General features: G+C 68.7%; 49 protein-coding genes and 2 pseudogenes. 30 read left to right on the forward strand and 21 right to left on the reverse strand.

All coding sequences use genetic code 11. The annotated features are described in order from the left end of the window. From ACFYO0_RS45290 to ACFYO0_RS45305, 4 genes and pseudogenes are all read left to right on the forward strand, one after another. A pseudogene (locus ACFYO0_RS45290) lies at window positions 1-146 on the forward strand (4-hydroxy-3-methylbut-2-en-1-yl diphosphate synthase); the annotation flags it as partial. A 175-nt stretch (window positions 147-321) separates the two neighbouring features. Next, complete coding sequence (locus ACFYO0_RS45295) at window positions 322-1170, forward strand: GNAT family N-acetyltransferase (RefSeq protein ID WP_388687981.1); 849 nt, start codon at window positions 322-324, stop codon at window positions 1168-1170. 132 nt (window positions 1171-1302) lie between these two features. Then, entirely contained in the window at window positions 1303-1872 is a 570-nt protein-coding gene (locus ACFYO0_RS45300; RefSeq protein WP_388687983.1) for a GNAT family N-acetyltransferase, read from the forward strand. Between the two features lie 87 nt (window positions 1873-1959). Then, the gene (locus ACFYO0_RS45305) at window positions 1960-3654 is read left to right on the forward strand and encodes a proline--tRNA ligase (RefSeq protein ID WP_388687986.1); all 1695 of its coding nucleotides are present in this window, start codon (window positions 1960-1962) and stop codon (window positions 3652-3654) included. A 388-nt stretch (window positions 3655-4042) separates the two neighbouring features. On the opposite strand, the gene ACFYO0_RS45310 is transcribed toward ACFYO0_RS45305, so the two are convergent. From ACFYO0_RS45310 to ACFYO0_RS45320, 3 genes are read right to left on the reverse strand one after another with little or no spacing between them, the layout of a single operon-like run. Further along, the gene (locus ACFYO0_RS45310; RefSeq protein ID WP_388687988.1) at window positions 4043-4954 is read right to left on the reverse strand and encodes an aminoglycoside phosphotransferase family protein; all 912 of its coding nucleotides are present in this window, start codon (window positions 4952-4954) and stop codon (window positions 4043-4045) included. A gap of 45 nt (window positions 4955-4999) precedes the next feature. Next, window positions 5000-5482 carry a ferritin-like domain-containing protein gene (locus ACFYO0_RS45315; RefSeq protein WP_388687991.1) on the reverse strand — a complete coding sequence of 161 codons (483 nt, stop codon included), beginning with the start codon at window positions 5480-5482 and terminating at the stop codon, window positions 5000-5002. Window positions 5483-5490: 8 nt separating this feature from the next. Further along, entirely contained in the window at window positions 5491-6045 is a 555-nt protein-coding gene (locus ACFYO0_RS45320) for a hypothetical protein (RefSeq protein ID WP_388687993.1), read from the reverse strand. A gap of 185 nt (window positions 6046-6230) precedes the next feature. Between ACFYO0_RS45320 and rimP the strand changes: the two genes are divergently transcribed. The 8 genes from rimP to ACFYO0_RS45360 all read left to right on the forward strand — a co-directional run bounded on the left by rimP (window position 6231) and on the right by ACFYO0_RS45360 (window position 14745). Continuing rightward, the gene (gene rimP / locus ACFYO0_RS45325; protein WP_388687996.1) at window positions 6231-6728 is read left to right on the forward strand and encodes a ribosome maturation factor RimP; all 498 of its coding nucleotides are present in this window, start codon (window positions 6231-6233) and stop codon (window positions 6726-6728) included. Window positions 6729-6730: 2 nt separating this feature from the next. Beyond that, complete coding sequence (nusA, locus tag ACFYO0_RS45330) at window positions 6731-7753, forward strand: transcription termination factor NusA (protein WP_388687999.1); 1023 nt, start codon at window positions 6731-6733, stop codon at window positions 7751-7753. Window positions 7754-7855: 102 nt separating this feature from the next. Further along, the gene (locus ACFYO0_RS45335; RefSeq protein WP_388688098.1) at window positions 7856-8149 is read left to right on the forward strand and encodes a YlxR family protein; all 294 of its coding nucleotides are present in this window, start codon (window positions 7856-7858) and stop codon (window positions 8147-8149) included. A 147-nt stretch (window positions 8150-8296) separates the two neighbouring features. Next, complete coding sequence (gene infB / locus ACFYO0_RS45340; RefSeq protein WP_388688001.1) at window positions 8297-11440, forward strand: translation initiation factor IF-2; 3144 nt, start codon at window positions 8297-8299, stop codon at window positions 11438-11440. Window positions 11441-11887: 447 nt separating this feature from the next. After that, window positions 11888-12181, forward strand: coding sequence for a DUF503 domain-containing protein (locus tag ACFYO0_RS45345; RefSeq protein WP_388688003.1), 294 nt, complete (start codon window positions 11888-11890; stop codon window positions 12179-12181). Window positions 12182-12256: 75 nt separating this feature from the next. Then, complete coding sequence (gene rbfA, locus ACFYO0_RS45350; protein ID WP_388688006.1) at window positions 12257-12739, forward strand: 30S ribosome-binding factor RbfA; 483 nt, start codon at window positions 12257-12259, stop codon at window positions 12737-12739. Continuing rightward, complete coding sequence (gene truB / locus ACFYO0_RS45355; protein ID WP_386349985.1) at window positions 12736-13641, forward strand: tRNA pseudouridine(55) synthase TruB; 906 nt, start codon at window positions 12736-12738, stop codon at window positions 13639-13641. Before rbfA ends, truB begins: the two co-directional genes overlap by 4 nt. A 150-nt stretch (window positions 13642-13791) precedes the next feature. Continuing rightward, window positions 13792-14745 carry a bifunctional riboflavin kinase/FAD synthetase gene (locus tag ACFYO0_RS45360; RefSeq protein ID WP_388688010.1) on the forward strand — a complete coding sequence of 318 codons (954 nt, stop codon included), beginning with the start codon at window positions 13792-13794 and terminating at the stop codon, window positions 14743-14745. 81 nt (window positions 14746-14826) lie between these two features. Here ACFYO0_RS45360 and ACFYO0_RS45365 read toward each other — a convergent pair whose 3' ends face one another. The 6 genes from ACFYO0_RS45365 to ACFYO0_RS45390 form a co-directional block, all read right to left on the reverse strand. After that, complete coding sequence (locus ACFYO0_RS45365; RefSeq protein ID WP_388688013.1) at window positions 14827-15861, reverse strand: oligopeptide/dipeptide ABC transporter ATP-binding protein; 1035 nt, start codon at window positions 15859-15861, stop codon at window positions 14827-14829. Beyond that, a complete protein-coding gene (locus ACFYO0_RS45370; RefSeq protein WP_388688015.1) occupies window positions 15858-16949 on the reverse strand; it encodes an ABC transporter ATP-binding protein in 1092 nt (363 codons plus the stop codon). Before ACFYO0_RS45370 ends, ACFYO0_RS45365 begins: the two co-directional genes overlap by 4 nt. After that, on the reverse strand, window positions 16946-17869 hold the full coding sequence (locus ACFYO0_RS45375) for an ABC transporter permease (RefSeq protein ID WP_388688018.1): 924 nt from the start codon (window positions 17867-17869) through the stop codon (window positions 16946-16948). Before ACFYO0_RS45375 ends, ACFYO0_RS45370 begins: the two co-directional genes overlap by 4 nt. Continuing rightward, window positions 17866-18942, reverse strand: a complete 1077-nt coding sequence (locus ACFYO0_RS45380) for an ABC transporter permease (RefSeq protein ID WP_388688020.1) — start codon at window positions 18940-18942, stop codon at window positions 17866-17868. The genes ACFYO0_RS45375 and ACFYO0_RS45380 overlap by 4 nt, the downstream gene beginning before the upstream one ends. 91 nt (window positions 18943-19033) lie before the next feature. Further along, on the reverse strand, window positions 19034-20920 hold the full coding sequence (locus ACFYO0_RS45385) for an ABC transporter substrate-binding protein (protein WP_388688023.1): 1887 nt from the start codon (window positions 20918-20920) through the stop codon (window positions 19034-19036). 365 nt (window positions 20921-21285) lie between these two features. Beyond that, a complete protein-coding gene (locus ACFYO0_RS45390) occupies window positions 21286-24261 on the reverse strand; it encodes an AAA family ATPase (RefSeq protein WP_388688101.1) in 2976 nt (991 codons plus the stop codon). A 42-nt stretch (window positions 24262-24303) separates the two neighbouring features. Between ACFYO0_RS45390 and ACFYO0_RS45395 the strand changes: the two genes are divergently transcribed. Beyond that, on the forward strand, window positions 24304-25053 hold the full coding sequence (locus ACFYO0_RS45395; RefSeq protein WP_388688107.1) for a hypothetical protein: 750 nt from the start codon (window positions 24304-24306) through the stop codon (window positions 25051-25053). Window positions 25054-25764: 711 nt separating this feature from the next. Here the strand turns inward: ACFYO0_RS45395 and ACFYO0_RS45400 are convergent. From ACFYO0_RS45400 to eccE, 3 genes and pseudogenes are all read right to left on the reverse strand, one after another. After that, window positions 25765-25845 (reverse strand): annotated as a pseudogene (locus tag ACFYO0_RS45400) (SCO5717 family growth-regulating ATPase); the annotation flags it as partial. Between the two features lie 333 nt (window positions 25846-26178). After that, a complete protein-coding gene (locus ACFYO0_RS45405; protein ID WP_388688025.1) occupies window positions 26179-26955 on the reverse strand; it encodes a hypothetical protein in 777 nt (258 codons plus the stop codon). Window positions 26956-26960: 5 nt separating this feature from the next. After that, entirely contained in the window at window positions 26961-28277 is a 1317-nt protein-coding gene (gene eccE, locus ACFYO0_RS45410; RefSeq protein ID WP_388688028.1) for a type VII secretion protein EccE, read from the reverse strand. A 198-nt stretch (window positions 28278-28475) separates the two neighbouring features. Here eccE and eccB point away from each other — a divergent pair, with 198 nt between their 5' ends. The 9 genes from eccB to ACFYO0_RS45455 all read left to right on the forward strand — a co-directional run bounded on the left by eccB (window position 28476) and on the right by ACFYO0_RS45455 (window position 39277). Then, entirely contained in the window at window positions 28476-30002 is a 1527-nt protein-coding gene (eccB, locus tag ACFYO0_RS45415) for a type VII secretion protein EccB (RefSeq protein WP_388688032.1), read from the forward strand. A gap of 20 nt (window positions 30003-30022) precedes the next feature. Continuing rightward, entirely contained in the window at window positions 30023-31261 is a 1239-nt protein-coding gene (gene mycP / locus ACFYO0_RS45420; protein WP_388688104.1) for a type VII secretion-associated serine protease mycosin, read from the forward strand. Window positions 31262-31332: 71 nt separating this feature from the next. Continuing rightward, window positions 31333-31914, forward strand: a complete 582-nt coding sequence (locus ACFYO0_RS45425) for a hypothetical protein (protein WP_388688035.1) — start codon at window positions 31333-31335, stop codon at window positions 31912-31914. Continuing rightward, window positions 31911-32579 (forward strand): hypothetical protein, encoded by a 669-nt coding sequence (locus ACFYO0_RS45430; protein ID WP_388688038.1) that lies wholly within the window; start codon window positions 31911-31913, stop codon window positions 32577-32579. The genes ACFYO0_RS45425 and ACFYO0_RS45430 overlap by 4 nt, the downstream gene beginning before the upstream one ends. A gap of 451 nt (window positions 32580-33030) precedes the next feature. Next, on the forward strand, window positions 33031-34293 hold the full coding sequence (locus ACFYO0_RS45435; RefSeq protein ID WP_388688041.1) for a hypothetical protein: 1263 nt from the start codon (window positions 33031-33033) through the stop codon (window positions 34291-34293). 584 nt (window positions 34294-34877) lie between these two features. Continuing rightward, a complete protein-coding gene (locus tag ACFYO0_RS45440; RefSeq protein ID WP_388688044.1) occupies window positions 34878-35357 on the forward strand; it encodes a hypothetical protein in 480 nt (159 codons plus the stop codon). A 1907-nt stretch (window positions 35358-37264) separates the two neighbouring features. Continuing rightward, window positions 37265-38413 carry a S8 family serine peptidase gene (locus tag ACFYO0_RS45445; RefSeq protein WP_388688047.1) on the forward strand — a complete coding sequence of 383 codons (1149 nt, stop codon included), beginning with the start codon at window positions 37265-37267 and terminating at the stop codon, window positions 38411-38413. Between the two features lie 144 nt (window positions 38414-38557). Next, window positions 38558-38896 (forward strand): WXG100 family type VII secretion target, encoded by a 339-nt coding sequence (locus ACFYO0_RS45450; RefSeq protein WP_388688049.1) that lies wholly within the window; start codon window positions 38558-38560, stop codon window positions 38894-38896. Between the two features lie 78 nt (window positions 38897-38974). Beyond that, entirely contained in the window at window positions 38975-39277 is a 303-nt protein-coding gene (locus tag ACFYO0_RS45455; protein ID WP_386350033.1) for a WXG100 family type VII secretion target, read from the forward strand. Here ACFYO0_RS45455 and ACFYO0_RS45460 read toward each other — a convergent pair. Further along, window positions 39198-39680 carry a DUF397 domain-containing protein gene (locus ACFYO0_RS45460; RefSeq protein WP_388688052.1) on the reverse strand — a complete coding sequence of 161 codons (483 nt, stop codon included), beginning with the start codon at window positions 39678-39680 and terminating at the stop codon, window positions 39198-39200. The two genes, ACFYO0_RS45455 and ACFYO0_RS45460, sit on opposite strands and share 80 nt — an antisense overlap. On the opposite strand from ACFYO0_RS45460, the gene ACFYO0_RS45465 reads away from it, so the two are divergent. Further along, window positions 39612-39845 (forward strand): hypothetical protein, encoded by a 234-nt coding sequence (locus ACFYO0_RS45465; RefSeq protein ID WP_388688110.1) that lies wholly within the window; start codon window positions 39612-39614, stop codon window positions 39843-39845. The genes ACFYO0_RS45460 and ACFYO0_RS45465 overlap by 69 nt on opposite strands. Here ACFYO0_RS45465 and ACFYO0_RS45470 read toward each other — a convergent pair. From ACFYO0_RS45470 to eccCa, 5 genes are all read right to left on the reverse strand, one after another. Further along, the gene (locus ACFYO0_RS45470) at window positions 39819-40451 is read right to left on the reverse strand and encodes a hypothetical protein (protein ID WP_388688055.1); all 633 of its coding nucleotides are present in this window, start codon (window positions 40449-40451) and stop codon (window positions 39819-39821) included. The genes ACFYO0_RS45465 and ACFYO0_RS45470 overlap by 27 nt on opposite strands. A 67-nt stretch (window positions 40452-40518) precedes the next feature. Next, entirely contained in the window at window positions 40519-42801 is a 2283-nt protein-coding gene (locus ACFYO0_RS45475; RefSeq protein ID WP_388688058.1) for a hypothetical protein, read from the reverse strand. Window positions 42802-42806: 5 nt separating this feature from the next. Next, window positions 42807-43247, reverse strand: a complete 441-nt coding sequence (locus ACFYO0_RS45480) for a hypothetical protein (protein ID WP_388688061.1) — start codon at window positions 43245-43247, stop codon at window positions 42807-42809. Window positions 43248-43463: 216 nt separating this feature from the next. Further along, window positions 43464-43694, reverse strand: a complete 231-nt coding sequence (locus ACFYO0_RS45485) for a hypothetical protein (protein ID WP_388688064.1) — start codon at window positions 43692-43694, stop codon at window positions 43464-43466. Window positions 43695-43714: 20 nt separating this feature from the next. Continuing rightward, entirely contained in the window at window positions 43715-47692 is a 3978-nt protein-coding gene (eccCa, locus tag ACFYO0_RS45490) for a type VII secretion protein EccCa (protein WP_388688066.1), read from the reverse strand. Window positions 47693-48006: 314 nt separating this feature from the next. On the opposite strand from eccCa, the gene eccD reads away from it, so the two are divergent. Continuing rightward, a complete protein-coding gene (eccD, locus tag ACFYO0_RS45495; RefSeq protein WP_388688069.1) occupies window positions 48007-49518 on the forward strand; it encodes a type VII secretion integral membrane protein EccD in 1512 nt (503 codons plus the stop codon). A gap of 99 nt (window positions 49519-49617) precedes the next feature. On the opposite strand, the gene ACFYO0_RS45500 is transcribed toward eccD, so the two are convergent. Beyond that, a complete protein-coding gene (locus tag ACFYO0_RS45500) occupies window positions 49618-49914 on the reverse strand; it encodes a DUF397 domain-containing protein (protein ID WP_388688072.1) in 297 nt (98 codons plus the stop codon). Between the two features lie 289 nt (window positions 49915-50203). Here ACFYO0_RS45500 and rpsO point away from each other — a divergent pair, with 289 nt between their 5' ends. The 5 genes from rpsO to ACFYO0_RS45525 all read left to right on the forward strand — a co-directional run bounded on the left by rpsO (window position 50204) and on the right by ACFYO0_RS45525 (window position 55682). Next, window positions 50204-50491, forward strand: coding sequence for a 30S ribosomal protein S15 (rpsO, locus tag ACFYO0_RS45505; protein WP_386350059.1), 288 nt, complete (start codon window positions 50204-50206; stop codon window positions 50489-50491). 334 nt (window positions 50492-50825) lie between these two features. Beyond that, a complete protein-coding gene (locus tag ACFYO0_RS45510; protein WP_386350062.1) occupies window positions 50826-53042 on the forward strand; it encodes a polyribonucleotide nucleotidyltransferase in 2217 nt (738 codons plus the stop codon). After that, complete coding sequence (locus ACFYO0_RS45515; protein ID WP_388688077.1) at window positions 53039-54418, forward strand: M16 family metallopeptidase; 1380 nt, start codon at window positions 53039-53041, stop codon at window positions 54416-54418. Before ACFYO0_RS45510 ends, ACFYO0_RS45515 begins: the two co-directional genes overlap by 4 nt. Before the next feature lie 53 nt (window positions 54419-54471). Then, the gene (gene dapB / locus ACFYO0_RS45520) at window positions 54472-55224 is read left to right on the forward strand and encodes a 4-hydroxy-tetrahydrodipicolinate reductase (protein ID WP_388688080.1); all 753 of its coding nucleotides are present in this window, start codon (window positions 54472-54474) and stop codon (window positions 55222-55224) included. 5 nt (window positions 55225-55229) lie between these two features. Next, on the forward strand, window positions 55230-55682 hold the full coding sequence (locus tag ACFYO0_RS45525; protein ID WP_388688083.1) for a hypothetical protein: 453 nt from the start codon (window positions 55230-55232) through the stop codon (window positions 55680-55682). Between the two features lie 60 nt (window positions 55683-55742). Here the strand turns inward: ACFYO0_RS45525 and ACFYO0_RS45530 are convergent, their stop codons facing one another. Together ACFYO0_RS45530 and ACFYO0_RS45535 are read right to left on the reverse strand one after the other, a co-directional pair. Beyond that, window positions 55743-56300 carry a PH domain-containing protein gene (locus tag ACFYO0_RS45530; RefSeq protein WP_388688086.1) on the reverse strand — a complete coding sequence of 186 codons (558 nt, stop codon included), beginning with the start codon at window positions 56298-56300 and terminating at the stop codon, window positions 55743-55745. A 110-nt stretch (window positions 56301-56410) separates the two neighbouring features. After that, complete coding sequence (locus ACFYO0_RS45535) at window positions 56411-56650, reverse strand: hypothetical protein (RefSeq protein WP_386350076.1); 240 nt, start codon at window positions 56648-56650, stop codon at window positions 56411-56413. 201 nt (window positions 56651-56851) lie between these two features. Here ACFYO0_RS45535 and thyX point away from each other — a divergent pair, with 201 nt between their 5' ends. Then, window positions 56852-57592, forward strand: coding sequence for an FAD-dependent thymidylate synthase (gene thyX, locus ACFYO0_RS45540; protein ID WP_388688089.1), 741 nt, complete (start codon window positions 56852-56854; stop codon window positions 57590-57592). Window positions 57593-57671: the final 79 nt, after the last annotated feature.

Here is a 57671-nt window from a genome sequence, read left to right on the forward strand (position 1 = left end):
AGATCTTCGTGAAGGGCGAGGTCATCAAGACGGTGCCCGAGTCGAAGATCGTGGAGACCCTGATCGACGAGGCGATGAAGATCGCCGAACAGATGGAGGCGGACGGAATCGCCTCCGGGGAGCCTTCGGTCTCGGTGGCGGGCTGACGGGAGGCGGAGCCGGCGGAGGGTTTGACCTGCCGCCGCCGCGTCCACCCCAGAAGCCACGGCTGACCCCCGCGTGCCCAGCGCCGCCAGGAGGGCTCCGGTATCGGGCGGCGGCGCCTATTTTCGCCAGGTACAGTGCGGGGAATCAGCAGATCCCAGGGTGAGGCCCCCGTACGTGTTGACGCAGACCACCACCAGGGTCCTCGAACCGAGTGACCTGGACGCCGCGCTCGCCGTCCTCGACCGCGAGCCTGTCGTGAACGCCTTCGTGACCTCCCGGGTGCAGATCGCGGGCCTCGACCCGTGGCGGCTCGGCGGCGAGATGTGGGGCTGGTACGAGGACGGCATGCTGACGTCCCTCTGCTACGCCGGCGCCAACCTGGTCCCGATCGGCGCCACCCCCCGTGCCGTACGCGCCTTCGCGGACCGGGCCCGTCGCGCCGGCCGCCGCTGCTCCTCCATAGTCGGCCCGGCCGAGGCCACCGCCCAGCTGTGGCGGCTGCTCGAGCCGAACTGGGGCCCCGCCCGCGAGGTCCGCCCCCATCAGCCCCTGATGGTCACCAACCGGGTTCCGTCCGACATCGTCCCGGATCCGTACGTCCGCCGGATCCGCAAGGACGAGATGGAGACGATCATGCCCGCCTGCGTGGCGATGTTCACGGAGGAGGTGGGCATCTCGCCGCTGGCCGGTGACGGCGGGCTCCTGTACCAGGCCCGGGTCGCCGAACTCGTCGGCTCCGGGCGCTCGTTCGCCCGCCTCGGCCGGGACGGCCGGGTGATCTTCAAGGCGGAGATCGGAGCCGCGACCCCCCAGGCCTGCCAGATCCAGGGCGTCTGGGTGGCCCCCGAGTACCGCGGCCAGGGCCTGGCGGCCCCCGGCATGGCAGCCGTACTGCGCTACGCCCTCGCAGACGTAGCCCCCGTCGTCAGCCTCTACGTCAACGACTTCAACACGGCGGCTCGACGCACGTACCAGAGGGTGGGCTTCCAGGAGATCGGCGCGTTCATGAGCGTGCTGTTCTGAGCGTGCTGTTCTGAGCGTGCTGTTCTGGCGCGGCTCCTCAGAGCAGCGCGATCAGCCACAACCAACCCGCAGCGAACACGACAACCCCGGTCCCCGGCGCAACCCAGCAATGCGCACAGGTAGTCTCCGGGCATGCTTGGCATCCCCGGTCAGGGCCCCCGTACGCCCGACGACGTCGTCATCGGCCCGATGGATCTGGCCGCGCGGATCGACGAGGCGCTCGCCGTGCAGGCCGTGGCCTTCGGGCTCGGCGCGGACGAGATCGCCGTACGGCGGCAGATCGTGCTGCGGCATCTCACCTACCCCGGCGCCCGCGCATTCGGCGCCACCACTCCCGACGGCCGGCTCGTGGGCTTCGTCTACGGCATGCCCAACGACCGTGCGCACTGGTGGTCCACCGTCGTCGAGCCCTATCTGCGAAGCCAGGGCCACGAGGCCTGGCTCGACGACTCCTTCGTGATCACCGAGCTGCACGTCCACCCGCACTACCAGAACCGCGGCATCGGCCGCGCCCTGATCACCACCATCACGGACGGCGCCACCCAGCCCCGCTCGATCCTCTCGGCCATCGACAAGGACAGCCCGGCCCGTGGCCTCTACCACTCACTCGGCTATGAGGACCTGGCCCGCAACGTCCTGTTCCCCAGCGCCCCGAAGCCGTACGCGGTGATGGGCGCCCACCTTCCCCTCCGCAGGCGGTAGGTGCCGGGGCACCAATCGATTTCCACCGCCCGGTACCGCCCGGCTAACCTCCTAGCCATCACCCTTATCCGGCAGGAGTTAAGAATCATGGCCCAGGTCCAGCGCATGTCCCGGTTGATGATCAAGACACTGCGCGACGACCCGGCGGACGCCGAGACGCTCAGCCACAAGCTGCTCGTCCGTGCCGGTTACGTGCGCCGCACGTCGGCCGGTATCTGGACCTGGCTGCCGCTCGGCAAGAAGGTCCTCGAGAACGTCGCGCGCGTGGTGCGCGAGGAGATGGACGCCATCGGCGGCCAGGAGGTTCTGCTGCCCGCCCTGCTGCCGCGCGAGCCGTACGACGCGTCGGGTCGCTGGGACGAGTACGGCGATCTCCTCTTCCGCGTCAAGGACCGCAAGGGCGCCGACTATCTGCTGGGCCCCACGCACGAGGAGATCTTCACCCAGCTCGTCAAGGACCAGTGCTCGTCCTACAAGGATCTGCCGGTGATCCTCTACCAGATCCAGACCAAGTACCGGGACGAGGCCCGTCCCCGCTCCGGTGTGCTGCGCGGCCGTGAGTTCCAGATGAAGGACTCGTACTCCTTCGACACCACGGACGAGGGCCTGGTGGAGTCGTACGGACTGCACCGCGAGGCGTACCAGAAGATCTTCGCGCGTCTGGGCCTTGACTACCGCATCGTCTCCGCCGTCTCCGGCGCGATGGGCGGCTCGGCGTCGGAGGAGTTCCTCGCGCCCGCCGCGGCCGGTGAGGACACCTTCGTGGACTGTCCGGCCTGCGACTACGCGGCGAACACGGAGGCGGTCACCTTCGCGCTCACCCCGGTCGAGGGCGTCGAGCACGGGCCGGTCGAGGAACTGGACACGCCCGACACCCCGACCATCGAGACCCTCGCCAAGCACCTGGGCGTGCCGGCCTCCGCCACACTCAAGAACCTCCTCGTCAAGGTCGACGGCGAGATCGTCGCCGTCGGTGTCCCCGGTGACCGCGAGGTCGACCTCGGCAAGCTGGGCGAGCATCTGGCTCCGGCGGAGGTGGAGCTGGTGACGGCCGAGGACTTCGTGGGCCGTGAGGATCTCGTACGCGGTTATGTGGGCCCGCAGGGTCTGGACAAGGTCCGCTACATCGCCGATCCGCGCGTGGCGCCCGGTACGGCCTGGATCACGGGTGCCAACAAGCCGGACAAGCATGCGCGCAACGTCGTCTGCGGCCGGGACTTCGAGGTCGACGACTACCTCGACGTGGTCGTCGTCAAGGAGGGCGACCCCTGCCCTGCCTGTGGCACCGGCCTCAAGATGGACCGCGCCATCGAGATCGGTCACATCTTCCAGCTGGGCCGCAAGTACGCCGACACCTTCCAGCTCGATGTCCTCGGCCAGAACGGCAAGCCGGTTCGCGTGACGATGGGCTCGTACGGCATCGGTGTCTCGCGTGCGGTGGCCGCGCTGGCCGAGCAGTCGGCGGACTCGCAGGGCCTGTGCTGGCCTCGCGAGGTCGCCCCCGCGGACGTGCACGTCGTCGCCGCCGGTAAGGCCCTGCAGACCGAGCTCGCCCTCGACGTCTCGGAGAAGCTGGGTGCGGCGGGGGTACGCGTCCTGGTGGACGACCGCGCCGGCGTCTCGCCGGGCGTCAAGTTCACGGACGCCGAACTGATCGGCGTCCCCCAGATCCTGGTGGCCGGCCGCCGCTCGGCCGAGGGCGTCCTCGAGCTCAAGGACCGCCGCACCGGTGAACGCGAGGAGCTGACGGCGGCCGAGGCCATCGCCCGCCTGACGGCGTAACAGGGCCTTCGACGCGACGGGTTGGTTTCGCCCCCGCCGCCCTTACCCGTCCCATTCCGCTGGGGGCTGCGCACCCAGACCCCCAGCGGCCTGGACGGCCCCGTCCTCAATCGCCGGACGGGCTGATGGATGCCGGCCTCGGCTGCAAGGTTCAGCCCAGCAGTGCAACCCAGTCCGGCGCAAAATCAACCCCTCCGGCGATTGAGGCGCGAGGGGTTCGGGGGCTGGCCACCGAAACGGGGTACGGGGCGGAGCCCCGAAGGGGGCCCGGGGGGCGCAGCTCCATCGGGGCCCAGGGGCGGAGCCCCTGGTGGGGTTCGGGGCCGGCCCCGGAATGGGACGGGTAGGGGCGGCGGGGGCGACCCATCCCACGGCCACCCACCACCCCCTACAACCACCCCGCGAACTCCAGCAAAAGCTCCGCATCCTGGCCCCGCCCCACCCGCCGAGCCCGCACCCCCGACTCGACCGCCCGGAACAGCGTCCAACCCCGCAACCGCTCCTGGTCCACGTCCAGCGACTCGGCCAGACGCTTGACCCGGCGACGGGTCGTCGCAGGGCCGGACGGCGAGGCGATCAGGTCCTCGACACGGTCCCGGACCAGGCGCGCCAGATCGAAGGCGCACTCACCGACGACGGGATCGGGCCCCACGGCCAGCCAGGGGCTGCGTTCGCCGGCGAGGACCTTGCTCTGGCGGAACGTGCCGTGCAGCAGCCGCGACTCCGGCGGGGCCGCGAGCAGCTGCTCGCGGACCGCGAGCGCCGCGTCCACCAGCGGCAGCGTCTCCGCGTCGGCGCCCGCCCGCATCACCTCGGCCTGCCGCCCCGTCCGCTCGGCCACGGTTTCGAAGGCGTGCCCGGCAGGCGGCTCGATCCACAGCCGCCGCAACGTCCCGGCCGCCTCCAGCATGGACTTCGCCTCGGGCAACGACCGCACGGACACATCGGGATGCAGCCGCTCCAGGAGCAGCACACCACCGGTTCCGGAGGGACTGGCGGGACCGGAGGACTCGAGGAGCCGCACCGTGCCCCGTCCGTCCCAGTGCGCGAGCGCGGCCCGCTCGGCCTCCGGCCGCGCGCGCGGTGGCGCGAGCTTGAGGACGGCGGGGGTCCCGTCGGGCAGCCGCACCAGCACTACAAGACTGCTGCGCCCGCCGGGCACCTGCACCCGCTCCACGGCCAACTCGCGTACCGAGACGGCCTGTTGAGCCGTCTCGGGCAGCTTCTTCAGCCAGTCGTCACCGGCCGGCGCCGTCTCGCCGAGCGCCCTGACGAGCCGCTGCGGCGGTTCGAAAGCCATACGCGAGTGTTTCCTTCCCACGTGCTGTGAGTGCTCCGAAGTGCGTTACGTGCGGGGTGTCGACGGTGGCCCGGCCGGTGCGGCCCGCTCGGCGAGCCCAGGGAAGGCTACGCTCCCGCCACGCCAGCGCGCCGCCCGGACCGCCGCCTCCCGCAAGGCCTGAGCGGCATCGCGCCGCCGCTCACCCCCGGCGGCCCGTACGACATCCGAGTACACACCGGCCACCCGCTCCTCGAGTTCGACGGCGAGCCGTACGGCCGCGTCCGCGTCGGTCACCGGGAACGGCAGCGCGTAGGCGGCCGCCGCCGGTTCGGGCTTCCCGTTCAGGTCCCGCACGGCCCGCGTGAGCGCGTCGCGCCGGGCCCGATGCGCGTCGTACGCCGCCTGCGCCTCGGCCTGCCGCTCCTCGCCCGCCTTTCCGCCGACGATCCCGTACCCGTACACCGCGGCGTGCTCGGCTCGCAGCGCGGCCTGCACGGCCTTCAGCTCACCCGAAGCCTCCGCCTTCCCGGACACCTCGGAACTCACGGACCCGCTCACTTCCCGCCCTCCGTCAACAGGTACACGTGCACCGCACCGGCCGCCGCCACCGAGGCCAGCAGCCGCGCCAGCTCTCCCGGCAGCTCCTCGAGCGCCTTCGTACGCCGGTCCGCCAGCGCCCGTTCGGCCGAGGCCAGCTCGGCGAGGGCGTCCTCCTCGCGGGCTGGAACGCTTGCGGCCGGAGCACTCGCGGAAGCAGCGGGAGACGAAGAAGCCGAAGATGCCGGGGCGCTGGGAGTGGCAGACGCCCGCTTCCCGCCCCCGAACGCCTCCGCATGCCGTACGACCTCCGCCCGCAGCGGCGTCAAGGCCGACGCCAGCGCCGGATGCGTGGCGAGCACGGCCGCGTACCGCGCCGCGAGCCCCTCGCTGTCGCGTGCCGCACGCGCGCGTGCCCGATCGGTGGCGGAAGCGACCTCCTTGGTGGTCTCGGAGGAGGAGTCGGAGGCGGAGCAGCCCGTGAGCAGCGCGGTGCCCGCACCGGCGGCTGAGGCGAGCAGGCTCCTTCGGCGCGGCCCGGAGGGCGAGCGCGACGGCAGGGTGAACGACAAGGCAGACGTCCTCGGCAGGCTCGTACGAAAGGAATGGGCGGCGACCGGAGCTCCGGGAGGCGCCTGCCCCGATCAAGGTAACCCGCGGTGACGCCGGTGGACGGCAACACCCTCCTGGACCCGATACCCTTTGATCTGACACGCGACCTACCCACAACAGCACACGCGGCCGAGGAGTCACCCGGATGAGCACCACCCAGAGCGAGAGGCTGCGAGGACTGCTGGAACCGCTCGTCAGCTCCCAGGGGCTCGATCTCGAGGAGATCGAAGTGGACTCGGTCGGACGTAAGCGTGTGCTGCGCGTCGTCGTCGATTCCGACGAAGGTGCCGACCTCGACCAGATCGCCGATGTGAGCCGCGCGCTCTCGGCGAAGCTCGACGAGACGGACGCGATGGGCGCGGGTGAGTACACCCTCGAGGTGGGAACACCCGGTGCGGAGCGCGAGCTCAGGGAACACCGTCACTACGTACGTGCCGCCGGCCGGCTGGTGAAGTTCCAGCTGGCCGGGGGTGGCGAGGTGGTCGCTCGGATCCTCGAGGTGGACGACGAGGGTGTGGACCTCGAAGTGCCCGGTGTGAAGGGGCGCAAGGCCACCGCCAGAAGGCTCGCCTTCGAGGAGATCGCCAAGGCGCGCGTCCAGGTCGAGTTCAGCCGCAAGGACAAGAAGGAAGAGGAGGCGTAGCCGTGGACATCGACATGAGTGCCCTGCGGGGCTTGGTACGGGAGAAGGAGATCTCCTTCGACCTGCTGGTCGAAGCGATCGAATCGGCCCTCCTCATCGCCTATCACCGCACCGAGGGAAGCCGTCGCCACGCGCGCGTGGAGCTCAACCGCGAGAGCGGCCATGTGACCGTGTGGGCGAAGGAGGACCCCGAGGACCTCGAAGAGGGCCAGGAGCCCCGCGAGTTCGACGACACCCCGACCGGCTTCGGCCGTATCGCCGCCACCACCGCCAAGCAGGTCATCCTGCAGCGCCTGCGCGACGCCGAGGACGACGCGACGCTCGGCGAGTACGCGGGCCGCGAGGGCGACATCGTCACCGGTGTGGTGCAGCAAGGGCGGGATCCCAAGAACGTACTCGTGGACATCGGCAAGCTGGAGGCCATCCTGCCGGTGCAGGAGCAGGTTCCCGGCGAGACGTACCAGCACGGGATGCGGCTGAGGTCGTACGTGGTCCGGGTGGCGAAGGGTGTTCGTGGCCCGTCCGTGACGCTGTCCCGGACGCATCCCAATCTGGTGAAGAAGCTCTTCGCTCTCGAAGTGCCGGAGATCGCCGACGGATCCGTCGAGATCGCCGCCATCGCCCGGGAGGCGGGGCACCGTACGAAGATCGCCGTCCGGTCCACCCGTTCGGGTCTGAACGCCAAGGGTGCCTGCATCGGGCCCATGGGCGGCCGTGTGCGCAATGTCATGGGCGAGCTCAACGGTGAGAAGATCGACATCGTCGACTGGTCCGACGACCCGGCCGAGATGGTCGCCAACGCGCTCTCCCCGGCCCGGGTCTCCAAGGTCGAGGTCGTGGACCTCGCGGCTCGCTCCGCGCGCGTGACGGTGCCGGACTACCAACTGTCCCTGGCGATCGGCAAAGAAGGGCAGAATGCCCGGCTCGCCGCCCGGCTCACCGGCTGGCGGATCGACATCCGGCCGGACACGGAACAGACCGGTGAGCAGACCGGTCAGCGGGCCGACGACCAGGGCGGGGAATAGATCGCGCCGCCCGGTCGCTGAGATCACGACAGTTTTATACGCGGCAACCGTTCGATTCTTGCCCCAAAGGGGTGAGGTCGGTGCGGGGAGGTAGACTTGATTGTGTCTGGCCGGACGCCAGCCCGAGCATGCCCTGAGCGCACGTGTGTGGGGTGCCGGGAGCGAGCGGCCAAGGACGATCTGCTGCGCATCGTGGCGGTCGGGGACGCATGCGTCCCCGATCATCGCGGTACGCTGCCCGGCCGGGGTGCCTATGTACACCCCGCCCTGGTCTGTCTCGACCTGGCGGTCCGCCGCCGGGCGTTCCCCCGGGCGCTGCGTGCCCAGGGAACGCTCGACACGGAGGCATTGCGCCAAGTTGTCGAGAAGACCGTTGCCGAGAAGGCAACACCGTAAGACGTGTCGCACGGAACCCCGTTGCGGCCCTGGTACCTCGCGAGTCGAAAGCAGGTCGAGATTGCGATGAGCACTCGATGAGTACGCGATGAGTACGCCCATGAAGTAGCGACGGTCCGGACGCAACCCGGACCTAAAAGGAGCGAAGTGGCTAAGGTCCGGGTATACGAACTCGCCAAGGAGTTCGGGGTTGAGAGCAAGGTCGTCATGGCCAAGCTCCAGGAACTCGGTGAATTTGTCCGATCTGCGTCCTCGACCATCGAGGCGCCCGTTGTACGCAAACTGACTGACGCCCTCCAGCAGGGCAACGGCGGCGGCAAGCCTGCCCCGCGCAAGGCCGCGCCTGCCAGGCCGGCCACCCCCTCTCCGGCGCAGGCCGCCCGTCCGGCTGCCCCGCGCCCGCCGGCTCCGAAGCCGGCTGCCGCCGAGAAGCCCGCGGCTCCGGCCGGTGGGCCGGTGACTCCGGGGCCGCGTCCGACTCCGGGGCCCAAGCCGCCCGCGGCGAAGCCCGCTCCGGCATCTCCGGCTCCGGCAGCGCCCGAGTTCACGGCGCCTCCGTCGGCGCCCGCGGCGCCCTCGGGTCCCGCGGCATCGTCGGGTCCCGCGGCTCCCTCCGGTCCGCGTCCGGGTGGTGCCCGTCCCGGCGCCCCGAGGCCGGGTGCCCGTCCGGGTCCCGCTCAGGGCGGCGGCCAGGGGCGTGGCGACCGCGGTGACCGTCAGGGCGCGCCGCGTCCGGGTGGTCAGGGCTCGCGTCCGGGCGGCCGTCCGGCCGGCCCGCGTCCGGGCAACAACCCGTTCACCTCTGGTGGCTCCACCGGTATGGCGCGCCCGCAGGCGCCCCGTCCGGGCGGTGCCCCGCGCCCCGGTGGTGCTGGTGCCCCGGGCGCTCCGCGTCCCCAGGGCGCGGGCCAGGACCGTGGTCCTCGTCCGCAGGGTGGTCCCGGTGGCGCTCCGCGTCCCGGCGGCGGCCCCGGCGGTAACCGTCCGACTCCGGGCGGCATGCCTCGTCCGCAGGGTGGTCCCGGTGGCGCTCCGCGTCCCGGCGGCGGCCCCGGCGGCAACCGTCCCAACCCCGGCATGATGCCGCAGCGTCCGGCTGCCGGTAGCCCGCGTCCCGGCGGCGGTGGCCCCGGTGGCCGCGGTCCTGGTGGCGGCGGTCGTCCCGGTGGCGGTGGCGCCGGTCGTCCCGGTGGCGGCGGCTTCGCCGGTCGTCCCGGTGGTGGCGGCGGTGGCGGTTTCGCCGGTCGTCCGGGTGGTCCCGGTGGCGGTGGCGGCGGTTTCGCCGGTCGTCCCGGTGGTCCCGGTGGCGGCGGTGGCCGTCCCGGCTTCGGTGGTCGTCCGGGTGGTCCCGGTGGCCGTGGTGGCACGCAGGGTGCGTTCGGCCGTCCCGGCGGTCCGGCGCGTCGTGGCCGCAAGTCGAAGCGGCAGAGGCGCCAGGAGTACGAGGCCATGCAGGCCCCGTCGGTCGGCGGTGTGATGCTGCCTCGCGGCAACGGACAGACGGTCCGCCTGTCGCGCGGTGCGTCCCTCACCGACTTCGCGGAGAAGATCAACGCCAATCCGGCGTCGCTCGTCGCCGTGATGATGAACCTCGGCGAGATGGTCACTGCCACGCAGTCCGTCTCCGACGAGACGCTCCAGCTGCTCGCCAGCGAGATGAACTACGTCGTCGAGATCGTCAGCCCGGAGGAGGAGGACCGCGAGCTGCTCGAGTCCTTCGACATCGAGTTCGGCGAGGACGAGGGCGGCGAGGAGTTCCTCGCGCCGCGTCCGCCGGTCGTGACCGTCATGGGTCACGTCGACCACGGTAAGACCCGACTTCTGGACACCATCCGCAAGACGAACGTCGTCGCGGGCGAGGCCGGCGGTATCACGCAGCACATCGGTGCGTACCAGGTCGCCACCAAGGTCAACGAGGAAGAGCGCAGGATCACCTTCATCGACACCCCGGGTCACGAGGCGTTCACCGCCATGCGTGCCCGAGGTGCCAAGTCGACCGACATCGCGATCCTCGTGGTGGCGGCCAACGACGGTGTGATGCCTCAGACGATCGAGGCGTTGAACCACGCCAAGGCGGCCGGTGTGCCGATCGTGGTCGCGGTCAACAAGATCGACGTCGAGGGTGCCGACCCGACCAAGGTGCGCGGTCAGCTCACCGAGTTCGGTCTGGTGGCCGAGGAGTACGGCGGCGACACGATGTTCGTCGACATCTCCGCCAAGCAGGGCCTCAACATCGAGAGCCTGCTGGAGGCCGTGGTCCTCACCGCGGACGCCTCGCTCGACCTGCGGGCCAACCCGGAGCAGGACGCGCAGGGCATCGCGATCGAGTCCCACCTGGACCGTGGCCGCGGCGCCGTCGCGACCGTCCTGGTCCAGCGAGGCACCCTGCGGGTCGGCGACACCATGGTGGTCGGCGACGCGTACGGCCGTGTCCGCGCGATGCTCGACGACAAGGGCGAGAACGTGGAAGAGGCGGGTCCCTCGACCCCGGTCCTCGTCCTCGGTCTCACCAACGTCCCGGGCGCCGGCGACAACTTCCTCGTCGTCGACGAGGACCGTACGGCCCGTCAGATCGCGGAGAAGCGTGCCGCTCGTGAGCGGAACGCCAACTTCGCCCGCAGGGGTGTCCGGTTCTCCCTGGAGAACCTGGACGAGGCCCTCAAGGCCGGCCTGGTGCAGGAACTCAACCTCATCATCAAGGGCGACGCGTCCGGTTCGGTGGAGGCTCTCGAGTCCTCGCTGCTCCAGCTCGACGTCGGCGAAGAGGTCGACATCCGCATCCTGCACCGTGGTGTGGGTGCGGTCACCGAGTCGGACATCGACCTGGCGACCGGCTCCGACGCCATCGTCATCGGCTTCAACGTCCGCGCGGCCGGCCGTGCCTCGCAGATGGCGGAGCGCGAGGGCGTCGACGTCCGCTACTACTCGGTGATCTACCAGGCCATCGAGGAGATCGAGGCGGCCCTCAAGGGCATGCTCAAGCCGGAGTACGAAGAGGTCGAGCTCGGCACGGCGGAGATCCGCGAGGTCTTCCGCTCGTCCAAGCTGGGCAACATCGCCGGTGTGTTGGTCCGCTCCGGCGAGGTCAAGCGCAACACGAAGGCGCGGTTGCTGCGCGATGGCAAGGTCATCGCGGAGAACCTCAACATCTCCGGCCTGCGTCGCTTCAAGGACGACGTCACCGAGATTCGCGAAGGGTTCGAGGGCGGTATCAACCTCGGCAACTTCAACGACATCAAGGTGGACGACGTCATCGCGACGTACGAGATGCGTGAGAAGCCCCGCGGGTAACACGGGTGCATAAGGTTGGCCGGCGGGGTTCCCGTCGGCCAACCTTGCCGTTCCTGGGGAGCGGGTGGGGTTTCGCCCCCGCCGCTCCTACCCGTCCCATACTCGGGGCTCCGCCCCGGACCCCGCTGGGACTGCGCCCCAGACCCTCATCGGCCTGACGGCCTCGTCCTCGAACGCCGGACGGGCTGAAATCAGCCCGTCCGGCGTTCGAGGACCGGAGGTCCGGGGCCTGGCCCCCGAAACGGGTCCGGGGCGGAGCCCCGAGGGGGTCCAGGGGCGCAGCCCATGGTGGGGCGCTGGGGCGCACCCCCAGGGGTGGGACAGGCAGGGGCGGCGGGGGCGAAAACCCCGTCGAGCCGCACCGGCCCCCCGTTGTACCGTTCTTGACGTCCCTGCCAAGAGCTTGGCGGGTCATCTACCCCGTACCGGCGGGACATCCGGACACACATGTACGTGGGGACTCTGTCCTTCGATCTGCTCCTCGGCGACGTACGGTCGCTGAAGGAGAAGCGTTCCGTCGTCCGGCCGATCGTGGCGGACCTCCAGCGCAAGTTCGCGGTGAGCGCGGCGGAAGTGGGCGATCAGGACCTGTACCGGCGGGCCGAGATCGGGCTGGCGGTGGTCTCGGGGGACGCGGGGCATCTGACGGAGGTACTGGACCGGTGCGAGCGCATGGTCGCCGGCCGGCCGGAGGTGGAGCTGCTGTCCGTACGACGGCGGCTGCACGGCGACGACGACTGACCGTGCACGACGATGGACTGTGCACGCGGAACACGCGGACAACGCGGAACAGGCAAGAAAGAGGGAGACGGACCAGTGGCCGACAACGCGCGGGCGAAGAGGCTGGCGGACCTCATCCGAGAGGTGGTGGCCCAGAAGCTGCAGCGCGGGATCAAGGACCCGCGGCTCGGTTCGCAAGTCACCATCACGGACACCCGGGTCACCGGGGATCTGCGGGAGGCGACCGTCTTCTACACGGTGTACGGGGACGACGAGGACCGGGCAGCCGCGGCAGCCGGCCTGGAGAGCGCCAAGGGCGTGCTCCGCTCGGCGGTCGGGGCGGCGGCGGGCGTGAAGTTCACCCCGACCCTCAGCTTTGTGGCAGACGCCCTGCCGGACACCGCCAAGACCATCGAGGACCTGCTCGACAAGGCACGGGCCTCGGACGCGAAGGTGCGCGAGGTCTCGGCCGGCGCCAGCTTCGCGGGTGACGCGGACCCGTACAAGAAGCCGGACTCCGACGACGAGGCGGACGGTGCGGTCGAGCCGGCGGAGACGGACGGCGACTCCCCGGCATGACCCAGAAGAACCGCACGCCCGACGGCCTGGTCATCGTCGACAAGCCGTCGGGCTTCACTTCGCACGACGTGGTCGCCAAGATGCGGGGGATCGCGAAGACCCGCCGCGTCGGACACGCGGGCACCCTCGACCCGATGGCGACGGGCGTGCTCGTCCTCGGTGTCGAGAAGGCGACCAAGCTCCTCGGCCATCTCGCGCTCACCGAGAAGGAGTACCTGGGGACGATCCGGCTCGGGCAGACGTCCGTCACCGATGACGCCGAAGGGGACATCACGGCCTCCGCCGACGCCTCGGGTATCCCCCGGGATGCCGTCGACGCCGGGATCGCCAAGCTCACCGGCGACATCATGCAGGTGCCGTCCAAGGTCAGCGCCATCAAGATCGACGGCGTGCGCTCGTACAAGCGGGCCCGCGAGGGCGAGGACTTCGAGATTCCGGCCCGGCCGGTCACGGTCTCCTCCTTCTCCGTGTACGACGTCCGGGGCGCCGTCGCCGAGGACGGTACGCCCGTACTGGACCTGGTCGTCTCGGTGGTCTGTTCTTCGGGGACGTATATCCGTGCGCTGGCCCGCGACCTCGGCGCCGACCTGGGTGTCGGCGGGCATCTGACGGCGCTGCGCCGCACCCGTGTCGGCCCCTACAAGCTGGACTCCGCGCGCACCCTCGACCAGCTCCAGGAGGAGCTGACGGTGATGCCGCTGGCTGAGGCGGCCGCGGCCGCGTTCCCGCGCTGGGACGTGGACGCGAAGAGGGCGCGACTGCTGACGAACGGGGTCCGGCTCGAGATGCCCGAGGCGTACGCGGGGGCCGGCGCTGTCGGCGTGTTCGATCCCGAGGGGCGATTCCTCGCGCTGGTGGAGGAGCAGAAGGGCAAGGCGAAGAGCCTGGCCGTCTTCGGCTGACCGGCGGGGTGGGGCCCGTCACAGGGCCCATGCCGATGCGGGACGAGGGTGTGCGGCATGGCACCCTGGGACCTGCGTATGAGAGACCTGCGTATGAAGGCGATCGGTACGCAGCCAATACGGACACGGGTTCTACGAGGAGCGGTCACAGTGCAGCGCTGGCGTGGCTTGGAGGACATCCCCCAGGACTGGGGGCGCAGCGTCGTCACCATCGGCTCGTACGACGGCGTCCACCGCGGGCACCAGCTGATCATCCGGCACGCCGTGGAGCGGGCACGTGAGCTGGGCGTTCCGTCCGTCGTCGTCACGTTCGACCCGCACCCGAGCGAGGTCGTGCGCCCCGGCAGCCATCCGCCCCTGCTCGCCCCGCACCACCGCCGCGCCGAGCTGATGGCGGAACTCGGTGTCGACGCCGTGCTCATCCTGCCGTTCACCACCGAGTTCTCGAAGCTCTCGCCCGCCGACTTCGTCGTCAAGGTCCTCGTCGACAAGCTGCACGCCAAGGCGGCCGTCGAGGGCCCGAACTTCCGCTTCGGCCACAAGGCCGCCGGGAACGTGGCGTTCCTGGCCGAGCAGGGCAAGACGTACGACTTTGAGGTCGAGGTCGTCGACCTGCACGTGACCGGCGCGGCCGGCGGCGGCGAACCCTTCTCCTCCACGCTCACCCGGAGGCTCGTCGCCGAGGGCGACGTCGAGGGCGCGCGCGAGATCCTCGGCCGCCCGCACCGTGTCGAGGGCGTCGTCGTACGCGGCGCCCAGCGCGGCCGTGAACTGGGCTTCCCGACCGCCAACGTCGAGACGCTGCCGCACACCGCGATCCCCGCCGACGGTGTCTACGCCGGCTGGCTGCACGCGCAGGGCGAGGCCATGCCCGCCGCGATCTCCGTTGGCACGAACCCGCAGTTCGAGGGCACGGAGCGGACCGTCGAGGCGTACGCCATCGATCGCGTCGGCCTCGATCTGTACGGCCTGCATGTCGCGGTCGACTTCCTGGCCTTCGTCCGCGGACAGGCCAAGTTCGACTCCATCGAGGGCCTGATGGAGACGATGGCGCAGGACGTGAAGCGCTGCCGGGAGCTGGTGGAGGCGTACGAGGGGGAGTAAGCGGCGGTTGTACGCGGCTGGAGGAGCCCGGTGCCGTCACAGCGCCGGGCGCCCCCATTTGCGTATCGGCAAAGCCGACTGCTACTGCCGCACCTGCTCCACGGCCGCCGCCCCGACGGCATCTGCCCAGTGGCAAGCCACTTGGGTCCGGCCGTCCCCGGCCAGTACCGGCAACTCCTGTCCGCGGCAGGCGTCCGCGACCGAAGCACGTTCGGCCTCGCCGCTCGCGAGGACCTGGCAGCGGGCGTGGAAACGGCAGCCGGAGGGGATGCGGGAGGGGTCCGGGGGTTCGCCGGTGAGGACCACCGGATCGCCGGGTGCCTCCGGCAGGACTGACAACAGGGCTCGGGTGTACGGATGTTGGGGTGCCGTCAGGACCTGCTCCACCGCTCCTGTCTCCACGATCCGGCCCAGGTACATCACCGCGACCCGGTCCGCGATGTTCCAAGCGAGGCCAAGGTCGTGCGTCACCACGAGGGCGGACAGGCCGAGTTCGGTGCGCAGGCGCAGCAGGAGGGCCAGGATCTCGCCGCGTACGGAGGCGTCGAGGGAGGCCACCGGCTCATCGGCGACGATGAGTTCGGGCTCCAGGACGAGTGCGCCCGCGATGACGACCCGCTGCCGTTGGCCGCCGGACAGTTCATGCGGGTAGCGGAGGAAGAAGCGCTCCGGGGGACGCAGCCCGGCCCGGGAGAGGGCCTCGGCGACCGCCGCCCGCTCGTCATCCGCGTATCTGTGGACACGCAGCCCTTCCGCCACCGCGTCGTACACCGTGTGCCGCGGATTGAGCGAGCCGCTCGGATCCTGAAGCACCAGCTGAACGCGCCTGCGGTATGCCTTGAGGGCCCGCGAGGAGTAGCCAAGGGGCTCTCCGTCGAAGGTCACGCGACCCGCGGTCGGCTGGACGAGCCCGAGCAAGGAGCGCGCCAGCGTCGTCTTGCCGCACCCCGACTCCCCGACCAACGCGACGATCTCCCCGGGCAGGATGTCGAGGTCGACTCCGTCGACAGCACGGGCCTGGGCTGCGCCGTGGCGACCTGGGAAGGCGACGTGCAGGCCTTCGGCGCTGAGGAGGGGCGCCGCCCCGGAGGGCTGAGGAGGAGTGGTGCTCGTCATGGCGTACTACTCCTCGCTTCTCCGACGGCATCCCCGACGGCATCCCCGACGGCATCGCCTGCGGCGGATGCGCTGTCGGCCTCGGCCGCGGTCGTGGCCAACGCCGCGTCGGAATCCGCGGCGGTCCCAGCCGGTCCCGGCAACCCCACGTGAACGCAAGCCGCCCTGCGTGCCGGGCCCGCGTCGCGCAGCTGCTGGTCCTCCGTCGCGCACGCGTCCAAGGCCTCCGAGCAGCGCGGATGGAATGTGCAGCCGTAGGGCAGGGCGGCCGGATCCGGGGGGTCGCCCGGCAACCCGCGTGGCGCGAAGCGCGATGCGGGGTCGCCGATGCGTGGGAAGGCCGCTGACAGAGCCCGGGCGTACGGATGATGGGCGTTCTCGTGGACCGACCGCGCCGGGCCCTCCTCGACCACCCGGCCCGCGTACATCACCGCGAGCCGGTCGCAGGTGTCGGCCAGGACCGCGAGGTCGTGGCTGATCATGATGAGGCCCAGGTCCTGTTCGGCGACGAGCTGCTCGATCAGGCGGAGGATCTGCGCCTGGATCATCACGTCGAGGGCCGTGGTCGGCTCGTCGGCAATGATCAGGCGGGGATCGCAGGCCAGAGCCATGGCGATCATGACGCGCTGCCGTTGGCCGCCCGACAACTCGTGCGGGTACGCGGACGCGCGCGCCGCCGGAAGGCCCACGTGCTCCAGGAGTTCGCCGGTCTTCTTGCGGGCGCCCGCGGGCGTCGCCTTCCTGTGCAGCAGGATGGGTTCGGCGATCTGGTCGCCGACGCGGTGCACGGCGTTGAGCGAGTGCATCGCGCCCTGGAACACGATCGAGGCACCTGCCCACCGAACCGCCCGTACCCGCCCCCACCTCATGCCCAGCACATCCTCGCCGTCCAGGAGAACCTCCCCGGACACCCGGGTCCCGGACGGCAGCAGTCTGAGCAGCGCGAGCGCCAGCGTCGACTTGCCGCAGCCCGACTCACCCGCCAGGCCCAGCTTCTGGCCCGCGTCCACGGTGAGGTTCACCCCGCGTACGGCGGCGGCCCCACCCGCGTACGTCACTTCGAGGTCGCGTACCTCCAGGAGCCTCAACGGGCCACCCCCAGTCTGGGGTTGAGAACGGACTCGACCGCGCGCCCGCACAGCGTGAACGCGAGGGCGACCACGGCGATCGCGATACCCGGCGGCACCAGATACCACCATTTCCCCGAACTGACCGCGCCCGCCTCCCGCGCGTCCTGCAGCAGCCCGCCCCAGGAGACCACCGTCGGATCACCGAGCCCGAGGAACGCCAGCGTCGCCTCGGCGAGGATCGCGGAGGAGATGATCAATGTCGTCTGGGCCAGCACCAGCGGCATGACGTTCGGCAGGACATGGCGGGACATGATGTGCCCGTGGCCGCCGCCGAGCGCCTCGGCACGTTCGATGTACGGCCGCGACTCCACGGCGAGGGTCTGGGCGCGCACCAGCCGGGCCGTGGTCGGCCAGGTCGTGACGCCGATCGCCAGGATGATCGTGCTGAGCGAGCGGGACATCACGGTGGCGAGTGCGATCGCGAGCACCAGTGTCGGCATGACCAGGAACCAGTCCGTGATCCGCATCATCACGGTCGCGTACCAGCCCCGGAAGTGCCCGGCGGTGATCCCGATCAGCGCCCCGATCGCCACCGACAACACCGCCGCGAGCAGCCCCACGAGCAGCGAGACCCGCGAGCCCCAGATCACCAGACCGAGCAGACTGCGCCCGAACTGGTCCGTCCCCAGCGGGAATTCGGCACTCGGACTCTCCAGCGGCCCGCCCGGCGCATCCGTCACGCTCTGCACATCGGAGCCGATGGTCAGCGGCGCTGTCAGCGCGACCAGCGCGAAGAGCACCAGGGCGGCGAGGCCGAAGAGACCGGCGCGGTGCGAGCGGTACTGCTTCCAGAAGCGGGCCGCCGAGTGACGGCGCCGCTGCCGGGCGAGTGCGCGCGGACTCGCTTGGGTGACATGGGTAGTTGTTTCGGTCTTCATCGGCCCACCCGGGGGTCGAGCAGCGGATAGATCAGATCGGCCAGCGTGTTCATCACGATCACCGCCGCCGCGAAGATGAAGAACAGCCCCTGGACCAGCGGAAGATCGGGCACGCTCAGTGCCTGGTAGAAGAGCCCGCCGAGGCCCGGCCAGGAGAAGACGGTCTCCACGAGGATCACACCCGCGACGGTCCGCCCGAGATTGACGAAGATCAGCGTCACGGTCGGCAGCATCGCGTTCGGCACGGCATGGCGACGGCGTACGAGATCGTCCCGGAGTCCCTTGGCCCGCGCGGTGGTCAGATAGTCGCTGCCCATCTCGTCCAGCAGCGCGGACCGCGTGACGAGCAGGGTCTGCCCGTACTCCACCGCGACCAGCGTGATCACGGGCAGGATCAGGTGATGGGCGACATCGAGGACGTACGCGAATCCCTCCTCGCCGCCCGACTCCATGCCGCCGGTCGGGAAGAGACCGGGAATCGGGCCGATGCCCACCGCGAAGACGATGATGAGCAGTAGCCCCAACCAGAACGACGGAATCGAGTAAAGGGTCAGCGCCAGACCGGTGTTGAGCCGGTCGCCGACGCCGCCGTGGCGCCAGGCGGCACGCGTACCGAGGAAGACGCCGAGCGCCGTGTAGAGGACGAACGCCGTGCCGGTGAGCAGCAGTGTGTTCGGCAGCGCCTCGGTGATCTTGTCGATGACGGGCGCGTTGAACTGGTACGACGTTCCGAGATCGCCGGTGAGCGCCTTGCCGCAGTACTCCGTGAACTGCTGCCAGAGCGGCAGATCCAGCCCGAACTCCCGCCGGTAGGTGGCGAGTTGCTCGGCCGACACCTGGCGCCCGCCCGTCATGTGCTTCACCGGGTCGCCGGGGATCAGCCGGAAGAGGAAGAAACTGGTGACGAGGACGGCGAACAGCGAGACGGCCGCGCCGCCCACCTTGCCCGCCACATACCGCAGATACGCGGTTCTCGTGCGCGCCCGCGGCCCGCGGACCGACGGCCCGGTCTCGAGGGGGCCGTCGGTCTTCTCGGCCTTCTCGACCAGCGAGGGTGTCGCTTCAGCGGTCATACGGTCATGAACTCTCACTCGGCTCATCGGTGGGGGCACTCGGCGGAGCTTTGGGTGGGGGGTGGGGGCTGCTCAGGGTTCTCGGCGGTGGCTATTCGCGGTCTTCGGCACTCGCGCGGCGACGCATCCCGAAGAACGAACCGACGCCCGCCAGGACCACGACACCCGCGACGATGCCGATGATGACGCCCGCGGAGCTCGACTCCTCGGAGGCCTCGCCGACGGCGGCCGGAGTCGCCGACCACCAGCCCCAGTAGCCGTCCTGGCCGTAGATGTTCCCCGCGTCCTGCGGCATCGTCATGATCGACTCGATCTGGTCGGTGCGGTAGGCCTCGACCGCGTTCGGGTACGCCATGACGTTCATGTACCCGGTCTCGTACAGCCGCGACTGCAACTGCTTGACGAGGTCCGCCCGCTTGGCGGCGTCGTACTCGGCGAGCTGCTTCCCGTACAGCTCGTCGTACTGCTTGTCGCAGATGAAGTTGTCCGTCGCGCCGGTGTCCTTGGGGGTCGCCGGGAGCGCGGCGCAGGTGTGGATGGACAGGACGAAGTCGGGGTCGGGGTTGACCGACCAGCCGTCGAAGGCGAGGTCGTACTCGCCGGCGAGCCATGGATCGGTCACGTTGTCCAGGCAGTTGAGGGTGACGCCGATGCCGAGCTCGCCCCACCACTCCTGGAGATACTTGCCAACCGCCTTGTCCTGAGGGTCCGTCGCATGACACAGAACGCGGTAGTTGATCGGCTTGCCGTCCTTGCCTACGCGCTTGCCGTCGCCGCTCTTCTTGTAGCCCGCCTCGTCGAGGAGCTGATTCGCCTTGTCCGGGGCGTACGACAGTTTCTGGCCATCCGCCGGCTTCCAGTGGTACGTCGAGAAGCGCGGCGGGATATAGCCCTCGCCCTCGACCGCGTGGCCCTGGAAGACCTTGTCGATGATGCTCTTGCGGTCGACGGCCATGAACAGGGCCTGACGGACCTTCTGGTCGAGCAGCGACGCATGGCCGTCGCCGAACTTCTCACCGTTCTTGGCCCGCGCGCCCGGGTTGGTCGCGAGCGCGTAGAAACGGCGGCCGGGCGCGTCGTTGACCTTGATGTTCTCCTCGCCCTCGAGGGACGAGGCCTGGGCCGGTGTCAGGGCGGGGGCGCCCGCGACGAAGGAGACCTCGCCCTTGCGCAGGGCGGCGACGGCGGCGTCCTGGTCCTTGTAGTAACGGAAGACCAGCTCGTCGAACTTCGGAGCCCCACGCCAGAAGGACGTATTGGCCTTCAGCCGTACGAAGCTGTCGGCGGCGTAGTCGGTGACGACGAACGGCCCGTTGCCGACGATGGGGTATGTCTTGTCGTTGTTGAACTTCGAGAAGTCGCCGACGTTCTCCCACACATGCTTCGGCACGATCGGCACGTCCAGCGCGGCCATCGTGGCCTGCGGCTTCTTCAGTTCGATGACGAGCTTGGTGGGGCTCGGGGCGGTGACCTTGCGGAAGTTCGCGACGAAGCTGCCGTTCGCGGTGGCCGCGCCGTCGTCGGTCATCATCTTGTTGAACGTCCACGCCGCGTCCTCGGCGGTGGCCTGCTTGCCGTCCGACCACTTGGAGTTGTCCCGGATCGTGTACGTCCAGGTGAGCTTGTCGGCGGAGGGCTCCCACTTGGTGGCCAGGCCCGGGATCGCGTGGTTGTCCTTCGGGTCGTAGTTGGTCAGGTACTCGTACATGAGCCGGTGAATGCTCGTACTGACCAGCCGCGTCGCCAGGAACGGGCTCAGCGAGTCGACGCTCTGCGCCACGGCGACGGTGAGTACGTCCTTGCCGTCGTCGGCCGCCGCCTGGGCGCGCTGGGGTGCCGGGTTCAGGGGGGTGGTGAGGCCGGCTGTGAGGGTGAGGGCGGCGGTGGCTGCGGCCGCGAGGAGGCGGTGGGAGCGAAGGAAGCGGCGGGTGTGGTGGGGGGTGCGCTTGGTTCTGTCGTACTGGTCGTATGTGTCCATGGCTCGCAGACCTCGCTGACCTCGCGTCATCACCGGGAGTTGGTGTGCGTGTTTATCAGCGACGCCAGGCGTGCGTCAACGGCGGATACACCCCATGTGGCCTGCGGAAATAACGAGTTGGAGTGTATTTGGCGACCATTGGTCCAGACCGGTGAAGGGGGCCTGGTAGAGGTCTGACGGTGGGTCTGGGGGAGGCCCGGGCGTGGGGATCGGGGCTGGTGTGAGGGTGTTTCTGGGGTGGTGGGTGGGGTGCGTGTCCGGTCTCGTACGCGGGTGTGTGCGGGCGTACGCGAAGGGCCCGCCGCCGTTGGGGAACGGGGCGGGCCCTTCGCCTGGAACCGGTGGGTGGGATTCGGCCGGTTGGGTTACCGCGGGGGTTGTTGCGGTGGCGAGGTTTGGCTCTGGTTCTGACCCTGACTCTGGCCCTGGCCCTGGCCCTGGCCCTGGTTCTGCCCTTGGTCTGCCTGCGGTGGCTGGTTCGGCTGGAAGGGCTGACCCGGCTGGAACTGCTGAGCCGGGGCGGGCGGTTGGAACGGGGCGCCCGGTTGGGGGTGACCGGGGTGACCGGGCTGAGGTTGTGCGGGTGCCGGGCCGCCGGGCTGTGGCTGCTGAGGCGGCTGCGGTTGTCCTGGCTGGGGTTGGGCGGCAGCCTGGCCGGGCTGCGGGAATCCGTAACCGCCGGGCTGGGGCGGTGTGGGTCCGCCCGGGTGGTGCTGCCAACCCTGGGGTGCGGGTGCGCCGGGGTGGCCTGGCTGCGCGGGCGGCTGGGGGTAACCGCCGGGCTGGGCTCCAGGCTGGTGCTGGGCACCGGGGTGAGGGCCGGGCTGGTGGCCGGGCGGGGGTTGGGCACCCGGTTGGTGGCCGGGCTGGGGCTGCGCGCCCGGCTGTTGCGGGTACGGCTGGCCGCCTGGCTGACCCGGGTGCTGGGGGTACGCCTGGCCCGGCTGGCCCTGCGCCGGGACCTGGCCAGGGACGGGCTGCCCCGGCAGTGGCGGCGCGGCGACCGGCGGTGGGTTGCCGTCCGACGTCCACAGGCCCTGCGACTGCTGGTGCCGCGCGATGTCCTCGGCGACCAGCGCCGAGAGGTTGAAGTACGCCTCGCGCACCTTCGGCCGCATCATGTCGAGGTCGACCTCGGCACCCGCCGCCAGATGCTCGTCGAACGGCACCACGATCACGCCGCGGCACCGCGTCTCGAAGTGGCTGACGATGTCGTCCACCTTGATCATCTTGCCGGTCTCACGCACTCCGGAGATGACGGTGATGGACCGCGACACCAGGTCGGCGTACCCGTGCGCGGACAGCCAGTCCAGCGTCGTACTGGCGCTGCTCGCACCGTCCACGGAGGGCGTCGAGATGATGATGAGCTGGTCGGCGAGGTCGAGTACGCCGCGCATGGCGCTGTAGAGAAGGCCCGTACCGGAGTCGGTCAGGATGATCGGGTACTGCTTGCCGAGCACGTCGATCGCGCGCCGGTAGTCCTCGTCGTTGAACGTCGTCGAGACCGCCGGGTCGACGTCGTTGGCGATGATCTCGAGTCCCGAGGACGCCTGCGAAGTGAACCGCCGGATGTCCATGTAGGAGTTGAGGTACGGGATCGCCTGGACGAGGTCACGGATGGTGGCCCCGGTCTCGCGGCGCACGCGACGGCCGAGCGTACCGGCGTCCGGGTTGGCGTCGATCGCGAGGATCTTGTCCTGCCGTTCGCTGGCGAGCGTGGAGCCCAGCGCGGTGGTCGTGGTCGTCTTGCCGACGCCGCCCTTGAGGCTGATGACGGCGATGCGGTAGCAGGACAGCACCGGAGTCCGGATGAGCTCGAGCTTCCGCTGCCGCTCGGCCTCCTCCTTCTTGCCCCCGATCTTGAAGCGGGAGGATGCGGCCGCCGTACGCCCGCTCTTCGCCTTCTGCTTCTTGTTGTTGAGCAGCCGGTCCGACGACAGCTCAACGGCCGCCGTGTACCCGAGCGGCGCCCCCGGGTTGGTGGGCTGCCGCTGATCATGCCGAATGGCCTGCGGCCAGGCGGCACCGGCACGGGGGTCGACGGGCGGCTGCCCGTCCGGCTGACCCTGCTGCCCCGGCTGGGGCATGGGCGGCTGCTGACCCTGGGGGTGCGGGTGCGGTACGCCGGGCTGGGGCTGGGGCTGGGGCTGGGGCTGGGGCTGGGGCTGGTCGGCACCGGCCTGGGGGTTCGGCTGGTGCGGGAAAGGTTGGCCGCCCTGCGGTGTGTACGGCTGGCCGGGGTGGGGCTGGGGCTGAGCGTGGGGCGGCTGGGGCGCGCCCTGCTGCGTCGGCGCCGAAGCTCCGGGCCCGGGCTGACCGGGCCCCTGCACCTGCTGCCCTGGGGCGGGTGCCTGGGGGAACCCGTAACCGCCTTGCTGGGCTGGCGAGTTGGGTGCAGCGGCGTTGGTGGCTGCGGGCGTGCCGGGCTGCGGGAATCCGTAACCGGCCTGAGGGCTGGGCGCCTGTGGCGGCTGCGGCTGCGGCTGCGGCTGCGGTTGCGCGGCGGCGGGCGGCTGAGCAGCGGGTTGCCCCGGTGCCGAAGCCGGGGGCTGACCGGCACCCTGTGCCTGCTGTCCAGGCGCGGGCGGCAGCGGGAATCCGTAACCCCCTTGCTGGACAGGTGAGTTGGGGGCAGCGGGGTTGGCGGCAGCACCTGCCGGCGTACCGGGCTGCGGGAACCCGCCGACGGGCTGGCCGGTGTTGGGCGTCTCCGGCGCAGGGCTCCCGGGCTGGGGGAATCCGTAGCCGGCGTGTTGACCGGGTGCCTGGGGCGCGTCGGAGTTGGCGGCGGCGCCCGTGGGCGCGCCAGGCTGCGGGAACCCATAACCCGCGCCCTGCCCGGGCGTGTTGGGCGCACCCTGCGCTGGAACGTTCGGCGTCTGGGGAGCGGGGCCGTTACCCGGCCGTGGGAATCCGTAGCCGCCCTGAGCCTGCGGCTGGGCGGGGCTGTCCTGCGGAGCCGTCGTCGCGGCACCCGGCAGCGGGAATCCGTAACCACCTTGGGCGGCCGGAGGCGCGGCCGGGCTCCCGGCCTGCTGGAAGTCGGGGCTGCCCTGCGGCGCCGGTGTCGTACCCGGGTTGCCGCCCTGTGGACCCGGTGCGGTACCAGGCGGCGTACCGAACTGCGGGAAGCCCGGGCCCCCCGGATTCCCAGGAGGTGAACCAGCCCCGGAACCGCCTGCCGCAGGCGCCGAAGGCGTGGCGTCGGCGGCCGGAGCGGGCCCCGGCTCCCCATCCGCGCGCTGGCCCGGCACGGCAGGAGTCCCCGGAGTAGCAGGCCAAGCCTGAGGCGCAGGCTGCGGTGCCTGCGGCTGGAACGGCTGCTGCCCCTGCGGCGGCACCGACGGCTGCGCCGGCCCCCCTGTCTGTCCCTCGCCGCCCTGATGGTCGCTCTCCGCGGACGTGGGCCACTGTGCCGCCGTAGCAGGCGATGCAGGCTGATACGCGGGCGGCAACGGCGGAAGCCCACCCTGCGGCAACGGCGGCGGAGCCCACGCCGGAGGCGCGTCCTGCACCGCGTCGTCTGCCCCCGAACCAAGCCCCGGCACTACGTCCTGAGGTTCGGCGTCCTGACGCCCCGCGTCCCGAGGCGCCGCGTCCAGAGGCCCTGCATCCTGAGGCCCTGCATCCTGGGGCCCTGTGTCCTGAGGTTCCGCGTCCTGAGGTTCCGCCTCCGCAGGCTCACCCTGCCCCGGCTGAGCGTCCTCCGGCTCGGCATCGTCACCCGGCGGGGCATCCTCGGGCTCCGCGTCCTGGGGCTCCAGGTCCCTCGCAGGAACAGCGTCCTTGACCTCGTCGTCCTCGGCCTCGGCATCCTCGCCAGAACCCGCGGGAACGACATCAACCTGGGGGAGTTCGGCAACGTCAGCGGACTCGTCCACGACGTCGCGGACGTCGCCTTCGTCGTGCTCCGCCTCGCCGGCCCCCTCGGCCAAATCCTCCGAGGACGCCCCCTCAAACTCTTCCTCTTCGTCTACGCCATCGACGCCACCGTCGCTCGACCCACTGCCGAAGGCCGACACCTCAACAGCATCCGAGTCGTCAACGGCATCCGAGTCGTCACCAACACCCGAGTCGTCACCAACATCGGAGCTGGCGTCAGCGGCAGCTGCGACCTCATCGGAGCGGAGTGAGTCGCCCCCGTCCTCAAGCCCAGCGCTCTCTTCAGCCGAGTCGACGGAGACATCGCCAGCCGACTCCTCGACGACAGACTCATCGACAGCCGCCGATTCATGGACAACCGCTGAACCGTCGCCAGCCTCCGAGCCCTCGGCCTCCGCAGCCCGCTCCTGAATCTCCCTCTTAAGAGCGACAGCGGAAATCCGCATGGTGGCGCCACTCTCCAGATCGCCATTTTCCGCGCCCTCCGCCTCGCCCTCGTCGGGAGCATCGGCAACGGGAGCCGGAGGCACAGGCGCAGCCCACGGAGCCTGAAAGCCGCCCCCTACAGGCAGATTGGGCAAGGCGGTTGGACTACCGGCGTCAGCGGCAGGCGCCCCGGCCGACGCATCGGATGTACGCCACCCCGGCTCGAACCCGCCCCCCACCGGCAACTTGGGCACAGCTCCCGGACCACCAACAGCCGACGAACCCTCGGCAGTAGAAGCCCCCTCCGCAGCCGCCGAACTGTCGTCAGCCGCAGCCTCCTCAGCCGTACCCGTCCCCTCCGCCAACGGAGCAACGGGAGTGTCGGGGGAACCGAGAGGACCAGCGGAATCAGGAGAGGTGGCCGAAAACGGGTAAGCCGGAGAAACTGGAGAAGAGGATGCCTCCTCCGAACTACCCGACGCATTCTGCGTATACCAGGCAGGCGGCGCGTAATCGATGGTGAACTCGCCCGTCGTCTCGACGGCAGACTCGGCGTCGGACTGGTCATCGCCGGGTGTGGCCCAGCCCCCGCGGATCCCGTCCCGATCGCTGTTCACAATTCCTCCTGGTGTGGTCGAGCACCGTCATGCCGTGCTGGGGCGACCGTTCTAGTCGACCGAGGCCGTCTGATCCACCCGGCTCTCCCCCTGTGACGCGGCCGACCCGCCCACGGGTTCTCCTGCCGCACCCCACCCAGCCTAATCACCACAACAACCCCCACGGCAGGCCCGCCCACACTCGGCACCTACCCACTACGTCACACTCCGCCCCAGAAGTGACTTACGCGATCAACGAATTGGCGAACAACCGCGCAAAAGGCGAACATCGAACCGCCCGGGACCCGCGTTCAAACCGCCCGAGTCCGTTCCAAGGTTCGCAAATCCAAACCCTCAGTCCATCCTTCGTGGCGTACCCAACAATCCGGTCTCGGCGTCCGTCGGCTGCGTCATCACGTACTGCCGGTCACGATCGCTGCACCAGAGGGTGAGGCCGTCGGAGAGACCGGGCAAGGACTCCACCTCGGGTCGCGGCAGCGCCATCGTGCGGCCGAGCTCCGCCGCCTCGTCCGGCGAGACTCTCTGTACGCCGACGAGGTGCGCCTGCCGCACGAGTCGCGGAGCCACCGGGCTGAGGTACGGCAGCAGGGTCAGCACCGACTGCCAGGGCCCGGAGACGACCCGGCCGCGCGGCGGCCGCATACCGCAGTCCCGGACCACCAGCACGGGCGTTCCGGCCGAAGTGCCCTGCGGCGGCACCCGCCCGACGTCATACACGGCCAGCCCGTTCTGCCCGCCGCCCATGGCGTGCACCATCTGTATCCAGGCCTGCGGCCGCCCCGTCTCCACGGCCACCCGCGCGCCCGTCGCCGCCGCCCTGAGCGCGATGACCTGCACGGTCCACAGCCCGCCGATGAGGACGACGTCGTACGGAGTCGGCCGATTGAGCCCCAACACCGCGGGGCGCCCCTCCGCGTCCACGCCGATGACGACGCCGTCGTCTCCGATGGGGAGAGCGAGGGCGTCCAGCTGGTCGACGGACAGGGAGTGGCGAGCGTGCCGCGGTCCGATCAACCCGAGGCCGCTGCGCAGGAGTTCGCGCGCCCGCTCGGGGACAGAGGGCCGCGGCTGGACGCGACCGGTGGCCGCCTGTCCCACGCGTGTGGGCATCGATGTCACCGGGCACCTCCGAGGGGCAGAGTGGCGAGCATGCCGGGTACCTGCTCCCGGTCGAGACGGGCGAGCCCCGTGCCCGTGTGCCGGGCCGCTCCCTGCAACGCGCGCCGGGCGGCGACGAGTTCGTCGTCACTGCGCCCGGTCACCCGCAGGTGCCCGCTCATGGATACCTCCTGCCGCTCCCCGTGCGTCAGCGTGAGGCTGAAGGTGGTGGCGAGCGCGGGGACGGCCGTCACGAGTGCGAGCAGCTGCGGCAGCGACGGCGCTCTCTCGCCGCCCAGCGTGGGCCACCTGCGGATCCAGTACGTGGTGTGTCTGCGGTTGTCGCAGCGCCAGCTCCGGCCCGTCTCCTCGGTCCGCCGCTCCCGCGTCTCCGCGCGCCCGGCCTCCGCCGTCACCAGCGGGTTTGCGCAGGCAGAGGTGGCGATGGCGGAGGTCAGCTCCTCCTCGTCGAGGAGCCTCACCCGGAACCCGGCACCGGTCAGCCGGCTCGCGAGATGATCGGCGGCACGCACGGCACACTTCTGCGCCCCGACGAGACCGCCCCCGCGCGCGGCCACGGCCTCCGGGCACAGCTCCGGGTCGAGCTTCAACGCGATCCACGTGATCCGCACGGCCGGCGCACCCGTCTGCTCCTGCAGGGGCGCGTAGTTGGCGACGGCCACGGACTGCTGGGGCAGATGAATCGCGGGCGCGGGCTGGGTGTGCAGCACGACCTGCGCCGACTCCAGCCGGATCCCGTCCACCTCCAGGGCGTCGTGGACCAGGGAGATCGGCAGCGGCTGCCGGTTCCGCTCGGCCCGTACCGCGGTGGCGTCGGCCTCGACCTGCAGGACCGCGGTGACGAACGTGCCGTCCCCGATGATTCCGACGGGCCGGCGGTCACGGCTGGCGTACGTGTACGTCCGCAGACTCGGGTCGCACTCCACGGCCGGCGCGAGCCCCGGCTCCGTGCCCTCCGGTATCGGCGTACTCGCTGCCCGGCGCCGCCGTGCTTTCAACGCTCGTGCCGTGGCCAGCCATTCGGGGAGGGAGCGGCCGCGGCGACGAACGAAGGAGAGCAGCACCAGGCAGACGGCGATGACGGCCGCAGGCACCAGGGCCACAGGATCGATCACCCATCCGACAAGCAGGATGGCGGCCGCGATCTCGAACAGTACGAAGCGTTGCAGCCGGAATGCCCCGACCTGACCTGAACGCACTCTGAAGTGGAGCGCTCCCGGCGAGGCCGGCCCCTGCGCCGGTGTCTGCCGGGGCCCCGACGAGCCCGGTGTCCGTGATCGGTCACGGGACCGGGTCCGCGTTCCGGATGCCATCACTCCAACCCCCCGTTTTGCTCACAACTCGCTGATATTTCCGCACGGCACAAGGCCCTTGAGAGCCCGGGTACCCTACCCGCTCCACAAGTCCCCACAGACAACAGGCATAGTAGGGGGCCGCTCTGACATCGAAGGCGGGGGCCAGGTCGCCCCGGCGAGCGCGGACCATGTGAACACGGGGAGAGACAGGCACAGATGGCTTCTCGGCGCGACCAGCTCAATGCCTACACCTTCGCGAAGCGCCGCATGCTCGCGGCCTTTCTGCAGCCGTCACCCGACGGCTCGGAGGAGGGGGCGCCCCGCCCGCTGCGCTCGATCCTTCCCGGCGTCATCGTGGGCGTGATCGTCCTCGCCGTATTCGGGGCGTGGGGCATGTTCAAGCCCACCGCACCCAAGGGCTGGAACGAGCCCAAGGCCAAGGTGATCGTCGCCAGCGACTCGACCACGCGCTACGTCGTCCTGAAGACCGGCAAGCAGGTCCAGCTGCACCCTGTCCTCAACATGGCGTCCGCCAAGCTGCTCCTAGACGAGGGCCAGGGCGATGTGGTGACCGTCGAGGAATCCGTCCTCGACAACGGCAAGATCCCGCACGGCGTCACCATCGGCATCCCGTACGCTCCCGACCGCCTCCCCTCGGCGTCCGAGGCGGGCAGCGAGAAGCGCTGGGCGGTCTGCGAACGCCCCAGCGTGGGCGGCGAGTCCATCCAGAAGGCGGCCCTGGTCCTTGCCTCCCGCGACATGAAGGCGACCGAGGGCAAGGGAGAGAAACTGGCGGGCGGTCAACTCCTCTACGTGGCAGGCCCGGACGGGGACCGCTATGTAGTGGACGCGAGCGGACGGTCGTACCCCATCGGCACGAGCGACGAACTGCTGCTGCGCGCCGTCGTCGGCTCCGGCAGGCAGCCGCAGAAGGTGTCCAAGGAATGGCTGGACACCCTGCACCGGGGCGACCCGATCTCCTTCCCCGAGATCACCGGCCAGGTGGGCACCGCGGCCGACGCCCCCGGTCAGCTGGACGAGACGACCGACAAGGTCGGCATGGTGCTCAAGGCGTCCGACCTCAACAGCGACCAGTACTACGTGGTGCTGCCCGGCCGAGTCGCACCCGTCTCGGCCTTCGTCGCCCAACTCCTGCTGTTCAGTGAGGACTTGGCCTCTCTTGGCCAGGCCGGTCGGGCCAAGGAGATGAGCCCCGGCGCGATCGTCCCGGGCAAGCCGTTCGGCACGGAGTACACCTGGCCGACCGAGGACCCCCAGCCCGTCAACGAGGCCTCCGGAGCGGCAGGCAGCCGCAGCACCGTCTGCAACGTCCTGCGCGACGTGAAGGCCGGTTCGGGCGCCACGACCCTGAGCACCTGGGCGGGCACGGACTTCCCGGCCAAGCTGCCCACCGGCTCCTCCAGCGCGTACGTCACGCCCGGTTCCGGCCAGCTCTACCGCCAGTTCCAGGGCGAGGAGACCAAGGCCGGCCCAGTCTTCCTCGTCACCGACACGGGCCTGCGCTATGTCCTGCAGTCCAACGCCGACAGCGGCACGGACGACGCCGGCATCGGTACGACGGACAAGGACCGTGAGCAGGCCCAGCAGGAGGCCGAACAGGCCCAGATCCGGCTGGGCTACAAGGACGTCGACGCCGCGCCGATCCCCGCCGCCTGGTCGGAGTTCCTGCCCACGGGCCCACGTCTTTCGACGACGGCGGCACGCCAGCCGCAGGGTTCCTGAGGGGCGCGGACATGCGACCTATGAAGACGGTGCTGGCCGCGACCCTGCTCACCACGTTCACGACGGCCCCGGTGGTCGTCGCGCCCCCCGCGGCGGCGGCCGGCCTCCCGTACTCGGACCAGTGCCAGTTCCCCAACGGCAAATACCCGGGCCGTCCCTGGTCCCTGCAGCGCGTCCTCCTGGACGAGTTGTGGAGTCAGTCGAAGGGCAAGGGCGTACGGGTCGCGGTGATCGATACCGGCGTGGACGTGACGAATCCGCAGCTCAAGGACGCGGTCGACGCGAAGAGCGGCCGCAACTTCCTGGACAAGAACCTCAAGGACGACAACGGCAACCCGATCGAGTGGGGCAGGGCGAACGGCACCAAGGACGCCGTCGGCCACGGCACCAAGGTCGCCGGCATCATCGCGGCCCGCCCCGCCGCCGGCACCGGCTTCGTGGGCCTGGCGCCCGAAGCGACGATCATCCCGATCCAGCAGAACGACGCGGAGGGCCACGGCACCGCCGACACCCTGGTGCAGGCGATCCGATACGCCATCCAGGCCGGGGCCGACGTCATCAACATCTCCCAGGACACCTCGAACGCGGTAAAGCCGACGTCCAACCTGGAAGTGGCGATCAACGAAGCCCTGGCCCAGGACATCGTCGTCGTGGCCTCGGCAGGCAACGACGGCCTCGGCGGCAACGACAAGAAGACGTACCCCGCGTCTTACAAGGGCGTCCTCGCGGTAGCGTCCTCGGACCGCAACAACGAACGCGCCCCCTTCTCCCAATCCGGCGACTTCGTCGGAGTGGCAGCCCCCGGCGTCGACATGATCTCCACAGTCCCCAAGGACGGCCACTGCTCCGACAACGGCACGAGCTTCTCGGCGCCGTACGTCGCCGGCGTCGCAGCCCTGATCAAGGCCAAGCACCCGACGTGGACGGCCCAGCAGATCGTCGCCCAGATCGAACAGACAGCGGAGCGCACGATCGGAGGTCACGACCGCTTGGTCGGCTGGGGAGTCATTGACCCGGTCAGGGCCCTGACGGAGGACGAACAGCCCCTGGAGTCCCCCAACCCCCAGCAGGGCTTGAGCAAGCCGGAAGCCCCGGCTGCGGCCAAGTTCCAGACGGGCGAAACGGCTGAGGAACGTAACGCTCGGCTTGCCACGTATGTGGCCGTGGGAGCGGTGGTTCTTGTGGCGGGTCTCGGGGGTACGGCGGTGGCTATTCGGGATGCGCGGAGGCGGGGGCGGCGGGTTGTGGGGGTGGAGTAGGTGACGCGCGGGGTATCGCGAGTCTCCAGTGACGCCCACGACGCACATCATTCACTCTTACGGGAGAGCCGATGACAACGCCAGGCGCCGCAGCCTGGGCGGATGCCCTGACCATGTACGAGCGGCGTTACTCAATCGTCGCCGTGGGACCGCGCCACCACGAGGACTGGGTACTGGACGCCGCGGCTCTGCTGCGCAAAGAGACGACGGACCCCCGTTCCTGGAAGTCGCTGGCCTTCTACGAGGAGGGCGACGAGGAATGGAGCCCGGACCGACTCGTGCCCTTCCTGCCCCCGGACTCCGACTGGCGATCCAGACTCCGGAACATTCCTCGCTCGTCGGCCGAGCAACTCCTGGTCGCGATTACGACCAATTGGCTTGATGTGACCAAGGAACCGGACTTCGAAGACCGCCGCCCCGGGCTCGAAGAGAAGGCGCACCTCCTCCTGGACCGTTTTCCCCCTCCAACTGCCCAGTTCTTCACCAACGGCTGGTATGGGGCAGGGGACCCACCGGACTTCGACCTCCCCATCGCCGGCTGTGACCCTGTCAGCGAACACGACTGGGACGTGGGTCTGCTCGCGGTGTCCGACAGCGAACTCGGTGTCTTCTGGTCCTTCGACGCGACCTTAAGGGGGTGTGGCGAGCGTTGACCACATACATCGGGGCAGTGTTCAATAACGGGTTTATCTCACGATTGCTCGACATGTCTCTCCGTGTGAACGCATCGGAGAACGAGGACTTCGATCATGAAGTTGCTCGTCTCTGCCGGAGCATGGCGCGTAGCCAGGGTGCCGCTTGGATGCTGCCGCTGGCCACTGCCGCAGCCCTCGTGGATCTTGTCGCAGAGGTGTTGGCGAGTCCCGTGCGATCTCGGCTTCCGGCTGGCTTCGAGAAGAGGCTGACCCTCGCTGCGGGCAGCCGGTCGGTGGAGGACTATCTGTCGAGCGCTGCATTGGCCATTCGTAAAGTCGGCCGTAAGGGTATCCCTGATTTTGAGGAGCTTCCCATGGCTCCGTGGGAAATCTCTCTTGCATTTTCCGAACTCATGGATTTCGAATACTGGGTGGAAACCGACGAATTTGAAACACTCGACGAGTGTCTGCGGGCCGGGTTCGACAGCATGCACCCGGGAGAATGTGCGAGCAGAGCCACAGCTCTCATCGCCCAAGCGCAAGAGGTCTTGCTTCTCTTCCCGAATCCGGATGCGCTGAGGTCGACGCTTGCCCCCGGCATCTCTTGGGCGTCCCGCAACGTCATGTTGGAGATCGTTGGAAAAGGGAGCGAGCATCTCGCTGAAGGGCATGGGGTAACGTGACTTGAGTGTCGAGGATTCGGCTGCTTTACAAGCGCATGTGGCAGCTGTAAAACAGCCCTGGAGGATGGTCTGGAGTAGCCCTTCATCGTGCTGACGGTCGGCTCCCCCAAGGGGTATTGAGGCAGGTGGTTAACGTGAGCCCATTCCTCTCTTCGCTCTTGTCGGACGGCCCAGCCGTGCACCTCCTGGATATTGCTATCGCGGCTCAGGAGGCCAATTACCTGTTCGGGTTCGATGTGATCCTCATGGACGAGGGGGCGGAGGATTTTGCGACCGCCGTGCGTACCCATGTGACGAGCGGGCATCCCTATTCGCCTGGCGCGAGATCTGCCACCTCTGCGCGAAGCTCTGCAGCCGTCCCAGAGCAGCCATGAGCATGGCTGATAGCTTTCTCCATGATCCAGTAAGGACGACCGGCTCAGTCAGCGGAGCTCGCAGGGTGGGGGAGCGGATGCGCCAGTACGACCGACTGGACGAGCAGCCATGGTGGACGCCGCTCACCCGCCTGTGGTGCGGCGCAGCGGTGCTGGGCATCGGGGCGAGCCTCTGGGCGTTCTGGCTCACCTACGACGACGCGCGTGACCGTGCCGCCAGCGAACGGCAGATCGCCGAGGCCTGCGGCGGACTCGTTTCCGGCGAGGACCTGATGGACCTGCGCGGGGGCATGGTCAGGGCGAAGCCGGACACCAGCAGAGAGGTCGACCCGCAGTACCCGCCGGGCGTGTGCCGGATCTATCGCGTCCCCGAACCGGGGAAGTCGGACGGATTGCTCACCCTCGCCCTGCGGACAATCTCCGAAACGACGCCGCTGCACTCCGTGGGGGACGACATCGGCTCGGAACCCTTCGACTACTTCGGGCACGAGGAACAGGCCGAGGACGAGGGGGATGTGACCCGCCAGGCCGACCGCACCGAAGGTCAGCCGCTGGGCGACGGCACCCTCGGTGTCTACGGCGCCGACTTCGTCACCGTACGGGCCGACTGCGCTCCGGCCGCTTCGGATTCGGTCCCGGACCTGCTGACCGTCACGGCACGCGCCGACTACGAAGAGGTGTCCGACGAGGACGTCTCGCGACTGGCCGACATCACGCACAAAGCCGCGGCGGCGGCAGCCGGCGAACTCGGTTGCGACGTCCGCCTCCGCGCCCTTCCCACCAACCTGGATCCCGTGAGCCGGACACTCAAGACGGCGACAGCCGCGCACGACTCCTGCGCCTGGTACAGCCGTTACATCAAACACTCCGGGCGAGGCCACCTCCCCGACCGCGCGCTGGAGGTCCCCACAGCTTCCCGCAGCACCGAGGAACCTTGCCTGCTGGCCGTGAGCCCCGCAGCCGTCCGCGCCATGAGGAACCTGACCGGCGAGGGGCTCAAGTACGCAGACAGCGCGCTCACGCATTTCCCTTGGTGGATGCGGACAGTCTCGTACTTCGGCCCGGATGCGCGCTCGGTCGGCTACGACGACGCTTTCAATGGCGACGGGCACCTCGAAGCCGGGACGGCAGGCATCAACGAAGGCGCCGAGGTCCTGTGGGCCTCCTCCACCTGTCAGGGCAAGCCCGCCCTACACACCCTGACCATCAGCTACACCTACGGCCTCGTCATCCTCGACCGGGCGAAGAGTCTCTTCCGCGCCTACGTCGACGACATCGCCGAGCGACGTGACTGCATGGACGTGAGGTTCCCCACCGACAAGGACTTCGACGGACACTGACCAGCTGGCGGGCAGCGCCTTGGCCATCGCGGAGTTGGGCATGGAGGTCGACCCACCGGACCCTCAACCCACGGCGGCGTGAGGTGACCTGGCCAATGGGTTAATCCCGTTCGCGTGCGCCTGGCGCAACACCGTCGGCGGGGCGCTGGGTTTCGGTCAGCTTGGCGAAGAGTTCCGTGGTGTCGACCTACGGTGCGCAAGCGTGGACTGGGCGAAAGGGTTCGCCCTATGTGCGGGAGTAACCCGGCGAGGTGAGGGCTCGGTGAGGGTTGCCGGGGGAGCAGCCGCGGGCGCGCGTTGGCATCGCAAAGGTTGCGGCGCGCGAGGCGGACAACTCCTTGGAGGGAAGTCTTGCCATGGGGCGTGAGGAAGCTGAGCGAGGGCGGCGTGCCCAATATTCAGGCGTTTCGGGGGAGTTGAGAGGTGGCTGATTGACGCCGCCTCGACAACTTCGTAACTGATCTAACACAAAGCTCAGTTGGGCTCGATTTACACAATGACTACAGTGGTCATCGAGTGTGTCGATCAGGTCACTGCCTGCACGGCGCTCGTCAGCTTACAAGCGGGGAACGGGGAGGGAAGGCATGCTGCCTGCGGAGGGCCTCAAGGTCGGCTTGGAGGCGCTCGGAACCTTCAAGAAGCGTGTGGATGCGGTGCTTTCCACCCTGGAGGGCTCGCCTGCCAGCCCTCAGAAGATCGCGGCGCATGCTCTCTCGGCGGCATCGTTCAGTGGTGCGGGCGGCTTCGCCGAGGCGAAGGGCCTCCACAGCCAGTACGAGCGCGTCCATGAACGCCTCACCACACTCTCCAAGAACCTGGGGCTTCAGATTGAGGCGATGCAGATCGCCGTCATGGGCGCGGACGGCAACTTCAGCAACGTCGAAGAGGAGCAACGGCAGCGGTTCTGGGAGATCCAGACTGGAATCGGCCGTCAGCAGGCGGAAGCGGAGCGGGAGAGGGCTACGGCGGAGGCTGCGAAGCGGGAGAAGGCTGAGGCGGAGGCTGCAAGGGATGGCCAGGCCGGGCCGAAGGACAACAACGAGACGGCAGGGGGCTCGTACTGATGAGCGGCGAGCAGGAGCAGCAGGTCCCGCATCAGGTGGAAAGAGAGCAAGCCGCTCGGCAGGTCAACGTCATCGACATGGTGAACGGTGCGACAGGGGTGGGCCAGTGGCTCCCCTTTGGCTGGAAGCTCCCCCGCGTCTTCGGCAAGACGAACTTCGAAGGCCACGACCTGAACGCCATGATCGACATGGTCGAGTCGGCGAAACCGGAGGACTTGGAAACGGCAGGCACCGCTCTGCTGAACGCCCAGACCGCCATCGAGGACGCCGCTGGGGAACTCGAGGGCCACATCAGCCGGGTCGACTGGGAGGGCGAGTCCGGCGAGGCCTTCCGTAAGTGGGGCGCCAAACTCGTTACCCACGCACGCCAACTCGCCGACTTCGCAGAGGCCGCCGGGACCCAGATGACGGCATCAGCCACGGGCCTCGCCTCCGTACGCAGCGCCATGCCGCCCCGCGACACCCGGCTGGACCCCAAGACGGTCGCGGACATTCCGACGCCCAAGCGAGTTGAAGGCAACGAGGAGTACGCGGCGGCCCTCAACGCCGAGAAGGATCGCCAAGAGGCGATCAACCAGATGAACCGGCTGGCGTCCTTCTACGAGGTGTCGGAGACGACGCTGGCGCAGCAGGAGCCTCCTACGTTTGAGCCTATGCCGGATGTGGGGGTGCCTAAGCCGCAGAACAGGGCCCCTGTCTGGGGCGCTGAAGTGCAAGGTGGCGAGGTGCTTGGGGCTGCTCATGAGTCAGGAGTGGCGGGACAAGACTCGTCGGGCACCGGGGCACGCCAATCCCGTTCGGGAGACGTCACCCCGCCGCTCAAGGACGTGGACGGCTCGTCCATCTCCTCGGGTGGGAACGTAGGTACGGAGATCGACAGCGTAGGCATTCTGTCACCTCAGGAAGCCACGCGGCAGACGACTAATTCGCCGCAGCCGGTTACCAGTTCAGGCGGCCCCAGCGGAGGGTCGCCTCTGCCCTTCGCCTCGGGAGCGGTTCCTCCTGCCCGTGGCGGGCAGATCGGCCGCACCTCGGGAGTCGGTGGAACGACCGGAAATAGGCCCCCGATCTCGGCTCAGGGTCGTGCAGGGGCTCCCGGCGGCACTGTTGGTGGGCGTGGTGCCACGGGTCCGATCTCGGCTCAGGGTCGTGCAGGCGCTCTCGGCGGCACAGCCGGCGAGCGCGGTGCTGCGGGTCCAATGGGTCGTGCCGCGGCTACAGGACCGTCGGGGGTTCGCGCCGGTGGCACGACGACTGGCAACTCTCCCGTGGGCCGAGGCATTTCCGGCGGAACACCCCGCCCCATAGGGGGAACGGCGAACGGCCGTGCTGGTGGCATGGGCCCGACAGGGGCAGCGCACGGCAACGGCGTCGTCGGAGGAAAGCCGATCAGTGGTGCCGCTCCGGGATCAACCAGTTCCAGCGTTCCCCGAGGGACGGTCGTCGGTGCCGAGAGCAGTAGCGGTTCCCGTTCACCGGTCGGAAAGATCGAGCAGCGAGGGGTCATCGGGGCGCCGCAGGCCGCGCCCGGCGCTGGTCCGGTGCGGCCTGTCCGCCCCACTGCCAGCAATCCGAACGGAGTTGTTGGGACACCCAAGGGGCGAGTTCGGGAAGGCAGAAACGGCGGATCCGCGGGGGCCAGTGCTGGAGTCCCACAAGGGCCGAGGGCGAGTCGGCGCAATACCAACCGGGAGAACCGCCAGGACCAACGCCAGCCCGAGACTCAGCGACGCAACGCGCCGCCAGCGATTGACTGAACACGAGCGAGGATCAACAGAGGCATGACAGCGACCAGCCCCCGTGGCAGATGGACTGCGCTCTTCGCAGGACGTGCCGGAAGACGCGCGTCCATAGTCAGCGCGGCACTCGGCGCTTTCGCCATTGCGTCTTCCGGGCTGGCTCCGAGCGTGGCTGCCGCCGATGTCCAATCACAACAGTGGTATTTGGACGCGATGGACGCCGACGGCATGTGGAAAACCAGCACGGGTAAAGGTGTCAAAGTCGCCGTGTTGGACACCGGAGTGAATCCCAACACCTCGTCGCTGAAGGGCCAGGTGCTGGAAGATGAAGTGCCACAGGCGGTCTCGTACAATGCCACCAAGGATTTCGACGGCCATGGCACCAGCATGGCGGAATTGATTGCCGGTACTGGGGCAGAAAGCGGCCTGCAGGGGTTGGCACCTGGTGCGAAGATCGTCCCCTACCGGGTGCTCACCAAGGGTGTGGGGAACGCCTCCGACAAGAAGAAGACTCCTTCGGTCGAGGACGCGATCAGGGCTGCGGCGGACACTGATGCTCAGATCATCAGCATGTCCTTCGGTGGAGACACCATCGATCCGGACGAGGAGGAGGCGGTCAAGTATGCCCAATCAAAGGGCAAGTTGATGCTCGCCGGTACCGGCAACGACGCTGAATCCAAAAATTTCATCGGCTATCCGGCCGCCTATCCTTATGTCGTCGGGGTTGCTGCCTCAGACGAGAAAGGAAAGGTTGGAAAGTTCTCGGAGCACGGCCACTATGTTGATCTGGCGGCTCCCGGCCTCAATGTGCCCGCGTGGTGCGACGCGACGTTCCAATCGTACTGCGTCCAAAAGGGCACAAGTATGGCCACCGCCATCGCCTCGGCCTCCGCCGCCCTCATCTGGTCGGCCCACCCCGACTGGACTGCCAACCAGGTCCTCCGCAGCTTGATCGACACCGCAGGCCGTACCTGGCCGAAGGGCGAGCGGAGCAGCTACCTTGGCTATGGTCTGATGCGTCCTCGCAAGGTCCTGGAAAACAGCAGTATCAATCCAGGACCGGCCAACACGGACCCCCTCAGTTTCGAGAACAGTATTGGCGTCGAGGAAGCGTCCCCCTCGACCTCTCCCTCACCTTCCACGTCCGCCCCGTCGCAAGCACCGCAGAACACTTCAGGCGGCGGGACTTCAGCTGCAAGATCAAGCTCGGAGACGTCCGACAACACTGTGTTGTGGGTAGCCCTTGGAGCTGCCGGGGCTCTGGCGGTGATCGGAGGCGGTGCCTTCGCCGTGGTTCGTTCACGGCGCGGCGCATGACGAATCACTCGGGATTGAACCCGTCGCACACAACGGTTCCGGCGCAGGCCAACCACAGCTGCGCGGAAGTGCGACGACCAGCGCACCACCATTCGGTGACGCGCGCAGCAATGAACCACAGCTCTCAGGAAAGGGAGTGCCGAAATGGCGGACCGCGTTCTTAATGACAGCGACGTACAGAGGCTTCAGACGGAGGTCGTCGATCGATACGACAACATCAGGGCATCGCTTGCGAAGCTGCAGGGCACGATCGACATGATCGAGAAGGCCTGGAGGGGACAGGGTGCCCAGGCGTTCAACGTGAAGCAGACGGAAATCAACCAGCACATGGTCGCGATCGGCAAGATGCTCGACGACTTCCTCGAGGGCATCAACCTGAACAAGACCGACAAGCGCAACCTCGAAGCCCAGATCGAGGCCGACCTCAGGCGGATCTCGGTAGACGATCTCGGTGGAAAGACCTCGGCGCTCAACAGCTACTGAGGAGCCATCGGCGGCATTGAGTCGCACTGTTGTCCGGGCTGCGCAGTCCGGCTGAATCTTCACAGAAGCGAGGGAAACATGTCCGGAGTCCACTACGACGAACTTGCCGTTACGTACGGCACCATGGACGCGCTTGCCACCGAGCTGGGCAATCAGGCCAAGAAGCTCGAGGAGGACCTCGAGGCCCTGAAGCAGGCCGTGCTCAACGTGTCCTCGGGCTGGGGCGGCGAGGCGTACCAGGAGTTCCAGAAGAAGTCCAAGGAGTGGGACACGCACGCCCGCGGCATCCACCAGGCCCTGGTCAACATCTCGCAGCGGGTCCAGACGGCCGGCGGTGACTACCGGGGCGGCGACCTGAAGGGCGCGAGCTACTTCCAGTAGGAGCGCGCGGTTTACAGAAACAGGGTGGGCATGCACGGGAGGTGCCCACCCTGTGCCGTATGGCGAGCTGTCCACCCGGGCGCGTTATTTCGGCAGTGGCATTCCGCCTCGCCAGGGGCTCAGCGCAATCGCCCGTCGGCCAGCGCACCAGTGAACCGACCCCACGCCTCACCGTGGTCCACGGCAACTCAGGGCGCTTGGAGTCGCGTACAGCTATGAGGGGGCCGTTCTTGGCAACCTCGACGCATGCGTGGCCTAATGCGCAGCTCGATGCGGTCGCGGTGATCGGCCAGCCAGGCAGCCAGGTGCGGACTTGGCGGGAGCGGTGGGCAGAGTGACCGTCCACGACGAGGTGTACCTTGCGGTCGAAGTGGCCTACGAGCCGGTCGAGGAAGCAGCACATGACGTCGGCGTCGAGGGTCTCGGTGAAGACATGAAGTGTATGTGGCCCTTGGTGCTGATCGCGGACATTGCGTTGACCGAGAACCGGTTGCCCGTGCGGCGCACGACGGCGAGCACCTCCCAGCCCTCGGCCTTCGACTCACTGAGAAGGTACCTCCCTCGGTAGGCCCGCCTCCGAAGCGCAATCTGCCTCTTGGGCCACCCTGCGGGAGATGGAATTCAGGATCACTATACGATCCTTGTTTACGTTGTCGCCTCGCATCTTGTTGGCGACTGAAAAAAGCTCGGCCTTCACATATTTCGTGTCACCGACGTATGCGTCTTTAGTTGGCGCTTTGGTGGTGCACTGAAAAAAGAGATCTGCCCCGCTGGGGCCCACTTGTGCATAGACGCCAAGTGGGTATCTGGCCTTACCGCCGCTGGATTCCTTTTCAGAGGCCGAGGGGTAGCTGCGGGATGCCGAGAACCGGATCTCGAGAAGCGGCTCCCCGCTGTCGTCACCGGTCTTATACACCCAGCATGCGCTCCGCTTTCGGTACTCGTCGTGCAGATTTTTGATCGCGTTCCTCAAGGAAAAAGCGGTGGGATTGCCTGCCTCATTGGTTGCCGTGGACTCGTCGAACTGATCCGTACCGGCCAGGCGTTGCAACGCTGCCGCAGCCGAGGTGTCGAGCGTTCCATCGCAGACCTTGCTCGCCGCGATGCCCGTACTCGACTCCTCGGGTTCGTTGTTACTGGAGTTGTTGCTGCAAGCCCCGACAAGAAGCGCCACAGCTGTGATAGCCAGAGCTCTCTTGCAAGCACTACATCCTGAGATTCGCCGCACTTCCTGTCCCAACTCAGTCCTTGTACGGAGGTCGACCTCGATAGTCGTTCTCATGCGAGCCCGTACCCAAGTAGCTGCTCTTTGTTTCTTGGATCCACTGCTGATCGTCCGCTGTATCCTTCGCCTTTGGGTTGTCCTTGAAGTATGAGTCGTAGGTCGATCCAAGGTCGTCGACTCCCTGGCGGTAGAAATCCCGGCTGGTTACCTGTGACTGAACGAGCGGATCGGATTCCGCATTGTCCGTGGCTTTGTCGATTTCGTGTCCGAGCATCGTGTTGGCGGCGTCGGTGATTGTGTCCGCGGCGAGAGGGGCGATGACGAGCGCAGCAGCCGTTGAACCAGGGAGCGGGACGGCGGCGACTCCGCCTGCGACGACTGCTCCCACCATCAGTTTCTTCCAGTCCGCCGACCGGCTCAGCTCCTTGTTCGCTTCGTCTGTATTCGCACCGTAGGTTGTCTCGGCCTGCTGCACACGGGAGTTGTCCAGGATTCCGCGGGCTTCCGCACCAACTGCCATGACATCCCGAGCATGGTTCATGTTGGCATCGCTTGTAGGTGGGTTGGAATCCAACATGCTCAAGGTGTATAGGTGTTGGGCGGTTGTCACAGCCTTGTGCGAGTCCTCGTTCTGCCCGAGAACGCTCAGGAAATCGATGGCTCCTTGGTTTCCGAACTCCGCGCGGCCGGCGTACCGGGCAGGGAAGTCGCCCGCGTCCTTACTGTGGTCGCCGATGCCAGACAGTTCGTAATCGAGGTCATCAATGTACGCACCGGCCATCTTGCCCAGACTGTCGGCCAGCTCCGGCTGGTCGTGCAGCATCTTGGGGCCGTCTTCGCTTCCATAGAGGTAGGCCACCTGCTCCATCACACCAGCTGTTGCGGCGGTGCGGTGGTCGCCACCGGCTTTCACGGCGTCGGTGCCCGTGTCGTACGAGTAACCGGTCGTGGCGGCATCAAGGGCGTGGCCGAGTGCGTTGTGGCCTGCGATGAAGTCGCGTTCGCCGTCGAGGGTCGGATCAGGCAGCCAAATCCGCTCCTTGGTCAGGTACTTGAGGTGGTCGTTGACCTCGGAGTTCTTGTTGACGCCGTCTCCCGTTCCTTCGGGCTGAGCGAAGAACTGGGTTGCGGCGTCGGGGTTGTGGCCGAGCGCCTGGAGGAAGCCGTTCATCGGGTCGCGACCACGGTCGTTCTTGTCCCAGAAGTTGAGATCACCCTGGTTCCAGTTGTTGATCCAGGGGCTCATGTCCTTGACATTGCGTTCCTTGTCGAAGGCGATGAGCTTCTCGCCGTAGTCGTTCAGGAACTGGTCGTCGTAATCGCCGAACCGCATGAGGTTGCTCATGACTGCGAAGCCACTGGGATCGTTGGCGTCGTCGATTCCGAGTTGGTCGGGACCGAGCCCGATCATCTTCTTTTCCCAGCCCGCCATGGCGTCGCTGTCGGAGAGGGTGGCGGTGCCGAGCGTGATGCCGAGGTTCTTCTGCAGCTGCTTGGCTTGTTCCCACATCTTGGGGTCGCGGCTGTAACCCTGATACGGGTCAGCGACACCGGCGTAGAACTGGAGGGTCTTCTTGGCCCCTACATCGGTGGCGAGCTTCTCGGCGAAGAGTGGGTCGCTCCTGTACTTGGCCAGATTCTCGTTGAGCTGATTGAGCTCAGTACTCGTGAGCTTATGGGGGTCCTTTCTCATGAGGCCGGCCATGTCTTTGGCAGTCTTGACTGCCTCCGCTGCCGAGTCCCGGTCCTTGTAGCTGGCATCGGAGAAACCGTGCTTCGCCTGGTCCACGAGGAGCCTGAGTACCTCGGCTGCGCTGCTGTCGGATTCTGTGGCCTTGGTGAGGATTCGCTGGATCTCGTCCCGGAAATTGTCCACGTCTTGCTGCGTGTGCTCGGGGACATCAGTGCCCTTGGCGGCGCGGTCGGGGTGGATGTTCATGGTGACAGTGAACGTGCCATTGCCCGTGTCCATCACCGTGAGGTTTTTCTTGATACCTCGCTCGATGGCGTCGGTGAGCTGCGTGCGGTAGCTGATGAGTTCGCCACGGGTGTCTTTGAGGATCTTGGTGATGGAGTTGGCCTGTGTGTGGGCGTCGGTGAACTCGCCAGAGGTCTTGCCGACGAACTCACGGGTGACCGTTGCGTTGACCCCGGCCCAATTGGCCTTGGCTGCCTTGGCCTTGAGGTTGTTTTCGGCGTCCCTCTGCAGGTCTGCGAGCTTCTTCGTCATCTGTTCCCAGTCGGTGATCGCTTCACCGAGCTTCGAGAAGTTGCCGTGGCGCAGTGCGTCGAGGTCCATCGGCGTCAGTGGCCCTTCCGGTCGTCGAAGCCCTCGTCGAGCGTGGCGATGCTGCTGACCGCGCCGGCGATGTAGGACTCGTCGGCAGCGTGCTGGTTCTTGGTGAATCGCAGGTGGTTGGAGATGTGGGCACAGGCGTCCAGCAGGGTCTTGGTCTGCTGGCTCCAGCGCTCTGTCACATGCTCGAGCGCGGCTCCCAGGGCGAAACCTTCCCCTTTGAGTCCGCCTGCGGCCGCCTCGGAGGCCACGCGTGCATGGCCGCTGTAGGCCGTGAAGTCCTGGAACAGGTCATGGGCCGCCTTGCCGACTGCCGCAAGATCCTGTTGACCTGCTACGAGGTCGCCCTGGGTACTTCCCTGATCCGCCGGATACTGATTCAGCTGCATCCCCGTCGACTGCCGCTCCGCCGCCTGCGCCTTCAGCTGCTCCCACTCATCCCACGCCATCGCTGTGCCCCTTCCCCCGTGTCTTCGCCCGACCGGCTCCTGGACGGGCGCGCTCCGCCAACTCCCCGACGATCAAGCCCCGTTCAGCGTAGCCAGCTGCACCCAGACGTACTCTCCCGTTCGAGTTGCTACTCGTGCCAGTCGCGCTACCCGTGCCACGCCCGCCACCCGTGCCACGCACGCCCTGTACAAGCCTTTGTAAGTGGTCCACCGGCATCAGTCCTCAAGCCCCCCAGACTCGATGTAATCAATGTCGGTGAACCACCACACCGCCATCACGACCATCACCGCAGCGAGCGAGAGCAGCAGAACGCGCCGGGCCCGATACCCCGCCTCCGACGGCTCGTTCGCCTCCGGGTCGCTGAAGCGGCGTGCCTGGAAGCGCCACCAGAGTGCCTTCTGGTCGGCCAGTCCCATCCCGCCGAGCCAGAGGGCGAGCAGAAGCATGAAAATTCCTACCCCGACCATCAGAACGTCCCTTCCGGCTCAAGCCCGATCTGCACCAGCGGCTTCCCCCTCCGCCGAGACACAAAGACCCCCCGCCCCGCAGGCATGGGCCGCGGCCGAACCCCACCCAGCAGGTCCCCCTCGCCAGGATCACCCGCCAGAACGACCCCCTGCGCCCCCAACTCCTTGACGCGCTGCATGAACGCCTCGTACGACGCACGCCCGGCACCTGCCGTCGACCGCGCGATGATGAAGCGGACGCCCACGTCCCGGGCGAACGGCAACAGTTCCGTCAATCCCGCCAGCGGATTCCCGCTCGAAGTCGCCACAAGGTCGTAGTCATCGACAACGACATAAACCGTCGGCCCGCGCCACCAACTCCGGTCCCGTAGCTGCTGTGCCGTCACGTCGGCCGTCGGTGTGCGGCGCTTCATCAGGTCGGCCAGGGCGGCCATGTGGTGGTCCATGGCGTTGGACATCGGGATGTACTCCGCCAGGTGCGAGGCCGGAGTGACATCCAGCAGCGAGCGGCGGTTGTCGATGACGAACAGCTTGGCCTCGTCGCCCGAGTAGCGTTCCGTCACCTGCTTGATGAGCAGCCGCAGCAGGTTCGACTTGCCCGCCTCGCTTTCGCCGAAGACGAGGAAGAACGGGTCCTGTTCGAAGTCGACGAAGACCGGTTCGAGGTTGTCCTCGTCGAGGGCGAAGGCGACGCCGCGGCGCGGGAAGCGGTCGCCCGGAGGCAGTTGCTCGGCAGGGAACTCGCGGGGCAGCAACCGGACTTCGGGTGCGCCGGGCGCCTGCCAGTGCCGGGAGACCTCGGTCGCCAGCGCCGCCGTGGCGTCCGCCAGGTCCGTGTCGGAGGTCAGACCGTCGATGCGTGGCACCGCCGCCATGAAGTGCAGCTTCTGCGGGGCCTGTCCGCGGCCGGGCACGCCCGCCGGGACGTTTGCCGCCACCTTGCGGTCCAGTTCGGAGTCCATCGTGTCGCCGAGCCGCAGCTCCAGGCGGTTCATCAGGTGGTCCTTGAGGTTGGCCCTGACCTCCATCGAGCGTGAGGCCGTCAGGATCAGGTGGATGCCGTAACCGAGACCACGCGACGCGATGTCGAGGATCACCTGGTCCATCGCCTCGTAGTCCGCACGGAAGTTGCCCCAGCCGTCGATGACCAGGAAGACGTCGCCCCACGGCTGATCCATGACCGGGATGTCGCCTCGGGCCCGCCGCGCCCGGAACTCCGCGATCGACGAGATGCCCGACGAACGGAAGTACTCCTCGCGGCGGGTCAGCACGCCGTACACCTCGGCCACCGTCCGCCGCACCCGCTCCGGATCCAGGCGCGAGGCGACTCCGCCCACGTGCGGAAGTCCGGCCACGGCTGCCATGCCGCCACCGCCGAAGTCGAGGCCGTAGAACTGGACTTCGTGCGGCGTGTGCGTGAGCGCGAACGCCGAGATCAGGGTGCGTACCAGCGTCGACTTGCCGGACTGCGGGCCGCCGAGGATCTGCATGTGGCCGGCCGCGCCGGAGAAGTCGACCCAGAGCGGGTCGCGGCGCTGCTCGTACGGCTTGTCCACCAGGCCCGCCGGTACGACCAGGCGGCCGGCGCCCTCGTATCCCGGCTGGGTGAGCCCGCGGTCCTGCACCGCAGTGAGGCCGGGCAGGAGCCCGTCCAGCGACGGCGGGCTGTCCAGCGGCGGCAGCCACACCTGGTGGGCCGCCGGACCCTGTGCCTCGAGCCGGCGCACGATCACGTCCAGCACGGTGTCGGCGAGAGCGTCGTCGACCTCAGGACCGTCCGAAGCCGAAGGACGCTGCTGCGGTACCGGCACGTACTGCACCGGCACCTCGGCCGCCGTGAACAGCACCGGCCGCCGGTCCACCGGCAGCGGGCCGCCGCCCAGCGACGCCCGCTGCGTGCCCGAGCGGTAGACCCCGGAGACGTACGCCGCCTTGAAGCGCACCATCTCGCCCGTGCCGAACTTCAGGAGGCCCGAGCCCGGGACATTCGGCAGCTCATAGGCGTCCGGTACGCCGATCGCCGCCCGGGACTCCGCGGCGGAGAAGGTCCGCAGACCGACCCGGTACGAGAGATACGTCTCCAGTCCGCGCAGGCGGCCCTCCTCCAGCCGCTGCGACGCCAGCAGCAGGTGCACACCCAGCGAACGGCCGATGCGGCCGATCTGCACGAACATCTCGATGAAGTCCGGCTTCGCCGTCAACAGCTCACTGAACTCGTCGATCACCAACACCAAAGAGGGAATGGGCTGCAGCGCCGCACCCGCCGCACGCGCCTTCTCGTAGTCGTGGATGTTGGCGTAGTTGCCCGCGTCGCGCAGCATCTCCTGGCGGCGGTTGAGTTCGCCGCGGATGGAGTCGCCCATGCGGTCGACCAGGGTGAGGTCATCCGCGAGGTTGGTGATGACGGCCGCCACATGCGGCATCTGCGCCATGCCCGCGAAGGTCGCGCCGCCCTTGAAGTCGGCGAGCACGAAGTTCAGCGTCTCCGAGGAGTGCGTCACCGCCAGGCCCAGCACCAGCGTGCGCAGCAGCTCCGACTTGCCGGAACCGGTGGCGCCCACGCACAGGCCGTGCGGGCCCATGCCCTCCTGCGCGGCCTCCTTGAGGTCCAGCATCACGGGGCGCCCGTCCTCGCCGACACCGATCGGCACCCGCAGCCGCTCGGCCAGCGAACGCGGCCGCCAGGTGCGCTGGGTGTCGACGGACGCCGCGTCACCGAGGTTCAGCAGGTCGGTGAACTCCAGGTTGGCGAGCAGCGGTTCGTCGTCGTCCCCGCCGGAGGCCATCCGCAGCGGGGCCATTTGCCGGGCGAGGGCCTCGGCGGATTCGTACGAGAGGGCGTCGGGAGTCCCTTCGTAGGCGACACCGTGCACCGACTCCAGGTGCAGTGCCTCGGGCCGTACGACGATGGAGAGTTCGCCGCCGCCCGTGGTCAGTTCGCCGGGAACGACCTCGAGGACGGTGACGCCCTGCAGCCCTTCGGGGTTGGCCAGGACCGAGTCGGGGGGCAGGGATCGACCGTCGAGTACGACGACGATGTGGGGCTCTTCCGGCAGGGGCGCCGCGTTCGGGTGGAAGCGCGGACGGCCGGTCAGCCGGGTGGCGAGCAGGTTCTCCAGCTCGCGGGTGTCGCTGTCGATCATCCTGCGGCTTCCCGCGCCGTCCACGGAACCGGGGGCCTGGACGTGCGGCAGCCACTTGGCCCACTCCCAGTGGGGCAGGTCCTCGCGGCCCGCCGCGACCACGATGAGCAGGTCCTCGGGGGAGTGCAGCGCAGCCAGAGAGCCGACCATGGCCCGCGCGGAGGACCGTACGGACTGCGGTTCGCCGCTGATCGTCACGTGGTAGAACGCGCGCAGCGAGACCGCCATCGGCAGGTCGTCCAGGGTGCTGTGCACGGCGAGGAAGCGTTGCATCGCGCCCGCGGTCAGCGGCTCCAGCTGCTCGACGGGGGCGGTCTCGGGGGCGACCAGGGTGCTGGCGAGGGACTGCGAGCCGAGGCCGATGCGGACCTGGGCGAAGTCCTCGTCGCCGGGCCGGCGTTCCCAGACGCGGCTGCCCTCGGCGACCAGGGCCCACAACTGCTCGGGGGAGGGGTGGAGGAAGTACTGCGCGTCGCGCTGAGCCTTCGCCGTGTCGACGGCCGTGCGCCGGATCTGCGCCAGGTAGCTCAGGTAGTCGCGGCGCATGTCCGCCAACTGACCCTGGTTGCCGCGGCGGAAGCGGATCGCCATCGCGACGCCCATGGCGATCGTCGAAGCGATCATGATCATGCCCATGATCCTCATGAAGGGATGTGCGTTGGGCATGAAGAAGAACACCACGGAGCCGCCCATGCCCAGCATCGGCAGCAGTTGCATCAGCACGCCTTCCTGCTGCCCCCGCGGCAGTTCGGGCGGAGGCTGCAGGATGATCTCCCGCGTGGACACTTCGGACGGCAGCGCCCGAGGCGGGCGCTTCACGACGATGTGGCTCACTATCACCCATTCTCTTGTCGGCCGGGAGTCCGTCCGCCTCCCCGTGTCGGGCGGACGCAGGCCGCCGCGCGATCCTACTGACTTCAGTGGAGTCCAAGGGACGGTAGGGTGCCGCATGTTCGCTTCAGCACATGGGAGTTGAGGTGGAGCGGTTGGGGCATTCACGTGCGATCTGGCGAGATGCCCAAGCCCAGTGACGGCACGACGGCACCGTTCTCGCCGCCCCGCCGCATCGTCGGTCACAAAGGTGTCGGGAAAACCGCCCAGGACTTCCAGACCGCAGGTACAGAACCATCACTGAGGGGGAACAGCAGGTGAGCATGACGGCCTCCGCGGCAGCCACCGGAGGAGGACCCGGTACGGGAACTCCTGCCGGGGCGGGCACGGGTCTCGGCTTCTGCCGGGTCACCATCGTCGCGCCCGACAGCCGGATCGACGTGGCACTGCCCGACGACATCCCGGTCGCCGACATCTATCCGGAGATCCTCAGGCTCTCCCAGCAGAGCCCGGCTCAGAGCGCACCCGTCGGCTATCACTTGGTCCGCCGGGACGGCACCGTCCTCGACAGTGCCCGTTCCTTCGCCGCCCAGCGCATCCTCGACGGCGAACTCCTCACGCTGCGCCCCTTCTCCGAGTCGCTGCCCCCCGCCGTCTTCGACGATGTCTCCGAAGCGGTCGCCTCCGCCGTGACCAGCGAACGGACCTTGTGGAGCGGCGACTTGACGCGTGCCGCGGGCCTCGTCGGAGGAGGCGTACTCGCGTTCCTGCTCGCCTTCGTGGCCTGGATGGGCGACCCGCTCCACGACATGAACAGTCTGCCCGGCATTCTCGCCGGGGTCGCCGGTGTCCTCCTGGTCGTCCTCGCGTGCGTACGCGCCCGGGTCTACGACGACCGGGCCTCGGCCATCGCCCTGGGACTCGGTGCCCTTCCCAACGTCGGCGTGGGCGGCTCGGGTCTCCTGCCGCTCGCCGACGGACAGGGCATCGGCAAGCTCCAGTTCCTCCTCGCCTGCGCGGCGGTGCTGCTGGCTTCGGTCCTGCTCACCCTGTGCTCGCCGAGCGGGGACGGCCCGTTCGTCGCCTTCGTCTTCGCCTCCGCCGTCGGCCTGCTCGCCACGTTCGCGGCGACCCTCGCAGACTGGACGCCTTCTGAGATCGGCGCCCTGTGCGCCCCGGTCGCCGTCGGAGGCCTGGCTTTCCTGCCCGGCCTGTCGATGCGCTTCGCCCGGCTCCCGATCGGCTTCGACACCCCGGACACCGCCCCGCGCAGCGCGTACGACACCGACCCCATCCCCCGCGAGCCGGTCGACGCCGAGCGGGTGGCCGCCCAGGCACGACGCGGACACGAACTCCTGGTCGGCCTGGTGGGCGGCTGCGCACTGATCGCCGTCGGTTCCTCGGCCGTCCTGGGCTTCTCCTCGAACGTGTGGGCCCAACTCCTCGCGCTCGCCACCGGCGTGGCCCTGCTGATGCGCGCCCACCTCTTCCGCTACACCGCCCAGGTCGCCCCCGTCCTGGCCGGCGGCCTCGCCTCGCTCATGCTGCTCGGCCTGGGCCTGGCGCTCAACCCGCCCCACGCGGTGATCCGCGAGGCCCTCACAGGTGACCGTACCGACCTCGACATCCGGACGATCTGGCTCGTCGCGGCGATCGCGGCGGTTGCCGCGCTCGTCACGGCGATCGGCCTGATCGTCTCGCGCGGCGGCCTCACCCCGTTCTGGGGACGCTTCCTGGAGATCGCCGAGGGCTTCGTGCTGCTGACCCTGGTGCCCCTGGCACTGGCCGTCTTCGACGTGTACTCGACGGCTCGGTCGATGACGAGCTGACCCGGCCGTGAGCTGCCCGCACGCGGGGCCGACGAGACGTGAGTCCCCGTCGGCCCCGAGCGGCTACAGGGGCCGCGAGCTCTCGTCGTGTACCGAGCGTTACTCCGCCGCGAGCCCTCCGTTGTGCGGAGCCGGCTCCAGGTCGAACTCCCCGTCCCGTGCGCCCAGTACGAAGGCCTGCCATTCCGCCTCCGTGTAACGCAGAACCGTGTCCGGGTCGAGAGACGACCTCATGGCCACCGCGCCGTTGGGAAGGTAGGCGATCTCGACCCGCTCCTCGTGCGCCTCCGTACCCGGTGCGCTGTGCCATTCGACCCCGGAGATGTCGAGGGCGTAGAGCTCGTTCTTCTCCCGCTCCTTGCGCGCCTTGACGTCCTTGTCCTCTGCCTCGGCCATGGCGAAGCGACCCCTTCCCGACCTACGAATTCCCGGCTTGCGAGCGACCTGTCGCGTCACCTTACTGGGATGGGCCCCGGCCTCTCAGGACTCCCGGAACCCCGGTCCGGAGGCCTGCAACCTCCTGGTACCCTGTGTAACGGCCGTATGTGTACGCACCCCCGGACCGCCCCCTCAGGGCCCTGGAGGACGCGCCCAGCGGATCCCCGCCTCCCGAGTAACGGAAGCTCCCCTGAGAAGTGGACCAGGGGCACTCGGTGGCTATCCAAGAAGACTACGAGGAGTACGCGTGTCGCTCGACGCCGCTACGAAGAAGCAGATCATGTCCGAGTTCGGTACCAAGGAGGGCGACACCGGCTCCCCCGAGGTCCAGGTGGCCATGCTCTCGCGCCGGATCTCGGACCTGACCGAGCACCTCAAGACCCACAAGCACGACCACCACTCCCGTCGTGGTCTGCTGATCCTGGTCGGTCAGCGCCGCCGGCTGCTGCAGTACCTGGCCAAGAAGGACATCCAGCGCTTCCGTACGCTGGTCGACCGCCTCGGCATCCGCCGTGGTGCGGCGGGCGCCCGGTAAGACGCCGTGAAGGGAGCGGTTCCCACACTGAGGGGGCCGCTCCCTTTGCTGTACGTGCGGAGTGTCACTGCCACTTTGTAGTGTGGTAGCACAACGCAAGACGTACGACACGACGTGGTCCCGTGACAGCGCACAGCGACGGCGCGGACACCACAACTGAACGAGGAGAAGCGCACCTCGCCGCCGCCGGTCCTCGGTAGTGGCCCCCGGGGGAATGCGAGCCCCGGGTGCTTCGATCGAAGACCGGCCCGCACCAGACGGAGCGCTTCTCCGACGTCCACCCGCCACACGGGCGGGACGGGACGAAAGACGAAAAGTATCGGAGAAATCGCTAGTGGAGAACGAGACCCACTACGCCGAAGCCGTGATCGACAACGGTTCTTTCGGCACCCGCACCATTCGTTTCGAGACGGGCCGTCTGGCCCGCCAGGCCGCCGGCTCCGCCGTGGCCTATCTCGATGACGACACCATGGTTCTGTCGGCCACCACGGCCTCCAAGAACCCCAAGGACCAGCTCGACTTCTTCCCCCTGACGGTGGACGTCGAGGAGCGGATGTACGCCGCCGGCAAGATCCCCGGCAGCTTCTTCCGCCGTGAGGGCCGCCCCTCCGAGGACGCGATCCTCACCTGCCGTCTCATCGACCGCCCGCTGCGCCCGTCCTTCAAGAAGGGCCTGCGCAACGAGATCCAGGTCGTCGCCACGATCATGGCGCTCAACCCCGACCACCTGTACGACGTCGTGGCGATCAACGCCGCGTCCGCGTCCACGCAGCTGGCCGGTCTGCCCTTCTCCGGCCCGATCGGCGGCGTCCGCGTCGCGCTGATCCGCGGTCAGTGGGTGGCCTTCCCGACGCACACCGAGCTCGAGGACGCCGTCTTCGACATGGTCGTCGCGGGCCGCACCCTGGAGGACGGCGACGTCGCGATCATGATGGTCGAGGCCGAGGCCACCGAGAAGACGATCCAGCTCGTCAAGGGCGGCGCCGAGGCGCCGACCGAGGAGATCGTCGCCGCCGGTCTGGACGCCGCGAAGCCCTTCATCAAGGTGCTCTGCAAGGCCCAGGCCGACCTCGCCGCGAAAGCCGCCAAGCCGACCGGCGAGTTCCCGATCTTCCTCGACTACCAGGACGACGTCCTGGAGGCGCTCACCGCCGCCGTCAAGGACGAGCTCTCGCAGGCCCTCACCATCGGGGGCAAGCAGGAGCGCGAGACCGAGCTGGACCGCGTGAAGGCGCTCGCCGCCGAGAAGCTGCTTCCGCAGTTCGAGGGCCGCGAGAAGGAGATCTCCGCCGCGTACCGCTCGCTGACCAAGTCCCTGGTCCGTGAGCGCGTCATCAAGGAGAAGAAGCGCATCGACGGCCGCGGTGTCACCGACATCCGCACGCTCGCCGCCGAGGTCGAGGCGATCCCGCGGGTGCACGGTTCGGCGCTGTTCGAGCGTGGCGAGACCCAGATCCTGGGCGTCACCACCCTCAACATGCTCCGCATGGAGCAGCAGCTGGACACGCTCTCCCCGGTGACCCGCAAGCGCTACATGCACAACTACAACTTCCCGCCGTACTCCACCGGTGAGACCGGCCGCGTCGGCTCCCCGAAGCGCCGCGAGATCGGCCACGGCGCCCTCGCCGAGCGCGCGCTCACGCCGGTGCTGCCGACGCGCGAGGAGTTCCCGTACGCGATCCGTCAGGTGTCCGAGGCCCTCAGCTCCAACGGTTCGACGTCCATGGGCTCGGTCTGCGCCTCCACCATGTCGCTGCTGAACGCCGGTGTGCCGCTGAAGGCCCCCGTCGCCGGTATCGCCATGGGCCTCATCTCCCAGGAGATCGAGGGCGAGACGCACTACGTGACCCTGACGGACATCCTCGGTGCCGAGGACGCCTTCGGTGACATGGACTTCAAGGTCGCCGGTACGAAGGAGTTCGTGACCGCGCTCCAGCTCGACACCAAGCTGGACGGCATCCCGGCCTCCGTCCTGGCCGCGGCCCTGAAGCAGGCCCGTGACGCCCGCCTCCACATCCTCGACGTGATGATGGAAGCGATCGACACCCCGGACGAGATGTCCCCGAACGCCCCGCGGATCATCACTGTGAAGATCCCCGTGGACAAGATCGGCGAGGTCATCGGCCCCAAGGGCAAGATGATCAACCAGATCCAGGAGGACACCGGCGCCGACATCACGATCGAGGACGACGGCACGATCTACATCGGCGCGGTCGACGGACCCTCCGCCGAGGCCGCCCGCACCACGATCAACGGCATCGCCAACCCGACCATGCCGGAGGTCGGCGAGCGCTACCTGGGCACGGTCGTCAAGACGACCACCTTCGGCGCGTTCGTCTCGCTGCTCCCGGGCAAGGACGGACTGCTGCACATCTCGCAGATCCGCAAGCTCGCCGGCGGCAAGCGCGTGGAGAACGTCGAGGACGTGCTCGGTGTGGGCGCCAAGGTCCAGGTCGAGATCGCCGAGATCGACTCCCGCGGCAAGCTCTCCCTGATCCCCGTGATCGAGGGCGAAGAAGGCGACGACAAGAAGGACGACACCGACAAGTGACGTCTCGTAGCTCCACGGCGACGGCCCGCTCCTCCTCCGAGGCGCGGGCCGTCGCCCGTACCCAAACCCTGATCAAGGGCCAGAACGGCATCGGTACGGTACGCAAGACCACCCTCCCCGGAGGCCTGCGCGTCGTCACCGAAACGCTGCCCTCCGTGCGCTCCGCCACCTTCGGCATCTGGGCGCACGTGGGCTCCCGCGACGAGACGCCGGCTCTGAACGGCGCCACGCACTACCTGGAGCACCTGCTCTTCAAGGGCACCTCCCGCCGTAGCGCGATGGACATCTCCTCCGCCATCGACGCGGTCGGCGGCGAGATGAACGCCTTCACGGCGAAGGAGTACACGTGCTACTACGCGCGCGTGCTCGACGCCGACCTTCCTCTCGCCATCGACGTCGTCTGCGACATGCTCACCGGCTCACTGATCCTCGAAGAGGACGTGAACGTCGAGCGGGGCGCGATCCTCGAGGAGATCGCGATGACCGAGGACGACCCGGGCGACTGCGTGCACGACCTGTTCGCGTCCACCATGCTCGGCGACACCCCCCTCGGCCGCCCCGTCCTCGGCACGGTCGACACGGTCAATGCCCTCACCGCGGACCGCATCCGCCGCTTCTACAAGAAGCACTACGACCCGACACATCTCATCGTCGCCTGCGCGGGCAACGTCGACCACAACAAGGTCGTACGCCAGGTCCGTGCCGCCTTCGAGAAGGCCGGCGCCCTGACGCAGCCGACCGCCACGCCCATGGCCCCGCGTGACGGCTCGCGCGCCATCCGGACCGCGGGCCGCGTCGAACTGCTCGCCCGCAAGACGGAGCAGGCCCATGTCGTCCTCGGCATGCCCGGTCTGCCCCGTACCGACGAGCGCCGCTGGGCCATGGGGGTCCTGAACACCGCGCTCGGCGGCGGCATGTCCTCCCGCCTCTTCCAGGAGGTCCGTGAGAAGCGGGGCCTGGCCTACAGCGTGTACTCGTACACCTCGGGCTTCGCCGACTGCGGACTCTTCGGTGTGTACGCGGGCTGTCGGCCGAGCCAGGTCCACGACGTGCTGAAGATCTGCCGCGACGAGCTCGACCAGGTCGCCGAGCACGGTCTGTCGGACGACGAGATCGGCCGCGCCATCGGCCAGCTGAGGGGCTCCACCGTCCTCGGCCTGGAGGACACGGGTGCGCTCATGAACCGCATCGGCAAGAGTGAGCTGTGCTGGGGCGAGCAGATGTCGGTCGACGACATGCTGGCCCGGATAGCCGCGGTCACCCCCGACGACGTACGGGCTGTGGCCCGCGACATTCTGGGCCGGAGGCCCTCGCTGTCGGTCATCGGCCCGCTCAAGGACAAGCAGGCATCCCGGCTGGACGAAGCGGTCGCATAAGTCCTCGACCGCCGCGTAAGTCCGCGTAAGTCCTCGACTAAGGAATCAAGAACATGAGCAAGCTGCGCGTGGCGGTCCTCGGCGCCAAGGGCCGTATCGGATCCGAGGCGGTACGAGCCGTCGAGGCCGCCGAGGACATGGAGCTGGTGGCCGCCCTCGGCAGCGGCGACAAACTGGAGACGCTGGTGGAGACCGGCGCCCAGGTCGCCGTAGAACTGACCACCCCCGCCTCGGTCATGGGCAACCTCGACTTCTGCGTACGCCACGGCATCCACGCCGTGGTCGGTACGACGGGCTGGACCGACGAGCGCCTCGCACAGCTGAACACCTCGCTGGCCGCCTCCCCGGAGATGGGCGTGCTGATCGCGCCGAACTTCTCCATCGGCGCCGTGCTGACCATGAAGTTCGCGGAGGTCGCCGCGCCGTACTTCGAGTCCGTCGAGGTCGTCGAGCTGCACCACCCGAACAAGGTGGACGCCCCGAGCGGCACCGCCACGCGCACCGCCCAGCTCATCGCCGCGGCCCGGGAGCGTGCGGGCAGTGCCCCGCAGCCCGACGCCACGGTGACGGCACTGGACGGCGCCCGCGGGGCGGACGTCGACGGCGTGCCCGTACACGCGGTGCGGATGCGCGGACTGCTCGCGCACCAGGAGGTGCTCCTCGGCGGCGAGGGCGAGACCCTCACCATCCGCCATGACTCGCTGCACCACAGCAGCTTCATGCCGGGCATCCTGCTCGGCGTACGCCGCGTCGTGGACGCCCCCGGCCTCACCTTCGGCCTGGAACACTTCCTGGACTTGAACTGACCGCCATGCGCGCAAAGATCACGTACGCCGTCACGGCCGCCGTCCTCGTCGTCTACTTCGTCCTGGTCGGCAGCCGTGGGGTCATGCTCATCGAGACCGGCACGGCCCTGACGGTCACCTTCGGGGTGGCGGTCCTCATCCTGCCGGTGATCGGCCTGTGGTTCCTGTGGAAGAACACACAGTTCGTCCGGAAGGCCAACCAGCTCGCCGCCGAACTCGACGCCGAAGGCGGTCTGCCTGTGGACGAGCTGAAGCGCACCCCGGCCGGCCGCATCGACCGCGACTCGGCCGACGAGGTCTTCGCCCGCCGCAAGGCCGAGACGGAGGACGCCCCGGACGACTGGCGCAGCTGGTTCCGCCTCGCGATCGCCTATCACGACGCCCGCGACACAGCGCGCGCCCGCAAGGCGATGCAGCGCGCCATCGCCTTGCACGAGGGCAGGCCTGTGCAGGCCTGAGCTCGAGAGGCACGACGAAGGGGCCGGCCCGTACGCGGACCGGCCCCTTCGCGCTGCCGATCAGGCGTGGCGGTACTCGTCCGCCCACACCTCGACGCCGTCCGCCGCCCGGTCGAAGGCCGCGGGGCGCCCCAGGAAATCCGCGTTGTGCGTGGTCAGCATCGGCGTGGGCTCATCGCCCGCCCGGTCCCGGCGGACGAGGACGAGCGCCTGCCCCTGCACCGTGCGCGGCAGCCCGAGCCAGCGCACCGGCTGCTGCACCGTGCGCATCTCCGCGACCTGGGCCCAAGGCGCCGTCCGCGTAGTGAAGAAGCGCACCTGACGCAGCCCGTACGCGCTCACCCACGCGCCCACCCGCAACAGCCGCAGTGAACAGCCGATGACCAACAGCGCTACGCCGAAGCAGATCGCGCCCGCGCCCAGCGTGCCGGCCACCGCGATGATGACTGCAGCGAACAGCACGTACGAGGCGAGCAGCAGCAGGAGCGCTGCCATGGCGACCCGCCACGGGCCGGGCCGGTAGGGGCGTCGCCAGCGGTCGCGGTCGTCGAACGGCAGCGGGAGATCGTCCGTCACCTCGTCGAACGCGCGGTCGGCCGTAAGGAAGGGCAGGGGCACGACAGATCCTCACTCAATCCACGCACGGTCTGTGCCTGGTGAGGCTACCTAGCCATGTCCCTGCTCACCACCCTCGGGGGCCCGTATGAGCCTCCGGCTGCAGGCGGCTCTCAGCGGCTGTTCGAGGCCTCGGACTGCTGTGTCTGAGAAGGCGACTGGTCCTGCGACAGGGCGGGCATCCCGAAGAGCAGGGAGCCCGCGAGCCCGGCGACGATAGTGAGACCGATGAGCCAGCGCCCGGCTATCTCGCCGACGGAGACACGCTCGCGGGGCGGGGGAGTGACATTGCTGCGGTACTTGTCGGCTTCGGCGATGAAGGCGAACGGGACAGGCTCGCGCCGACGGAACATGGGAACTGCTTCTCCTCAGGGGATTCGAACGGATCGTACTCACCAAGACAGACGAACGAACGCCCCAAAAGGTGCCACGTTTCACCGAATTCGCAGAAGTTCGGCGAAGAATGTCGCACCCCGCCACCGAACGCCCGTTGTCAGAGTCGGGCCGTAGAGTGGGCGCCGCCCGAGCCAGCGATGGGAAGGACCCCGCAAGCCGTGACCGACAGCCCCGCCGACGACCTCAAACCCGGCTTCCGCAGCGATGTGACCGTCGAGTTGGTCAAGCACAGCGCGGCCGACTCCGACGTGCTGTTCGCCGCCCGTGTCTCGACCCTCGGGGAGCAGTCCCTGGACGAGCTCAAGAAGGACCCCGAGCGCTCCAAGGGCCTGATCAACTTTCTGATGCGGGACCGGCACGGCAGCCCCTTCGAGCACAACTCGATGACGTTCTTCATCAGCGCCCCGATCTTCGTCTTCCGCGAGTTCATGCGCCACCGAGTGGGCTGGTCGTACAACGAGGAATCGGGTCGCTACCGGGAGCTCCAGCCGGTCTTCTACGTTCCCGACGAGTCCCGCAAGCTCGTCCAGGAGGGCCGTCCCGGGAAGTATGTCTTCGTGGAGGGCACCCAGGCCCAGCAAGAACTCGTCGGCCGCGTCATGCAGGACTCGTACGTGCACGCGTACGAGGCGTACCAGGAGATGCTGGCCGCCGGCGTCGCCCGCGAGGTCGCCCGTTCGGTCCTCCCCGTCGGCCTGTACTCATCGATGTACGCGACGTGTAACGCCCGTTCCCTGATGCACTTCCTCGGCCTGCGCACGCAGCACGAGCTGGCCAAGGTGCCGTCCTTCCCTCAGCGGGAGATCGAGATGGTCGGCGAGAAGATGGAGGCGGAATGGGCAAAGCTCATGCCCCTCACCTACGCCGCGTTCAACGCCAACGGCCGGGTCGCGCCGTAGCGCACTCCATCCCGGCATCCGGCACAGATGTACGGGTAAACCGAGCGAAGTGTCCGTATTGCGGCATTTCGAGTAGTTC

The sequence above is a fragment of the Streptomyces sp. NPDC006365 genome (genome assembly GCF_042870755.1).
Taxonomy (GTDB): Bacteria; Actinomycetota; Actinomycetes; order Streptomycetales; family Streptomycetaceae; genus Streptomyces; species Streptomyces xiangluensis.

What these genes read in the sequence shown, in the direction of transcription:
- ACFYO0_RS45460 (WP_388688052.1), bottom strand. Translation starts at nt 39,680, where the DNA reads ATGTGCTGCTTCCTCGACCGGCTCGTAGGCCACTTCGACCGCAAGGTA.
- ACFYO0_RS45435 (WP_388688041.1), top strand. Translation starts at nt 33,031, where the DNA reads ATGCGCCAGTACGACCGACTGGACGAGCAGCCATGGTGGACGCCGCTC.
- ACFYO0_RS45305 (WP_388687986.1), top strand. Translation starts at nt 1,960, where the DNA reads ATGGCCCAGGTCCAGCGCATGTCCCGGTTGATGATCAAGACACTGCGC.
- ACFYO0_RS45380 (WP_388688020.1), bottom strand. Translation starts at nt 18,942, where the DNA reads ATGACCGCTGAAGCGACACCCTCGCTGGTCGAGAAGGCCGAGAAGACC.
- ACFYO0_RS45525 (WP_388688083.1), top strand. Translation starts at nt 55,230, where the DNA reads ATGCGCGCAAAGATCACGTACGCCGTCACGGCCGCCGTCCTCGTCGTC.
- dapB (WP_388688080.1), top strand. Translation starts at nt 54,472, where the DNA reads ATGAGCAAGCTGCGCGTGGCGGTCCTCGGCGCCAAGGGCCGTATCGGA.
- ACFYO0_RS45535 (WP_386350076.1), bottom strand. Translation starts at nt 56,650, where the DNA reads ATGTTCCGTCGGCGCGAGCCTGTCCCGTTCGCCTTCATCGCCGAAGCC.
- ACFYO0_RS45450 (WP_388688049.1), top strand. Translation starts at nt 38,558, where the DNA reads ATGGCGGACCGCGTTCTTAATGACAGCGACGTACAGAGGCTTCAGACG.
- rimP (WP_388687996.1), top strand. Translation starts at nt 6,231, where the DNA reads ATGAGCACCACCCAGAGCGAGAGGCTGCGAGGACTGCTGGAACCGCTC.
- ACFYO0_RS45455 (WP_386350033.1), top strand. Translation starts at nt 38,975, where the DNA reads ATGTCCGGAGTCCACTACGACGAACTTGCCGTTACGTACGGCACCATG.
- ACFYO0_RS45425 (WP_388688035.1), top strand. Translation starts at nt 31,333, where the DNA reads ATGACAACGCCAGGCGCCGCAGCCTGGGCGGATGCCCTGACCATGTAC.
- ACFYO0_RS45310 (WP_388687988.1), bottom strand. Translation starts at nt 4,954, where the DNA reads ATGGCTTTCGAACCGCCGCAGCGGCTCGTCAGGGCGCTCGGCGAGACG.
- ACFYO0_RS45385 (WP_388688023.1), bottom strand. Translation starts at nt 20,920, where the DNA reads ATGGACACATACGACCAGTACGACAGAACCAAGCGCACCCCCCACCAC.
- truB (WP_386349985.1), top strand. Translation starts at nt 12,736, where the DNA reads ATGACCCAGAAGAACCGCACGCCCGACGGCCTGGTCATCGTCGACAAG.
- ACFYO0_RS45500 (WP_388688072.1), bottom strand. Translation starts at nt 49,914, where the DNA reads ATGGCCGAGGCAGAGGACAAGGACGTCAAGGCGCGCAAGGAGCGGGAG.
- ACFYO0_RS45365 (WP_388688013.1), bottom strand. Translation starts at nt 15,861, where the DNA reads ATGACGAGCACCACTCCTCCTCAGCCCTCCGGGGCGGCGCCCCTCCTC.
- ACFYO0_RS45375 (WP_388688018.1), bottom strand. Translation starts at nt 17,869, where the DNA reads ATGAAGACCGAAACAACTACCCATGTCACCCAAGCGAGTCCGCGCGCA.
- ACFYO0_RS45395 (WP_388688107.1), top strand. Translation starts at nt 24,304, where the DNA reads ATGGTCGCTCTCCGCGGACGTGGGCCACTGTGCCGCCGTAGCAGGCGA.
- eccE (WP_388688028.1), bottom strand. Translation starts at nt 28,277, where the DNA reads ATGGCATCCGGAACGCGGACCCGGTCCCGTGACCGATCACGGACACCG.
- ACFYO0_RS45405 (WP_388688025.1), bottom strand. Translation starts at nt 26,955, where the DNA reads ATGCCCACACGCGTGGGACAGGCGGCCACCGGTCGCGTCCAGCCGCGG.
- ACFYO0_RS45475 (WP_388688058.1), bottom strand. Translation starts at nt 42,801, where the DNA reads ATGGACCTCGACGCACTGCGCCACGGCAACTTCTCGAAGCTCGGTGAA.
- eccB (WP_388688032.1), top strand. Translation starts at nt 28,476, where the DNA reads ATGGCTTCTCGGCGCGACCAGCTCAATGCCTACACCTTCGCGAAGCGC.
- ACFYO0_RS45480 (WP_388688061.1), bottom strand. Translation starts at nt 43,247, where the DNA reads ATGGCGTGGGATGAGTGGGAGCAGCTGAAGGCGCAGGCGGCGGAGCGG.
- ACFYO0_RS45485 (WP_388688064.1), bottom strand. Translation starts at nt 43,694, where the DNA reads ATGCTTCTGCTCGCCCTCTGGCTCGGCGGGATGGGACTGGCCGACCAG.
- mycP (WP_388688104.1), top strand. Translation starts at nt 30,023, where the DNA reads ATGAAGACGGTGCTGGCCGCGACCCTGCTCACCACGTTCACGACGGCC.
- ACFYO0_RS45300 (WP_388687983.1), top strand. Translation starts at nt 1,303, where the DNA reads ATGCTTGGCATCCCCGGTCAGGGCCCCCGTACGCCCGACGACGTCGTC.
- ACFYO0_RS45345 (WP_388688003.1), top strand. Translation starts at nt 11,888, where the DNA reads ATGTACGTGGGGACTCTGTCCTTCGATCTGCTCCTCGGCGACGTACGG.
- ACFYO0_RS45440 (WP_388688044.1), top strand. Translation starts at nt 34,878, where the DNA reads ATGCTGCCTGCGGAGGGCCTCAAGGTCGGCTTGGAGGCGCTCGGAACC.